The following is a 57,671-nucleotide window of genomic DNA, read 5'->3' on the forward strand; positions in this document are numbered from 1 at the left end:
CTGTCGACGGGCTTGTCGACGACGAACAGCACGGTGTCGTCGCTGTCGACGTCGAGCTCGACGGCAGTCAGCTCGCTGTCGACGGGTCTGTCGACGACGAACAGCACGGTGTCGTCGCTGTCGACGTCGACCTCGACCGCGGTGGGTTCGCTGTCGACGGGCCTGTCGACGACGAACAGCACGGTGTCCTCGCTGTCGACCTCCACGTCGACCGCGACCAGTTCGCTGTCGACCGCGTTGTCGACGACGGACAGCACGGTGTCGTCGCTGTCGACGTCGAGCTCGACGGCGGTCAGCTCGCTGTCGACGGGTCTGTCGACGACGAACAGCACGGTGACGTCGCTGTCGACCTCGACCTCGACCGCAGTGGGTTCGCTGTCGACGGGTCTGTCGACGACGAACAGCACGGTGTCGTCACTGTCGAGCACGATCAGCTCGGTGAATGGCAACACGACGTCGCTGTCGACCTCGACGTCGACGACGGCCAGCTCGCTGTCCACCGGCTTGTCGAGCACGAACAGCAGCGTTGCGTCCTTGTCGACGTCGACCTCGACGACGGCCAGCTCGTTGTCGACGAGCGTGAGTTCGCTGTCGACGGGTCTGTCGACGACGAACAGCAACGTGACGTCGCTTTCCACGTCGAGCTCGACCGCTGTCGTGTCGCTGTCCACGCTGATCTCGAAGTCGAGCCCGCACTACTTGAGCGTGAACGACGACGGTACGCACCAGAGCAACTACAACAACGACGGCGCGACCGGCACCAACGCGATAGCGTTCGGTCCGTCTGCATCGGCGGCCGGCACGAATGCGGTCGCGATCGGCAACGGTGCGAACGCAACGTCGGACGGTGCCACCGTCGTCGGGGCGAACGCGCTGGGATCGGGCACCAATGCGACGGCCTTCGGTACGAACGCGACGGCGAGCGCCGCTAACTCGGTTGCCCTGGGCGCCGGGTCGATCGCCAGCGAGGCGAATACGGTATCGGTCGGCTCTGCCGGCAACGAGCGCCGTATCACGAACGTCGCGCCGGGCGTGAATCCGACCGATGCGGTGAACGTGTCGCAGTTGAATGCCGTGCAGCAGGGTGTGAGCAACGTCGCGCGACGCGCGTACTCCGGTGTCGCGGGAGCCACGGCGCTGACGATGATTCCGGACGTCGACCTCGGCAAGACGATCGCGGTCGGGGTGGGCGGTGCGACCTACCAGGGCTACGGGGCGGTCGCGCTGGGCTTCACCGCGCGCCTGACCAACAACGTCAAGCTCAAGGGCGGGTTCAGCAGCAGCAGCTCCGGCTACTCGTTCGGCGGCGGCATCAGCTACCAGTGGTAATGCAGGGCGGGCCGGGCGGGTGGTCAAGCCGCCCGCCCGGCTTGTGAAGAATCGGAGAAAGACACAGATGAAAACAACGAGGTTCGAGATGATGAAAACCCTGACCGTGGTATTGGCGATTGCCGCCGTTCTGACGGGTTGTTCGTCGGCATCGGGGCCGACGTTCGACGCGTATTCGGTGACGCTGCCGAATCAACAGCAGGCGTATCGCGTGCGATGCGACGGCTTGCTGGAAGGCCAAGGCACATGCGACGCGAAAGCTCGCGAGATGTGCGGCAACGCGCAAGTTCGCCCGATCGAGGCGGTGGCGCCGTACTCGAGCGGCGCGGGCGTACGCGTGCTGACCTTCCAGTGCGGGGTTCCGGCACAGCCTGCGCCGCCGCCCCAGCCCGCACCGCAGCCAGCCCCCGCACCGGTGCCGCCGCGCAAGATCACGTTGAGCGGGGACGCCAACTTCGACTTCGACAAGGCGACGCTGACGGCCGATGCACGCGGGCGACTGGATCAGCTGGTCACCCAGGCGCGCGGGATGTCGTTCCGCACCGTCACTGTGGACGGCTATACGGACGCGATCGGATCGGCCGCGTACAACCAGGCACTGTCGGAACGACGGGCACAGACGGTGGCGATGTATTTGCACGACCGCGGCCTGAACTCGCAGCAATTCTTTGCTCATGGAAACGGCAAGGCCAACCCGGTTGCGACGAATGCAACGGAAGCCGGTCGAGCGCAGAACCGGCGCGTCGAGATCCAGCTGGATCCGCTCAATTAACTAGCGCTGTGAAGTACCCCGTGTCCGCCTCGTTCCGTCGAGCGCGGTTCACGGGTTGGGGGAAGGGGCCACAGGCTCCGGATAGGCGGCCCTTTCCCTTCTTTTTCTCATAACAAACAAACTTCACATCAACAGCGATGCGTATCGGAATTTCAGTGCTCACCCATGCCGGGCATAGCGTCTGGGAAAACGGGTTGGGGCAAAACGTCTTTTTCCTGGTGCAGTTGCTGCGCGAGCTTCCGTTCGTCACGGATATCGTGCTGCTCAACTGCGGCGATCAGGACCAAGTGTCGCCGGAAGCCGAGAAAGCCGCGTTTGGCGCCCGGCTGGTGGCGTCGCGGGACGCCGCGGATCTTGTCGACGTCGTGATCGAGATGGGTGGCGGGCTGGAGGTCGAATGGCTCGACTACATCCGGGCGCTGGGTAAAAAGGTCGTGTTCCTGTGTTGCGGTCAGCCGTATGTCGGATTGATCGAGCCGAGCGTGTTCAAGAAGGGCGGGTATTTCACGCGCGCCACGCGCTGTGACGAAATCTGGGTGCTCGAAAAGGATCGCGAGTTCATCCCGATGCTGCGCACGCTCCACCGTTGCCCGGTTATCGAAATTCCGTTTCTGTGGGACCCGGTCTTCATCGAACAGCGTAGCCGCGAAGTTGAAGCCGCCGGCCTGCGCTTTGGCTATCAGCCCTTGCCGGAACTCGTGTCTCCGCGCCGTCTTCGTGCCGCGATCTTTGAGCCGAATATCTCGGTGGTCAAGTGCTGCACGATTCCGCTGCTTATCTGCGATGCGGCATTCCGTCGCGATGCGGCGGCGATCGACCGCGTGCACGTGCTCAATAGCCTTCATCTGAAGGAGCATCCGACGTTCTCGTTCCTCACCGGTTCGCTGATGCTGAACGAAAAGGGGCGACTGCATCTGGACCATCGCCACGATTTTGTCGGCTACGTCAGCCAGTACGTCGACGCGATCGTTGCGCACCAGTGGCATAACGACCAAAACATCGCTTATCTCGACGCGCTGTACGGCGGCTATCCGCTGGTCCACAACTCACCCTGGCTGGGCTCGACCGGCTATTTCTACTCCGGCTCCAATGTCGACGAGGGGGCCGACGCGTTGCTGAACGTCGGTTACATGCACGACATCGCCCATGCCGACTATGTCGAGCAGGCGCGCGACTTCCTGAAGCGGCTCAGTCCCGAGCATCCGCGCAACCTGTCCGGCTACGCGCGGCGGCTGTTGGCACTGGTCCCCGCAGTTGGCGGGCAATCCGCGATGAGGGGGCAAGCATGCTGAATCGGCGTCTGAAAGTCGGCATCACGATCTTTCTGCGGGCGGACCAACAGTCCATTTGGGAAAACGGCATTTTCCAGAACTGCTTCTTTTTGGCGATGCTGCTCAAGCATTCGCCGCACATCGATGCCGTGTATCTGGTCAACGGCGGAGACGGCTCGCCGGAGAAGGCGACCCAGTTCCTCGCGCATGCGCCTGCCCGGACGATCGATCTGGACACCGCGCAGCAGACGCTCGACGTCGTGATCGAACTGAGCGCGCAACTCAACCCGGACTGGGCGCGCGCGTTCCGCGAACGTGGCGGCCGCGTGATCGGGATGCGTGTGGCGAACGACTACGTCATCGACATCGAACGCATGATGTTCGGCTTGCCGCATGGGATGCTGGTATCCGGCACGCCGTATGACGCAATCTGGACGCTTCCGGCTTTCGAGCGCACCTGCGCACACTATTACCAGAGCGCGCTACGCGCGCCGGTTCGCGCGATGCAGCACCTCTGGAGCCCGCACCTGCTGATGCGCTCGATCGAAGCGAGCGGCCGGACCACACATTTCGGCTACCAACCGCATCGTGCGCGTTGGCGACTCGCGATTCTCGAGCCGAACATCTGCATGGTGAAGACATCGCATCTGGCGATGCTGGCGGCGGATCTCGCCTACCGGCAGGCACCCGGATCGATCGAGTATCTGCGCGTCTATAACACGCTGCATCTGAAGGCCGATGCGCAGTTCGTCGGCTTTGCACGCAGTCTCGATCTCGTCAATCACGGTCGTGCCACGTTCGAGCCGCGCCTGCCGATCTACGACATTCTCGGCCCGCAGGCGGATGCGATCGTATCCCATCAGTGGGAGAACGCGCAGAACTACGTGTACTACGAGGCGCTTTACGGCGGCTATCCGCTGATCCACAACTCGGACCTGCTCGACGGTTGCGGATACCGCTACGCCGGCTTCGACTGCGAGGATGGCGCGCTCGCGCTGCGCGAGGCGTTCGCCACGCATGACGCGAATTTCGCGAAATATCGAGCCAATGCACGCGCACTGCTCGAGAAGCTGGATCCCGAGCGCAAGGAAAACGTCGATGCATATGGCGCGGCGATCGCGGAGCTTTTCCAATGAAAGCCCGTTTCGGATTTGTCGTCGCGCTCGCGGCACTTACAGCACAGGTGTCGACCGCGCAGCCGCTGCCGGCCGCGGGCGCGGCATCTCAACCGCTGGCGCTTCCCTCGACCGTCCTAGCAGGCGCGGCAATGCGCGCCGGGGTGCGGCGTTGCTACCCGATGGTCAATGCCATCTCGGAGCGCACGTTCGCCAATACGGAGCATGCCGACGTGGTGCTGGATTGGGACCGGAACGACCCGGACGGCGCGCCGTTCTTTTCAATGTCGGGCCTCGACTACGGTCAGGCGGCGGCATTGCTGTCGCTCACGACGTCGCCGGCGGACGCCGGCTGTGCGGTGCTGGCCGAGCGCATCTCGAGCGCACCGTTGCCGTGCAAGGACGTCGCGCGTTCGGAACTGGCCGGTTACCGCGCGAACGCGCTCGTCAAATCAGTCACCGTGTACACGCATCCGGCGCACCCGCGCGAGACGGTCACGCTGCTCGACGCGCCGCCTTCGTGCGTGATCGTACGGCGGCAGGTGCATTTCGGAACCCGATCCGCAGGCATGCAATGAAGCACGACAACGACCAAATCGACCCAATTTCTCGACTTGACAAAGGGATGCCAGGAGACCGCGCATGAGCAAAGCAGGATCGTTACGAATCGGCATCACGATTGGGCTGCGCGATGCGGCGGAGAGCCTGTGGGTCAACGGCATCAAGCAGAACGCGCTGTATTTGATGAAGCTGTTCCAGCAGTCGCCGCTTCGGCATCGCGTGACGCTGGTCAATACGACCGCGGTTGCGATCACGTCGAGCCTGCCGTGGGACCTCGCGCAATTCCCCGTGTGCTCGTTCGACGACGCGAAGGATGCGCTTGACGTGCTGATTGAGCTCGGCGGCCAGATTGACCCGATGCAGACGCAGTATCTGCAGTCGCGCGGCACGAAGGTCGTCAGCTACTGCTGCGGCCCGGAATACGTGCAGATGATCGAAGCGATGATCTTCACGCGCCGGCTCGCCGACTCCGTGTTCATCAATCAATGCTACGACCAGGTCTGGGTGATTCCGCAGGTGACGGAGACCAGCGCGGGCTTTTTCAGCGTGCTGCGGCGCCGGCCGGTGCGCGAAGTGCCGTTCGTCTGGGATCCGATCTGCATCGACGAGCGCACGCGTGACCTGCCGTTTCGGGGCGAGTATCGACCGACCGGACGGCCGAAGAAGCTGTCGATCATGGAACCGAACATCGACGTTCTCAAGTTCTGCCTCTACCCGCTGCTGATTGCCGAATCCGCCTATCGGCAGTGCGGCTCGAAGATCGACTACGTCCACGTGACGAACGCGGACCACTTCGCACGAAGTTGTCCGGAGTTCATCGGCATTGCCCACCACCTCGATCTGGTCAAGGACAGCAAGGTGAGTTTCGTCGGCCGTTACGACACGCCGCAGTTCCTGTCCGAGCATACCGACATCGTGGTGTCGAATCAGTGGGGGCTGGCGCTGAACTATTTCTATTTCGACGTGTGCTGGAACGGCTACGCACTCGTGCACAACGCGTGGCTGTGCAAGGAGATCGGCTACTACTACCCGGACAACGATGTTGAGGCGGGTACCAGGCGCGTTGTCGATGCCATCGAGCATCACGATACCGATTGGCAGGGCTATCGGAAAAAGCAACGTGAGTCGATCGGGCGATTCCTGACGACGAATCCCAAGCAAATCGAAGCATATGACCGGTTGCTCGTTGGACTGTTCGACGAGGTCGAAAAGGCCGCCTGAAGCAGAACGATATCGACCGGAAACGGTGGATGAATGACCCGCAATCAAGAGGACCTGACGATGAAAAAAGACATTCACAGCACGAAGGGAATCAAACGACGTCACGCAGTGGCGACAGCAGTCGTTGCCGGACTCGTCCTGTCCGGCTGCGCAAATCAGAACACGCCGGCGGACAAACCCGTCGCGGCGAGCACACCGGTCAACGCGTCGCCTGTCGACGCATTCGCGACGGTCAATGGCGTTCCGTTGACGCGCGCCCAGGTGAGCGAGACGTTGCGCGCAAGCGGCCTGCCTGACTCGGCAGCGCAACGCGCCGAGATCGAGCATGGTTTGGTCGTTCGCGAACTGATCCGCCAGGCTGCCGACGCGGAAAAAATCGGCGACGCGCCCGAAGTGCGTGCTGCAGCAAGCAAAGCTCGCATCGATACCGAAAATCGCCTGTATATCGCTACGCACGCGAAGGCGCGGCCGGTCACGGAGGAACAGGTACGTGCACGCTACGACGAGATTGTCGCCTCGCTCGGTCCGATGTCATACAAACCGCGATTGATCGTGCTGCCGAGCGAAACGGCTGTCCAGGCGGCATTGGCTCGACTGGCGCGTCATGAGCGGTTCGATTCGATCGCCACGAAGGAGAGCCTTGCGCCGAGCAAGGCGAACGGTGGCGCATTGCCTTGGGTGAGCCTGAAGACGCCGGTCACCGAAGGCAACACCCAGGGCCTGCCGGTTGAAGTGGCCCGTGCACTCGTGCAACTGCATCCGGGCGACTACACGCGTTCGGCGATCGCGGTCGGCCAGGTGCGCATGCTGGTCAAGCTCGACGGGAAGGTACAGACGGCGGTCCCGCGGTACGAGCAGGTTCGGGGCGAGTTGATCCAATCCCTGCAGAGTCGGGCGCAGACGGACGCGTTCAACGCGATGGTCGACTCACTTGCAAAGAAGGCGGTCATCACCTCGCGGTGAGCGGGGCATAGCGCGCAATCAAACGGAGAAAACGGGGCAACCATGGGCAACTTCAGCGTTACGGACAACTTCATCGGCAATCTCGTCGTGAGCTGGCTCATCACGTGTTGTCTCGTGATCGGGATCGATCATTTCGCGATGGATCTTGCATGGCTGCGCGGCGCCTCGCCGCGCGTCGAGATCCTCTTCATGGTCGCCATCGCGATCTGCGTGCTGTTTGTTGCGCCGTACATCTATAAGCGCGCGCGCCGAATCCAGCCGTCCATTTTCGAGGACGGCGATTGCAGAAAGGCCGCATGGCGTGGACGCCTGATCGGCCTGGGTGTCGGCCTCGTATCAGGTATCACCATTCAGGGCATGTAAGCGACGTCGCGCATTGATAGCGTTTCTTGGGGAAAAGATCGATGGCCAAGCAGGGTAAATCTCAACTGGATCGGATCGAGTCGCTGATCGAACGCGGCTCGCTGATCGAAGCGTCTCATTTGTTGTCGACGGAGCGGGTCAGGCAGTCGAACAATCCGCGAGAGCTGATTCTCGCCAGCCGGCTGCTGTGCCTGAGGGGACGGTTCGGCGATTCATGTGATCTTCTCGACCGCGCGTTGCAACTCGACGACACGAACGTGGATGCACTGACCGAGCGCGCTCGGCTCGCGGTGCGATTCGGCGACGATCCCGGCGCGGATGGTTGGTTCGAACGCGCACATAAGAACGGCGCGCCCGGCGAAGACTGGATGCTGGACTGGATTGACGTGCTGTTCCGCCTCGGGAAATTCGATGCTGCACGCGATATCGCCACGGTGCGCTGCGAGCGGGCGCCGGACCAGGCCGCGCCGTGGTTCCGCCTGGGTCTGGCGCATCAGCAGGCACGACATCATCTGCAGGCACTAGACGCTTACCGCCATGCCGAACGTCTCGAGCCGACGCTCCCGATGCTGCGCAACAACATGGGCGCCGCGCATCTCGAGCTCAAGCAGTTTGCCGACGCGAAAGCGACGCTCGAACAAGCGCTGCTGGACAGTCCGGACAACGCGCTTGCCTGGAACAATCTTGCGACGACGTTGCTGAAGCTTGGCGTACTGCCTGACAGTCTCGTCGCGGCGGAGCGCGCGTGCGCACTGGCACCGAATTACGCGACCGCGCTGCAGACTTGCTCGTACGTATTGCGCGAGCATCAGCAATGGAGCGATGCGCTGGCCGTGGCCGAGCGTGCACTCAAGCTCGAGCCGAACGATATGTCGCTGGTGTGGACGGTGGCCATGCTGCAACTCATGCGCGGCGATTATGCGAACGGCTGGGTCAATCACGAGGCGCGGTGGAAGGGCTCCCCGGAACTGCGCGAGACCTCGCACAATCTGCCGGTTCCGCAATGGTCGGGGCAATCGCTCGAAGGCAAGACGATCATCGTATGGGGCGAGCAAGGGCACGGTGACGTGCTGCAGTTCGTGCGCTTCGTCCCGGCGTTTGCCGAGCGTGTCAAGCGCGAGGGGGGAAAGCTCGTCTACTGCTGCTTCGCGAGTCTGTTGCCGCTGCTCAAGCGCAGCCTTGGTGAGGCTGTCGACGTCGTGGTTCCGCACGACCTACGCCCGTTGCCCCCGTTCGACTATCACTTGCCGCTCTGCAGTCTGGCAGGGGTGCTTGGTGTGCGTGTCGAGCATTTGCCCGGACGTACTGCGTATCTGCGCGCTGATTCAGTCAAGGCGCAGATGTGGAGAAAGCGCTGCGCGAGTGACGCAACGCTCAAGGTCGGATTGGTGTGGTCGGGTAGCCGAAATCACCAGCGCAATCCGATGCGTTCGGTCAAGCCTGCGGATTATGCGAGCGCTTTCCGGTCGATCGCCGGCGTCGATTTCTACAGCCTGCAGGTCAACGCAGAAGGTGAGGCGGATGAGGCTCGCGAGGCAGGCCTTCGCCTGACCGACACGACGGTGGAGTTCGAGTCGTTTGACGATACCGCGGCGTTCATCAAAAGCCTCGATCTCGTGATTACGGTCTGCACGTCGGTTGCGCATCTGGCCGGCGGTCTGGGTGTGCCGACCTGGGTATTGCTCGATGTGAATCCTCACTGGGTGTGGATGACCGATCGCGCTGACAGCCCATGGTATCCGAGCGTGAAGCTGTATCGGCAGCGTAGCTTTGGCGATTGGAGTCCGGTGCTCGAGACGCTACGCGTCGATCTGGCGGAACTCGTTACCAGAGTCGACAACGCAATGCGTGAATCCGATGCGATGTCCGTGAATGGGGCCGCCCCGTCGGCGGCCGACGAATGCGCCGCCCACTGACCCGTCAGCAATGACCATGAGACCTGCGATTGCTACGAAAAAGCGATGGGCGCCCCAAATGGATTTCGCTTCCCCATGCTCGTGCCGCGTGACGCCGCGCGCGTCGAATGGCCGTTCTATCTTGACCGTCGCCAGCGCGCGCTGTTGCGCGATCTGCACGACGCATGGGGTGAGGACGCGGTCGTGCAGATCTATGCCGGGTGCGTTCGCATTCGGTCGGATTTCGGCGACTGGCGTTTCTCGAGCGATGCGGAGCTGCGCGCCGGTATCGACATGTGCACGCGGTTGCGCCAGCCAGCGGGCCGGCAAGAAAATTTCACGGAGTAAACCTTGAACGCTATCGATCTCGTCCAGACGGTGTCCTCGACTTTCGCTCCGCCTGTTTGCGAACAATTGTCCGCCCGGATCGGTTTGGCGCCGAACGTGATCCGGGGTATCGTCGAGCACGGCACAGCGGCGGTGCTCGCGTCGGTGATGGCGCAATGTGCCACGCGCCAGCATGCGTCAGCGTCGTTCTCAGCGATTCTGTCGCCGGCTGTCAACGCGCGCATCGGCGAGCACCTGGGCGTTCGGCTCGCCGATACGGCGGGGTTGAAGGACCTGGAAACGACGGGCGACCAACTGAGTGCGCGCGTTGTCCTGCGGCGGATCTCGGTGTTGAGTGATCCGATCGCGGCGATGACCGGCGTGCCTGCGCAAGCGACGCACGTGCTGGTTGCGCTGTCGGCCTCGGTCGGCTTCGGGATGCTCAAGCATCACCTGTTGATCGAACAGGCATCCGAGGCTGATTTCGTGTCGCTGATGCGCCACCAGTTTCCGTCAATCGCCCCGTTCGTATCGGATGGCGTCGCGCAGGCGCTCGGATTCAAGAGCGCTGCGGACTTCGCGGAAGCGATCCGGCAACCGGCGGCCGTGTCGTCCGAGCCCGAAACGACCACGCCGGTTTATGGTCCCGTCAGTGCGTCTGTGAGCACGACCGTCAATACGGCGGTCAATGCGACGAAGCTCCCGACGGCCGTTCTCATGCCGCTGCCGACGTCGTCAACCGGCGCGGCGCGCGCGTCCGGCACGCCGAGTTTTGCGCCGAAGGTCGGGCCGCAGGTTTCGGCTGCCAACCCCACGGTACCGGAGGCCGAACCGCCGAATGCAGCGACTGCGCCGACTGCACCGAATGCTGCGGCCGCATCAGATGCGCCGGCCATGGCAAAAGTCGTGTATCGGCCCGCGCCGCGACGGCGGCATTCGCGTCGAGGACTGCTCTGGTTGCTGGCATTGTTGGCCGCGGGTGGGGCAACGACGTATGCCTATGAGCAAAATCATCCGGGTTTTCTGAAATCGACCTTCACGTCGCAGGAAGGTGATGGAGCGGTTCGGCTTGGTTCGACGGCACCGGTGCCGGGCTCGGCGCCGGCCGCATCGGCAGCTGACTCGAACGCGCATGCTTCGGGAGTCGCCGCGCAAACCATTGCACCGACCGTACCGGTGTCCTCATCCGCCGGCGGTGCTACCGCGGCAGTTCCTGGGTCAGATGCCAGCGCTGGCACGCCGACCGCGGCGCAGGCTGACGCAGTGCATTCGATGTTCGCGATGCGGGTCGACGGTGCCGGCTTTCCGCACATCGCCGCCACTGTGGGTAATGACGAGCAACGACAGAAATTGCTCGACTTGCTGAAAGGCAAGTTCGGCGCGGGGCGGTTCGACGCGGACATCGCGATCGCGAATGGCACGCATTCGGATTGGCTCGAGCATCTCGATGTGCTGAGCGCGCTGATGGCGGTGCGTGGTGCGGAAGTCTCGCTGCGCCCGATGCTGATCGAGCTTGCCGGACCCGCTGCGGATGGGCAGGACGCGTGGATCGATCGGCTGCAGCAGGCATTCGGTCCGTCGTGGCGGGTCGTCGCGTTCGATGCCGCGGCACGCGTGGGGCAGGCGTCCCAGACGTTCCGTCACTCGGTGGTGAAGGCGATCGACGATGGCCACCCGTGTGCGCCGGCCGACGTCGAGCGCGTGCTCAATACCCAAATCATCGATTTCGCGCATTCGAGCGGTCATGTTCCGGCCACGGCCAAGGACAACCTTGGCGAAGCCGCGATGCTGCTCAAGATCTGCGCAAGTGTCGAGCATCCGGTCAAGGTCGAGATCGCGGTTTTCACCGACAGCGTCGGCGACGAACAGGCGCTGACGCTGTTGTCGCGCAAGCGCGCCGAGTCGATACGAGCACAGCTGATCGCGGACGGTGTGCCGGCGCCGCTCCTGACGGCGAATGGATACGGCGCGACGCATCCGGTTGAAAGTGACGTGACGAGTATCGGGCGATTTGCGAATCGGCGCGTTCAATTCAATGTGCAGCGTTGACGTGAAGAAAACCAACTACACGTGTGAAAGGGCGTCCGGGGTTTGAGGAGATTGATCGTGAAATTGCATTTGAATAGACGTCCCGTTGTGACAGGCGAAGAAGAGGCAGCAGACGCATTCGACGCAGCTGAGGTGGCCGGCGCGGCGTTTGCTGAGTCCCCCGCGGACGAGCCAGTGCCGGCTACGCCGACCGTATCGCCCCTGCGACCGCTGAACGCAGTCATGCCGCAAGGCAATCCCCGCATGGTGCAAACGGCCGAACTTGCCGAAGTCGAAGCGTTGGGCGAACAACAGGCGCTCGCGCCGTTTCGCACCTTGCAGGCGTTTTCGTACTCGGTGAACTTGCTGTTCCATCGCACCGATCTGTCGTACTACATCACGCTTTGTCACGAGGGGCGCTTGTGGAGGGCATTGCACGCCAACGAGTTCGACTCGGCCGAAGCGGCGTTTCGGCATTTCGAGGAGCAGGCGATTCGATTTTCCGATATCGAGTTGCGCCGCGCCCAGCTCGAGGCGCAAAACCTTCATGTCGCGACGTTGATCGAGGCGTCCGAAGCGCAGGCGGAGCGGTTGCGTAACGATCTCGAGCAGCACGCGGCACAGAGCCAGCTTGTGAGCAGTCGCCAGCAACACGTGCGTCGAGAGGTTGCCCAGCTGGAAGCGCAGCGGGTCGCAGCGCAGGCGCAATTGAACAAGAGCACCCGGCAAATCCATCAGCTGCGCGCGACGAGCAACGAGCGCATTCCCCATCTGACCACGCGCAAGAACGATGTATGACGGAGTGCATTGAATCCGGAAGGGCGACCGGCCATTCGCCCAAACGACAAGAAGGAGCAGAGGTATGAAGAAACTCGTCATGACGGCCGTCGCGCTATTGATGGTCGCGACGTGCGGGATCGAATCCGCACAGGCCGCGCTGTTTCACCACAAGCATCACTGGCACGGCTTTCATCACCACCGCGCTCGCGCGAACTGATCGGACACCGCTATTCCAGGCATCAGAAACACCAGGAAAAAGGAAAAACATGCTTCATAACCTGATCATTTGGCTGATCGTCGGCGGTATCTCCGGATGGCTCGCGGGCATGATCGTGACCGGCGGTGGCTTCGGAATCCTGATAGACGTGCTGGTTGGCGTTGCAGGTGCGATCGTCGGCGGATGGATTACGTCGCTGATCGGCATCAGTATCGGGAGCGGCATCCTGTCGTCGATCATCGTTGCGGTCGGCGGCGCAGTAGTGCTGTTGTTCCTGCTCAATTTGATCCGGCGGGCCTGACGTTCGTACGGCTGCCGTCTGGCGGCAGCCGACGTCGACTCGAGGATAGGACGATTCGGGGATGAGGCGAGAGCAAACCAGGCGTCACATGGAAACAGCAACCTGCCGGGGCTTGCAGGACATGCGCGACATCGGTGCGCGCCCCTTGCCATATCGTCTGATTCGGACGGGGAAAGTCCATTTAGCGAGGGCATCGGTGCGTGTGCATGTCGCGCCGCTTTCTGCCGCCTTGCTCGTTGTACTGATTTTGTCGCTTGCGTTGAACTGCTGAGCTGTATTGGTTTGATGGAACGCAAGTTCGGGAAATTGATGGATTGATGTGTGGAAGTAATAGGAGAACTAAATGTCGGGAGAGTCTTTGCACGATTTGCTGACAAAACGGGCCCAGCTGGATGCCGAAATCGCGATGCGTCGCGCGGCTACGAGGAAGGGTGTCCTCGAGCAGATCGTGAAGTTGATGTGCGAATACGAGATCGAAACACGGGAAATCGAATCGCGCCTGTCGAGCAACCGGGTCAGGACGTCACGCGGACGGTCGGTTGCGCCGCGCTTCTGGGATCCGAAGACCGGTGCAACCTGGTCAGGACGTGGCAGGAAGCCTCGATGGATGGCCGGGCGCGATCCGGAGGAATTCAGGCTCAAAACGCCGGGCGAGCTGGAAGAACGAACGGAAAGACCGCACGGCAAGCACGGGTCTTGACGAAGTAGTTGTCGTTACGTAGCGCAAATAAAAATGTTGCCGCGGTTCATCGAACCGATGGCGGTGCGGGGAGAGATTTACATGCCAGTATTGTCGATCATGGGGCGCAAGGAGGCGACATGTGCCATTTTGAACAGAGATCCGGGTCCGGCCGGTGAGATCGGGGACGCACTGCGTCGATATGGTTTTGTGTGCAGGATGTTCGATTCGTCGGTTGCGCTGCACGCATACCTGAAGTCTTCGAATGTCGACATGGTCCTTGTGATCGAACCGAATCGGGGAGGCTTGATCGCGAAATTTGCGTCGGCATTGCGCAACGACCGTTCCATTGAGAACGTCCCGCTGATGGTCGTCGGACCGGAAAACGAGGACGAAATGGTTGCCGCTCTGACTGCCGGCGCGGATGCATATTTGAGTGCGCCTGCATCGATCGACGTGGTGATTGCGAGGATCCGCGCACTGCTTCGGCGAATTGCGGGATCTCATGCGCGCACGTCGGGTTCGTCTCACGGCGCGTATGCGTTCCATAACGGCGCCGGTCGTGTCTGCGTCAAGGGCGAGCACATCGTGCTGACGCGCATGGAATATCGCGCCGCGTTGCTGATGTTTACGCAGATGAATCGGGTCGTGACGTTCACCGAGCTGTGGAAGGCAATGTGGGAAGGGGTTTCGAGGCTCGAAGCGCAACACCGCACCGTGTGTGTGCACATGTCGCGGGTTCGTACCAAACTGAGACTGACCGGTGACTGCGGGTATCAGCTCATCTCGGTGCGCGGGGCAGGCTACAAGCTGGTCAACACGCGACACTGACGTCCGGCGCGGCGAAGCTATTCGACAAGCCGATTGCTCGGCATCATGGAGCTATGGAGAGGATATGGGATCGGCGCAAGACAACGAGTCGACGATATCTGCGGACGACGTGTTTTATGCAGCTGTGGCCGAGCATCGTGCTGGCGCGCTCGATGCGGCGGAGCGGCTTTATCGGCGAGCGCTCGAGCGTGCGCCCGATCACGCAGAGGCGCTGAACAATCTGGGCGTGCTGCTGGAAGGAACACGGGATATCCGGCATGCCGAGGCCTGCTATCGACGCGCGCTCTCCTTGATGCCAGGGTACGTCGATGCGCACTGCAACCTTGGTCTCATGTTGCATGCTGCCGGTCGAGTTCAGGAGGCGGAGGCGTGTTACGTGGAGGCGCTGATGTACGACCCCGAATGCGCGATCGCTCACAGCAGGCTTGGAGTCCTGTTGCACCTGACCGGCAGACGTGCTGATGCCGAGCCGCACTTGCGCCGAGCGTTGGCGTGCGATCCGAACGATGCGACGACTCACGCTGCGCTGGGCGCGGTGCTGCATCAGGAACTGCGCTATCAGGAAGCTGAAGTCTGCTACAGGCAGGCGGTTACGGTCCAGCCGGGCTGTATGGATGCACATCTGAATCTCGGTGTGTTGCTTCATGAGACGGGCCGCATCGAGGAAGCAGAGAGATGCTTCTACCGGACACTTGAGCTGAATGCCGAACATTGCGGCGCGTACGGTAACCTGGGAAACCTGCTGTATGCGCAACAGCGGTTTGGGGAGGCAGAAAGATGCTACCTGGGCGTGCTCGAACGTACGCCAGATTCGATCGAAGCGCTCAACAATATGGGGCGGCTGCTTCATGACGCGGGGCGGTACGACGATGCGGAGCGATACCTGCGTCGGGCGCTCGAACTCGATCCATCGCGCAGTCCGACCGCGTTCAATCTCGCGCTCCTGCTGTTGGCCCGCGGCCGATACGAAGAGGCCTGGCCGCTGTACGAGGCGCGGTACGAGCCGTCGCCGCATTGGGGTGCCGATGCATTGTGCCACATGCAGCCCTGTCTGTCGTTTCCGGAATGGCGCGGTGAGTCATTGCTCGGAAAGTCGCTGGTTCTGTTTCCGGAACAGGGGCTTGGCGATGTGGTTCAGTTTGCCCGATATCTGCCGCTTCTCAAGGCATGCGGCGTGAGCCGATTGTCCGTCGTCTGCCCGCCGGCGCTGACGCGATTGATTGGCGCGATCGCTGGCGTCGATGCGTGCTGGTCCTATGACGCAATGGCATCGCTCCCTCCACACGACTATTGCTGTCTCGTCATGAGCCTGCCGCTGCGATTTCGCACAACGCTGCAAACCATCCCGGCAAATGTGCCGTACTTGCATCCTGCCCCTGAACTTGTATCGCATTGGGGCTCTCGTTGGCCGTGTGACGGTTTCAAGGTCGGATTGGTATGGGCTGGCGATTCACGGCCGGATCAGGTCAATGCGAACGCGATCGATCGACGAAGGTCGTTTCATGTGGATACGTACTTGCCACTGTTGCGGATGGATGGCATCACCTTCGTGAGTCTGCAGAAAGACGCGACGGTGCGGCGCCAGCTCGCCGAGTTGCCCGAGCACCTGCGGCCGGTTGACCCAATGGAGCATGTCGTGGATTTTGCCGATACAGCAGCGGTGATCGCGAATCTCGATCTGGTGATTTCGGTGGACACGTCCGTCGCCCACGTCGCGGGGGCACTGGGCAAGCCGGTCTGGATCCTGTCGAGGTTCGATGGTTGCTGGCGGTGGATGGCGGATCGGGATGACTCGCCCTGGTATCCGTCGGCGCGGCTCTTTCGGCAGCCGCGACCCGGAGATTGGGCAAGCGTCATCGACTACGTCGCGAGCGAGCTGAGTGCATTCGCGAGCCGCGATCCAAGGGATGTGCAGCCGGGAGCAGACACCGTTCCATCCCGCTGAACGCCAGCGTTGCGTTGCAGCCGGGGTGCATCCCGTTACGCGCACCTGCCCATAGGCTATTGATCGGTAACTCACGATTGGCATCTGCTTTCGCAGGTCGAAATCAAGTCGAATGCATAAAAATTTTGTCATAACGCTTTGATAGGCGCTATTCAAGGAGAACCTATGAAGACCGGGATTCCCGTTTTCGAGAATGAAATTCTGTAGGAATTCTCGCGCTGGATCGGATGATTTATGTAGGGGAATTCTTACCATAATTGACGGCTTGTATGGCATGTCAATTTTATTGAAAATGAGTCCTTGCGCCTTGACGCGATGATGTAAGTTTTTGTTAAATTGGTTAAAAGTACGTTGGGTAGGTGGTGGCGGTCCTCGCGGAAGCGGGAAAAATTTTCTGTTTCCATCGAGTCCTGCATCAATTTTGTGAAACGTTTGCCAAGAGATTGGGGTGATCTGAAAAGCTTAGATAAATAATAAAAATTGGCGTATGCCGCATACAGAGAGGGATGCGTGCTGGTGGTTGTTTGGTGAATTAATTTATAACGCTCTGGATGTGAGGCAATTCATGAATATCTTGCTCATCGAAAATGATGTGCCACATGCTATGTTGATGCAGCAGTTCATGGCCAGTGAAGAGTTGTCGATTTCGCATGCAACGTCCGCGGAAGCAGGGATCGAGATTGCCATGCGTCAATCGGTGGACCTGCTAGTACTCGAGTGGCAGCCGTATGCCGCGTCGGGAGTCAAACTGATCGAGACGATCCGCTCTTGCAGCCGCAAGAGAGTGCCGGTCATCTGCTTGTCGAATCAGGCTACCGAGATGGACATCGTCTATCAGGCCCAAGGGGTGATCGACGAGTACATCATGAAGCCGTTCAGTGGCCTGGAGTTGGCAAGCCGGATCGATGCGTGGTTGCGACCGGCTAGAAGGGGCACGGCCGCGGAGCGGGATATCGTGGTCGGCAGTTTTTTGCTGAGCACGGCGAGAAGAAAAGTGACGCTTCATGGGGATGAGCTTCACTTGATGCCGAAAGAGTACGAGCTCATGGTGTTTCTCTTTCGCAATATCGGGAAAATCGTTTCGCGTCAGATCGTGTCCATGGCGGTTTGGGGGCGGGCGCAAAGCAGCGATTCGCGGACCCTCGATACGCATATCTATCGCTTGCGCAAGATACACGGCATGGTTCCCGAAAATGGCGTTCGTCTCGAGTCTGTCTACACGAGGGGTTATCGACTTGAAGAGGTTGCTGCTCGTGTCGGTGTGGATGTGCGTGCGCTCGTTGAGCAGCCCCTTCCCGATGGGGCTGCGATGGCCTAGTTTGTCGATCGCCCAAGCGTCCTCCGGGCGCTGACACGCAATTGACGAGATCGCCGAGCGCTTGCCAAACACGCGCTCGGCGATTTCGTTTCGATACCTTGAATCGATCGATGGTTGGGGCTGGAGATGCCAGAGAAAACCGACTTGGCCGGCACACGATTGGAGGCATCTCGCCGGTGTGCCGACGAAGTGACGGCGATGCGGATATGTACAGTGCGAGGCAGCGAGTCGTTGCTACGCTGCTTGTGGTGTCCTGGCACGTCGACCGACACAGGAGATGATCCAGGAGCACCGCAAGCGCATTAGTGTCACCGGCCGAACAGCGCAACCGCCTCATTACGCTGCGAGTTGACTTGCCTTTGATAGCGAGCATCACGTTCGAGTGCCGCCAGAAACGCGTCGACGACATTCCGATCGACATGCGGCATCACGACAACATGCGCGGCATCGCCCTGGGCACTCAGTCGGAAGCGGTTGAACGTCTCGCTCCCGGGACGCGTGAATTGCACCGCAAGCGAATTGTTCGCGCGCTCGCACCACGTGTCGCATCGCTCGGCAATCTGCACGACGCGTTCGTAAGCGTACGCTGCCAGCGCATCGCAGCGAGCGGCCCGAGCGACCTGCTGGTCGAGCGGAGTGGCCGACAACGCATGCCAGAGCACGAGTGCGGAAAATCCATTCCGGCTGCTGGCCAGCGTGGAGTCGGGAGAATCATAGTATTCCGGGCGGCTTGGCGGCGCGATGCGCAGTTTCTCTCGCGTCATGTAGAGCCCACCGGGAAATGGCGAACCATACCACTTGTGCGTGCTCATCACGATCGACGAGACGTACGGAAGACGAAAGTCGAAAGAAGGGCCGTGCGTGTCGGACAGGCCGCTCTCCCTTGCCAGCTCCAAATATGGCAGGTAGGCAGCCCCGAGCGCACCATCGATGTGGATCCAGAATTCCTGGCGCGTCGTCTCGTTGCTTTCCGTGCACATCCCATGTCGCTCCAATACCGGGCGCAGGAATTGCCACACGTGCTCGGGTTCGTCGTATGCACCTTTGAAGGTCGAGCCGAGGTTCAGCAGGATGACCGGGGCATAGCCGCGCGCGCAAAAGAAATCGACGAGCACGGCAAGTGCTTCCGCATCGATGGCACCGAGGCGGCTCGGCACGCCACTCGGCCACGAGCCATCGGGGCTGATCGGGCACTGACGCGGGTACAGGCGTGCCCCCGCTTGGTAGAACGTCTCGACCGACAACGCGTCGGCGCTCTTCAGCACCGACGAGTGGGCCTGATCGGAAAAGAACAGCAGCGGTGTTCTGGAAGACTGCTTCGAACCCATGTCGTGCATGAGCGGTTTGCCGGAGAGGTAATTTCTCGCGTTCCAGAGCGCATACATGTTGCCTTCCGTGGCACCCATGCTGAGGACGTAGCCCCACGTCGTGTCCGCGCTGCCTTCGGTGCTTCGCGGTTGCCCGTGCCAGAGGCTGGTGAAGTACGACAGTACCTCGCGCTCCATGAATCGGGTGTTGGGAAGTCCGGCGCCCGAGTCGTACGGATCACCGAGATTGTTCAAATGAATATTCAGGAACGGTGCGAGCGCGGCGTAGTTGAACTTGTGGTTGATGGGATAGCCGATGCACTCCGCCTGGACATCCGTCAAGTCACTTCGTAACAGACCGAGGAGAAGGTTAATTTCCTCGCTGTCCCGCGATTCAAGCAGAAGGGAGCTATTTGCGTGTGACATGCAGTACCTCACTGATCGTTGTGAGAAATGGTCCGATGGGACCGAATGTCTGGTCTCGATACAATTGGGCGACGAGTCCATCCACCGACAAAACGTGTTTAAACATGATTTAAAGAATATTAGTTCATGATGCGGAATATTCAGCATAAAACAATTGTCAAATGGCAATGGATGACTTTTGACAATTATTGCATTGAGCCGGCACGCGGCAACGGAGATGATTGATCCTGCCGAACACGATGGATCTCGTGATCAGGCGCAGCGGCCTAGGGGCTACACGACGGCTCATATACGCAATTCGGACACAAATCGAAGCGATGTGGTGGATCTCCGGGATCAAGAGTGCCGGGCGGCCGTACCACCTTTTTGCAAGCCGTATCTATGTTGTCGAGACGCAATAGTGACCTTCGTTTTTTTAGGAAATCGAGAGCGTGATTGGGAGATGCGCGCCAACCGTGAGTACGGCGCAACCTATTGGGGATGGTGATGGTGCAGATTCGTTGTGCAGACAGAAGCGAAATCGGATGGGTGTCCGATCTGCTCGGACGAGGCTTCTTTGATGACGAAGTAATCAAATGGGCGTTTCCGGATCCTGCCCGGCGAGCCAAGTCCCTGAGCGAATTCTTCGGGATTTACCTGGATCTCGCATTCGATCGCGGCGGTGTGATGGTGGATGCCGATCGAGCAGCAGCGTTTGTTTACTTCCGTCCTGAAGGGATGGACATGAGCGTCGAGGAGCAGGAACGGATGCGATCGCGCATGACGGCGTGCGCTGGCGAGGATGCCTCTACGGTGCTTGCATTCCTCGACGCATTGGATGCGCATCACCCGACCGGCCCACGGCACTACTACGGCTTCTGCATGGCGACAGAGCCTGAGCGACGCAACTCGGGGTGCGGAATGGCATTCATGCAATTCCTGAACACCGTGATGGATCGTGACGGCCTCCCATCCTATTCCGAGTGCACTTCGCTTCAGTGTCGGTCCATATGCATTCGACTGGGCTACAGGGATGCCGGACCGCCCATTCAGCTTGAAGGTGGCCCGGTTCTGTACCCGGTATGGAGAGAGCCGAACGCGCAGGTCGTGTGCTGACGTTGTTGATTCGTCGCGACTATGCCCCTCGCCACGCTTGGCGGATGTTGTCTACGGGGCGCTCGGGGCGTGTTGTTTGAAGTGCTGTTCACACTCAATGGAGGTCGATATGACGCAATCGAGCGAGACAGGGCGGTTCGGTTTGAAGATGCGGTGCCTGTCCTTTACGGAAATCCTCGCGCAGGCCGTTGCCAACATTTCACCCTCCGTGACGCCGCTGGTGCTTGTGCCGCTCGTGTTCGCTTCCGCGGGCGCCGGCACGTGGCTTTCGTATCTGCTCGCAACCGTCTCGATGATTCTGGTCGGCGCGAACATCAATCAGTTCGCGACGCGCTCATCGTCGCCCGGCTCGCTTTACGCGTATGTCGGACGTGGGCTCGGCGGTTTCGCCGGTTTCCTGGCTGGTTGGAGCATGCTTGCTGCATACCTGTTCACCGCGATGGCCGTGCTGTGTGGGCTGGAAAGCTATGCGAGCAGCCTGTTCAGCACCTTTGGCGTGACATTGAGTGCGCCCGTGACGGTCGGCGTTGCCGGTGCAATCGCATGGTATATCGTCTGGCGCGACGTCAAGCTTTCCGCGAAGTTGATGCTTGCGTTGGAAGCGGCGTCGATGATCCTGATTCTCGGGGTCGGTTTGTCGGTCATCGTCAAACACGGGACGCTGGTCGATCCGGGGCAATTCAAGTTCGCGACAATCGATCCGGGCGGCGTCAAAGTGGGGCTTGTCCTGGCCATTTTCAGCTTCGTTGGCTTCGAGAGTGCGGCGACGCTGGGTGAAGAGGCGCGGGATCCGCTGCGCAGCATTCCGCGGGCAATGACGCTGAGTACGGCAGTGAGCGGATGCTTCTTCATGCTGACGGCGTATGTCGCCGTGCTCGGATTCAAGTCGATCGGAACGTCTCTTGGTGCCAGCGCGACACCGTACAACGATCTCGCAACGAGTGTCGGCTTCGGCCGCCTCGGTATCCTGATTGCATGCGGCGCGGTGATCAGTCTGTTCGCAGGCGCCGTTGCCAGCCTGAATGCTGCGTCCCGCATCCTGATGACGATGGGCCGACATGGCGTATTGCCCGCAGGTCTGGCTCGTGTACACGCGAGGAACAAGACGCCTTCGATCGCAGCTACTGCGGCATCCGTACTCGTGATCGCGGTGCCCGCCATTCTGTTGAGCGTCGGCCAGCAATCGCTCGACATGTTCAATGACTTCGGCACGGTAGCCACCTACGGGTTCCTTGTGGTGTATGTACTCGTGTCAGTCGCGATGCCGATTTATCTCAAGCACCGCAGTGAGTTGAGTTCGCGCGCCATTCTGCTTTCGGGTGTGTCGATACTGCTGATGATCCCGCCGCTGATCTCGACCGTATATCCGAGCATGCCGTCGCCGCTGGACAAGTTTCCGTACTGCTTTGTCGCATACCTGTTGATCGGCGCGATGTGGTTCAGCGCGAAAAAGGGCTCAAGCAGGGCCGCCCTTGACACCAAGATTGCGGAAGACCTCGACATGCAAGGCACCTGAGTACACGGCGATCTTGCGTGGCGAGTCTAGCGGAAAGCGTTCGCCCGATTGACCGGGCGAACGCCTGTCTTCACCGGCATCGCAAGATGCCTCGATTCGCTGCATCGGGCCGTCCTTTTCACGCGTTGTCGCGATGATGAGCTACGTGCGTGAGCAGGCGACCAGGGTGAGTCGGCTACGCAGTGTCGAACGATGGTACTTGAAATAGTATGGTTATCGAAAAATCAAGCCTCGCGATAATCGGATGCGGGAATGCGGGCGTTGCCGCATTTATCGCGGCAGTCAGACGGCGTGCCGCGTCGACGATATTCGTTATTGGCCCCCAATCTGCCGGCCCGGAGGATCAGCGCTGTCGATCCTATGAGCGTGCACATGACGACGCGTTTGTCGACGTCAACCACGTTGCGTCGAGCCGTGCGTCAAATTTCCTTGAGCACCTGTGTTGTGGAGAGGACGTGGCCATGTGTGCTACGTACGCGCCGGGAATCTGGACGGAGCATTATCTCGCCGACCGGTTTAGTCATTATGTTCGCGCAGCCGCCGAGAACGGCATTGAAGTTATCCAGTTGCCGTATCGCTTCAAGTCTTTGAGTGTGCACGGTTATCGACGCTATGTCGTTCATTTTGACGACTCGGTGCTTCCGCCCGTGCCGGCGAACGACGTGATTATTTGTGCAGGATACGAAGCTTGCCTGTTGCCTGAAGTGCTCGAGGCTCATAAGCATCGTGTGACGTTCATCGGCTACCCGTGTATCGATTCAGAAGTGCTGGCGCGCCTCCCAACGAAAACAAATGTCCTGGTGATCGGAAACGAACTCGCTGCCGTCGATGCGGCGAATTTGCTTGTTGGCCGCGATCATCACGTGACGCTTCTGTGCGACCAGCATATCGATCGGGTGGCGACGCATAACTCCGGAGCGATGTTGCGCTTGATGGAGAGCGGGGCGATGACGTTCGAGAAGGGGGCGATTCGGAGTGCTGTCCCGGCTTATGGTGACGGGCATGCATGGTCGATCGACTGGGGTAAAGGCCACTGTCAATTTGGTGCCGTCGTGGCTGCGACCGGTTTCTATGCTCCGAACCTGTTCTTCAACGAGAGGGATGAACTGGAGATCGATGCGGATAGCAGACGAGAGAAAGATTCGGTCAGCTTGACGGAGGACATGGCTGTGAGCGACGGCCGATGGGCGACGCAGCAGAGCATTTGGCTCGTGGGCGAGCCCGTGAATGTGCGGCTGCCGGTTGTCAATGCGATGTTGGCCGTTACCGCGCGAGCCGATCGCGTGGCGGCGAAAATTTTGGATTGTTTTCGAGCGGTCTTGTCAGCTGATGAGGCGCCTTTCGTTTGAGAGCACCCTCAACGTGAAGACCGGGCATGCGTCCTCGAAGTCTCCGAATTAATCGTCGCGAGCGTGGTGCGCTTTCGGTACAGAGATCACCGATGAAGCACCAGATGCATGCGATCTGCAGAAAAAAGCCGTATTGAGCCCCACCGGCACTTATCTTTTACGATTGAACAGGTGAAAAAATGCAATTTGTACATACCAGCTGCGAGGGCACCTCATCGAGCACGCAAAGCGATCGACTCGGTCCGTCAATCGAACTGGAGGACATCGTCCAGTTTGCGCGGGAGTACGATCCGCAGCCAATGCACGTCGACCCTGAGGCGGCGAAGGGAAGTCTCGTCGGCGGCCTCATCGCGTCGGGCTTGCATACCAGTTCACTGGCGGCGCGGCTGATTGCCGACAGCCTTCCGCTCGGTTCGACGCCCGTGGCGATCCAGAACGTCGATATGGTGAAGTGGGTCAGGCCGGTGCGCGCCGGCGATCGCCTTCAGCTGCGCCAAACCATTCTTCAAAGCCGAAAATCGCAGACGTCGAATGCGGAGATCGTCCAATACAAGTTTGACGTGCTGAATGGCCAGGATGAGGAGGTGATGAACCAGACCGCGTGGATCGCATTCGGTCCCCGAGCGGACGATCTGCAGCAATACATGGAACGCGGTGGCGATGCGCTTGCAGGCTCGAGGGAAGAGGCTGATGGATCATCGCAGCGAGACCAAGGAAGCCGGCATCTTGATCGTGGCTACTTTGACGAGGTCGTTGTCGGAGAGTCGGCGATCCTTGGGCATCATCAGTTCAGCGCCGAAGAGATCGAGCGTTTTACGCGAACCTATGATTCGCTTTCCTGTCACTGGCAACATGACGAGAGCCTACTGAGTCAGCATTCCGATTCGCGGATAGCACCGGGATGGCTTGTGACATCCGTATGGATGAAGCTCTACGTGACGGAACGAAACAAGACGGTTCATGCCACGGCGTCTGAGTGCGGCCACAAGCCACGCTACGGTCTTTCCCCGGGAATCTGGGACATGAAATGGCTGGCGCCCGTGTATGCGGGCGACGTTCTGACATACAGCGCCCGCGTGTCGAAGACGCGACTCGTCAACTCGAAGCCGGGGTGGGGTTTGGTGTTCTACGAGAACGATGCGGTGAATCAGCGAGGCGAGCGGGTGTTCGAGTGCAAGACAGCGATATTCTGGGAGTGCCGGCCGACCTGAGCGGGGGCGAAGCGCGTCGTGTCACATGAACGAACCGATCTGCGGGTATGTGGCACACGCGCTGCGAAGGGCGTTCTGCGGTATGAGGCAGGGACGCCGTGCTCGACGACGGAGATTCGCATACATCGAGTTCGTGATTCGATAACGGTGGCCCAGCTCGCTGGCTCAAATTCGGGTAAGTCGCGACGTGCAGATAGAAGTGCGAGATCGACGTAACCATCTGCACGGCGTTCATGTCGCTGTCTGGCAGATTGGGATGCTCTCCGTCATGCAACTTTATCGGCCGTTGGAACGGTTACCGGCGGCTCGGCACGGAAGCTGAGCGGCGTGGAAGGAGTGAATTGTGAGTACAGGACGGTATCGTGAATGGTTGGAGGTATGCGCTGAGCTCGAGGCCGCGCATAACGCCATTGTGAGCGCGACTTTTCCGGACGGTAGTGTCGATCTTTCAGTCGCACAGCGGAACGTACTCGATGCGGCGAAACGGCGGTTGGACATTGCGCTCGCGAAGCAGGCCGTGCTGGCTCGGGATCAGACGTGACGGTATGTTGCACGCTTGTGAATTTCGCTCCATGGTGAGCTGGTCGGATCTGAGAGTACGATAGAACCGTTTCAGGACGACGTCGGCTGCGTCTGGATCGTTGTCAAATTGGGCCGGGTGGGGCCGGCCCCGGAAGGGGGGACGTGTCCGTACCCCTTCGCCCGTACCGTGTTACACCGGGTTCCCGGCCAGATCGATCGCTTTGCCGGAACCGACCGATTCGCGAAGCTGAAACTTCTGGATCTTGCCGGTCGCCGTCTTCGGCAGCTCGCCGAAGCGCACGACCTTCGGAATCTTGAAGCCGGCGAGAAAAAGCCGGCAATGCGCGATGATTTCTTCTTCCGTCACCACCATCCCGGGCTTCAGCTCGGCGAATGCGCACGGGACTTCTCCCCATTTCGAATCGGGCATCGCGACGACTGCCGCGACGGCCACTGCCGGATGCTGGTATAGCGCGTCCTCGACTTCGATGCTCGAGATGTTCTCACCGCCGGAGATGATGATGTCCTTGCGGCGGTCCTTGATACGGATGTAGCCGTCCGGCGTCAGTACACCAAGATCACCGGTATGGAACCACCCGCCGCGGAACGCCTCGTCGGTCGCCTTAGGGTTCTTCAGGTAGCCCTTCATGCAAAGATTGCCGCGGAACATGACCTCGCCGAGTGTCTCGCCATCGGCCGGCACCGGCGCCATCGTGTCGGGATCGAATACCGTCGCGCCGGCTTGCAGATGGTAACGCACCCCTTGTCGCGCGTTGAGGCGCGCGATCTCGTTCTCGTCGAATGCATCCCACTGCGCCTGCTTGGCGCAGACGGTCGCAGGCCCATAGACTTCGGTGAGACCGTAGACATGTGTCGCATCAATGCCGATTTTCCGCATCTGGGCGATCACAGCGGGCGCGGGCGCCGCGCCGGCAACCATCGCGTGGATGGTATGGCTGATCCCGTCGCGCCACTCTGCAGGTGCGTTCGTGATCGCGCTATGGACGATCGGCGCGCCACAATAGTGCGTGATGCGCTCGCTTCTGATCAGTTCGAACACGCGTCGCACGTCGAAGCGCCGCAGGCAGACGTTGACACCGGCGCGAGCCGCCACGGCCCACGGGAAGCTCCAGCCGTTGCAATGGAACATCGGCAGTGTCCATAGGTAGACTGCGTGCTTGGGCATATCCCATTCGAGGATGTTGCTGATCGCGGCGAGATACGCGCCTCGATGGTGACAGAGAACGCCCTTCGGATCGCCGGTCGTGCCCGAGGTGTAGTTCAAAGCGATCGCATCCCATTCATCATCGGGCATCCGCCATTCGAATGCCGGCGCTCCGGCCGCGAGGAATGCTTCATAGTCGATCGCATTCGCGAAGCGGTCCGGGTCGGCAGGCATTGCGTCTGCGACACTGACGATCTTCAGTCCTGGAATTTCGAGCGCCGCACGGTGTGCGAGAGCCGCATATTCGGTATCGACGATCAAAACCTTCGCTTCGCTGTGGCGCAGTATGAACAGCACCGCGGGAATATCGAGCCGCGTGTTGATGGCGTTGAGCACGGCACCGGCCATTGGAACGGCGAAATGCGCTTCGATCATCTCGGGGATGTTCGGCAGCAGGGCTGCGACGGTGTCGCCGCGCCCGACGCCGACCTGCGTAAGGGCGCTGGCGAAGCGCCGCGTGCGTGCATAGGTGTCGGTCCATGTGCGGCGTAGGTCACCGTGGACCACGGCGGTGCGGTCACCATATACCTCGGCCGCGCGCACAATGAAATCGACGGGGGTGAGCGGGACGTGATTTGCATCACGACGGTCAAGGCCTTCCTCGAATTTGTGAATCATGTTCAGTCTCATTGAGGGGCCGCGGATTGAGCGGCCCGTATGATATGGAAATGCCGGGACAACGCGTACTGATCGTCGACTCGCTGTAATCGAGCAAACACATCGCCCATTTTGGCCATCGACGTCGACTTGCCACGACACGGTCTGGCCAGGCCAGGCGAGTGGCTAGACAGAGACTTCTTCAAGTGCGCGTCCCCGGGTTTCGACACCGAGTGTGATCACGGCGAGCGCCGCGATCAGGAATGACGCGGCTCCGATCGTGAACACACCGCGTTGGCCGGCGAGCGGCAGGACCAATCCGATCACGGACGGCCCGAGAAGCGATCCAAGCCGCCCGACGGCTGATGCAAAGCCTGCGCCCGTTGCACGCACACGGGTCGGGTACAGTTCGGGCGTGTAGGCGTACAAGACCGACCACATACCGAACAGGAAGAACTGCATACACATCCCAACCGCGATCAATTGTTCTACTGGCGTGTGCGTCGTGGCGGCCTGGCCATAAAGATAGGCGAAGATCGCACTACCCGTGAGCGCCAGCACGCAGGAGAACTTGCGGCCCCAGTCTTCCAGCAACCATGCGAAGACGGCGAATCCGGGAATGCCCGCTAGCGAGATGGCGACCGTGTAGATCACCGACTTCGTCGCTTCGTAGCCGGCGTTTTGCAGCAACGCGCTCAACCAAGTCGTCAGGCCGTAATAGCCGAGAAGCGCAAAAAACCAGAGTGTCCAGGTCATCGCGGTCCGCCGCGCGTAGCCGCGTTTCCACAATTGCGCGAGACTTGCCCGGCCCGCCGGCGCGGGTTCGTTCGTCGTCGCCTGCGTCACCGGCTCGACGGCAGGCAGGGCGTCCGTGCCGAGTGCGGTCTTCACCTTGGTTTCGATTCGAGTAACGACCTCGTCGGCTTCGACTGTGCGACCGGCGCTTTCGAGCCAACGCGGTGACTCGGGGACGCAGCGACGCACCACGAAAACGAAGACTGAGGGGATCGCCAATACGATGAAGATTCCGCGCCAGCCGACTATCGGGAGCAGGAAATACGCGAGTGTGCCGGCTGCAATGAAGCCGATCGGCCAGAAGCCCTCGAGTAGCGCGACGTAACGTCCGCGATGGGCCGCGGGGACGATTTCGGACATGATCGACTGCCCGATGGGAAACTCCATTCCCATGCCAAATCCCAGCAGGATGCGAAACGCCATCAACCATCCGATGTCGTGTGCAACAGCGCATAGCAGACTGCCGATACCCCAGAAAATCATGCTCACCTGGAACACGGGTTTCCGGCCGAAGCGGTCTGCCAGTACCCCAGCGATCGCGGCACCCGCGAGCATGCCGACGAAGCTGGCGCTTGCGAGCATCCCTGCCTGCACGGTGCTCAAGTGGAATTCGGCTTTGATGGTCCCAAGGACGAATGTCATGATTCCGAGGTCCATCGAATCGAATAGCCACGCGGTGGCAATCACCGCGAAGATGGTTCGCTGAAACCGCGTAATCGGCAAGCGCTCAAGGCGGGCAGCGATGCTGAGCCGGCCGACGACCAAGTCATGTGAAAGTACTCCCATTCGGACGCTCCGATTCTAGGTGCTTTGTTTTAACGAGATGCTGGATGTAGGTAACGATTTGAGTGAATTGTGTTGTGCTTGATATGTGGTGGCGTTTGGAATTAAAAGATGGTGGATGCACTGAAATATTTTACTAAATTGGTTTTTCATCAATGCAACAATTGTCAATTATTGTGGGTATATATTTGGACGAGTGAGCGGGATGTGCGTGATCATTGCATGTCATGCCGGAGTGTGGCGACGGGATGAGAATGTCACGAATCGTCATGTCGAATTTTAACAATTATTGCCTTGTTCGTTGGAGGCGTCGGCGCGACGATGCAAGCGTCATATCGGCATGAGCAGTTTTGCGGGCGGGGCGTGTCGTGGAGGCGTCAGGTCGCCTGGCATGGAAAGGCTTGCTGCAAATATGTGGATCTCCATAGGTTGTGTTGGGCTGGTGCGCATATTCAACATGGAGGGGATGAATCATGAGTCACTCGGAATATTCGACCCGCTATCCGGTCTATGGATATCAATCGGACATTCGATCGACATACGCGGACCTGCCATGCCAACCATTCTGGACATGGCTCACCGGTAAGGCGTTGCGAAATTCCATCGAGGATGGTTCGTCAGATCGTCGTATGACGAGTTGGGAGTTTTTCTCGCTGGTGATCCTCAATTATGTCGTGATCGCTTTGGGTATCGGATTGGGATGCTGGGTATTTACAGCTTCGGTATCGTTGACGGTAAAAGTCATCGCTTCGCTGGCACTGATCGTGACGATAGTTAACCGTCAGCTCAACTTGGCGCACATGTTTCATCATTTGGCGCATGGTGTTGGAATGAACAATCGCGCACAGATGCAACGCTATTTCGAATGGCTGGTGGGCGTGCCGATTCTTCATGCGCCATTGGCTCGCTATAAGGGGACCCACGTACGGAATCACCATGGGCGAAAATCCTTCTGCACCGATGCGGACCCTGACCAGCAGATCATCGTCAGACATGGACTGTACAAAGGAATGCCGGAGCGTATTTTTTGGCAGCGCGTCGCATTTGCGCCGTTTCATCCCGCTCGCCTGTGGGAGCACGTCGCGGCTTGCCTGCGGCAAAGCTTTGTCGATGCATCGTGGTCGCATCGAATCGTGTGCGGCCTTGTGTGGATCGCATTGGTAGTGGGCGTCGTACACTGGAATGCATGGAAGGCATTTGCCTTCTATTACGTTTTACCTCTCGTCGTCCTGGTTCCCCATTCATCGTGGTTGCAACACGTGACAGAGCACTTGTGGTTTGCCGATCGATCGGAAGGAGCGTCGGTTTCGGTCTTCTACGGGCATCTTAGCTGGGGACGCTTTCTTGGCAGACCCTATCCGGGCGCGTCGAATGGCCCCCTTCGGGCGATCGAGGTGTTGTGGTGGTGGCTCAAGGTCGGGTTGGTCGACATTCCTTTGAGACTCTATGTTTTCGCTGCGGATCTCTCGAGCCATGATTTTCATCACCGGCATCCTGACGTTCCACTCATTCATGTCTCGGCAGCGCGTGCCGCACACGAGGATATGCCTTCTTCCTACGGTCCTATGACGGAAACATGGGGAATTGTCGAATGTTTGTTGATTCAGCGCGACCATATATGCCGGGGTATCGGAGATCCATTCGGCATTCTCGAATGGGAGCGTCAAACTGTCGGGCGAATGGCGGCGGTGCAGCGAGAGGCGGCTCTGTACGACTGAGTGATGAGTGGGCATTTTGGGGTAATGAACTACGTGACGGAGATGAATAGTGCTGAGCGCGGAAGATCGAGCTTTGCTTGAGGACTTGTACCTGTCACTGAGGCGCGAGAATTCCGGTCGTGCCGGTAGTTCGTATGCGAGGGGATTCGACTACAGTGGAATATCGCAATTCTTGAACCTGCCGAACCATAACTTTCAAGATTCGGGCGTGGAGAGTTCGTGTGCACTTCGGATCGAGCGATTTGAACGTGAAGCCGTGGAGTTCTTTGCGTCGCTCCTGAGAGCGCCAAGTGACGATTGCTGGGGAGGCGTCACCGGGGGAAATGGACAAGGAAATCTGTACGGCCTCTATCTTGCTCGCGAGACTGTTGGGCACGGTATCGTCTATGTAACGAGCGAGATTCGCGATAGCGTGATGCGCGCACTGCGTTTGCTGAACCTTCGATCCATAGTCGTGCGCACGCGACCCAGCGGCGAGATGGATTACGAGGACCTCGAACGGCATGCCCGGCGCAACAAGGGTGTGTCCGCCATCGTTGTGGCGAACGTCGGCACGGCATGGACCGAGGCACGCGATGATGTAGCCAGCATTCGCGAGACCCTGCAAATTGCGGGCGTGCGGAACGTCTTTGTTCATTGCGATGCAGCACTCTCGGGGCCTTATGCACGCTTCATCGATCCGTCGCCACGGTTCGATTTCGCGCATGGGGCCGACTCCATTACTTTCAGCGGGCATCGATTTCTCGGTTCGCCCGTGCCGTGTGGGGTTTCCCTGACTCGGAAGCGTCATGTGGTCGAGCATTCCGAGCGCCACTTCGCGTCGCGCACGGCCTTGTTGGGACCGGCAAGCGCATATGCGGTCCTTGTCCTTTGGTCCGTGAGTCGTTCGCTTGGGTGGTGCGGCATTCGGGATCGATTCCATCAATGCGAAGCACTCGCGTCCGACACGGTCGAACTACTCAATGCAAGTGGCAGTCAGGCCTGGAGAAATCCCGGCGCGCTCACCGTCGTGTTTCAGCGGCCGGATGACGCGCTGTTGGCGAAATGGAGATTGTCAGCCCGTGGTGACCAAGCCCATCTCGTCGTGACGCCTGGAACCGGCAGATCGCAGATCGAGCGCTTCATTCGGGAGCTTTCCCCAATCAGCGGCCGTACGCGATATGCCCCAATAGTTGAATCAGCCTGCCTTGAGTAACTGAAGTCTGAAAATGAAGGAGACGACCCGATGTCCTACGCTATCGAACCCATCAGTGCGTGCAGCGCGGAAGCGGTGACCGCGATTCTTGCTTCGTCGTTCTTTGACGATCCGATTGTGCGCTGGATGTACCCTGAGCCGGAACGCTACGAGCGGGAATTTGCGAACTTCGTGATGTGCTACGGGAGCGATCCATTCACTCGCGGTAGCGGTGCGTATCACGTTGACAGCCATCAAGGCGCGTTCACGTGGCTGCCCTCGGGCGTGCATCCTGACCCGGATGAGCTCGAATGCTTTTTTCTCGACTCTGTTTTGCCGTCGAGAGGCAGTAATGCACTCAAGCTGTTCGAGATGTCCGGAAGACATCAGCCGAGCTATCCGCACTGCTACATGACTCTTCTCGGTATCGATTCTCGGTATCGAGGGCGGGGTTTCGGATCGGCGTTGATGTCGTATGCGTGCGAACTCTGTGACAGCAAGGACGAAGCAGCATATCTCGAATGCAGTAATCCGAAAAATATTCCGCTCTATGAACGGTTTGGCTTTGAACTCCTTGGAAGAACCGAAATCGACGATTCGCCACCACTTTTTGCGATGTTAAGAGTCCCGAGAGCGCGTGCCAGAAAGTGAGCTGATACGTGTGCTTCGCGGTCACGAGATGCTGCCGTGCGGAGAAGCCATTCTGCAAGCTTTACCGCGCGGCAGATTCAGCGCTTGGACACTGTGCGTCGTCTATTTCGCGCGAGGGCGCCTCATGATGCTGTTCGTCTACGCGAAGCACCACGTTCGTGTGTCTAGATCGAGCATCAACGAATGGAATAGGTAAGGGTGCCGTAACCAAGCTGATCAAATCCGCCGCTGTTGGGCCCATAATCCCCGCCGCCCCCTTCGGGGCGTACCATCTGAGTGAACGCCGAAAGACCGGGCGCCTTCAGTTTCTTAAAAGCGACATAGTGGTTATAGAGCAGTTCCCAGATCGGTCGGATATCGCCACGAGCGGCGGGTGAAATCGCGGGTTGCGTGACGTCACTATTGCGATAGGTCGAATAGGGCACGTCGTGGCCGAGGTTGTATCGGGCAACGTACTCCGCCCCCTTCAGAACGCGATTGTCGTCGTACCCGAACAGATCATCGCCTTCATTCCATGCCATTTGACAGAACGCACCCAGCAGAGCGATGTCCAGCATCGAATGGCCCTGATCACGTCCGCTTTCCTGAACTTGTCCCAACCCGTCGGGGTACAGCTTCCATATGACATGTTGGATCGAGCCATTACCCTGACCATGCTTGAAATATTCGACGGCTTCGGAATAGATGTCGCGACGGTCGGTCAGGACGCCGATCGCAATCATTGAAGCCATGTTCGCGAGGTCCCAGTTTGCCCAATAGTGATCGATATTTGTACCGTTATGCCGCGTAAGGAAATCGTGGTTCATCGGATAAAAGACCGCGAGCATCATCGCCTTGAATCGTCCGAAATCGGCCGCATGCCATTTGGGCCACGTACGAAGGATTTCGGCGGCATTGGCCAATTCGTATCCATAGATTCCGGAGGCAAGAAAGCGATCGGAGCAACCATCGATCGCCGTCAGTTGACTCGACCATGCGTTCAGAATGTCGACCGCCTTGCTCGCGTATGCGTCATCGCCGGAAAGCTTCCATCGTACGGCCAGTGCATAGGCGGCAGCCGCATCGTTGAATAGCAAGGCGTAGTTTTCCGCATGCTGTGGGTTCCTGCCTCGATAGATGACCGACTGGGCGCGTGACGCCCAGCTGAGCGTCGCGTGGCGGTTGGAAGTCAGTTTCTGCCATCCCTGCACCCAGGGCTGACGCCCTTTGGTCAGGTTTGTCTTCATGCGATCGAAATCCTGCGCGGTGTGAAGCAATCCTGGATGGACGAAGGGTTTAGTCGATGATCTGGCAATGGAGCCGGGCGCGTTCGATGTGTGGTCGTTCATTCGGTCGCGCTGCTGTGGCGCGGTCGTAGCGCAGGCTGACAGTCCGCTTGCGCAGACGAACGCGAAGGTTGGCAAAAGCAAGTTGAATCGGTTGTGAAAAAGCATGGGTTCTGAAGTCCTAACGAATGATCTACGCGCAGCCAGGAGCGATTACCACATCAAGAAACGAGCGACGCGAGAAATCATTGACGTCGATGCGTCGGTCGTCCGTCGTTGAGCGTTGGAAAGCTTGGGAGTAGGTCATCGTGCTGTCGCGGCTTTTGCCGCAATTAAATGGACGCATCAGAACCCGGACATGCCGCCGAGAAGGGGGTAAGCGTGGGAAACGATAGCTGCAGCACGCGATACCGGCAGGAGCGCCGGAACGATGCTAGTCCGAGGCCTGTTGGTGTGCAACCGCACCAACTGCTTGAACGCGCCGATAGACGCGCAGCGATGCGCGGCTGAAAATTTCATCTTTGTCGAGATCTTGAACCGCATTCAGTAGGCGAGCGTCAACGTCCGATCGTCCCGCGCATGCCAGATCGATTGTAGGCAGTACCAGATGATCGAGCGGACTCGACTGAATCATGACGTTCGTCGATGTTGGCGCAGGTTGTAGGAGTGCAATAGCAGGGAAGCAATATTTTGTGAAATTGATCGATCGGGAAGGTAACAATAATTATTGACAATCGTTGCATTGAAATTGGACGTGTGGAGGGTAAAGTTCGCCGGTAGGCTGAGAATCAGGAGATCGATTCATAGTTCCATGGTCGACATGATGTATGTGATTTTTAGATAATTTTCTGGACTCGACCGGATATGAAACGCGCTTACACGAGTGCATAAAAGTGTTTTTTGATAATTCGTTTCCACTTCAACATAATGAGGAACGTATGAAAGCACGAATTGCCGTGGCGGCAGACATGGACGTAGTCAGCCAAACGTTGGGGGCAGGCTTCTTTTACGATCCGGTAATTTCATTTGGGTTTCCAGATCTGCAGCGGCGAACCGCAGCACTTCCAGGTTTCTTTCGGATATATGCGGACTTGGCGTTCGAGCGTGGAACTGTCTGGATGTTGGGTGACGGCGCGGCCGCAGCGCTCACGTTCCCGTCGGATGTGCTTGACCTAACCGACGACGAAATGGCCAAGATTGACGGCCGATTGATGGATGTGTGCGGCCAGGACTATGAGACAACCCGGGCATTTCTGGACGGCCTAAGCGAAACTCATCCACATGGACCATTTCATCAGTACACCTTATTCATTGCAGCGAGGCCGGAATACCACGGCAAAGGTGTAGGCGCGAAATTGGTGAACCATTTGCACGACACGTGGAGTCGACAAGGAACGCCCGCATATTTAGAGGCGTCGAGTCCTCGGTCACGCCTCTTCTACCTACGCAATGGCTATCATGACGGAGGGCCGGCAATCCAAGTTCCCGGATGTCCGGAGCTATATCCCATGTGGTGGAACTTGAAAGACGCTCCGGTGAAGTCGATGGGTGCACTGGATTCGGTTCGTGCGACATCATTGACCGTTGAGCCGAAAGCTGAGTGCGCGACTGCAGATACCGCTCCCTCGACGGAATGAGCGGAGACAGGTGCTCGAAGGCAATTCAAGGCGATGTCACTTCTGCATCGACCCGATAGCGTAAAGCAGAGGAGGGGGGAGGTGAGTGGGTTGGTGAACGTTACCAACAAGCACGCTGCCTCTCTCGGCCTTACCCCGCTGAGTACGCCATTTTCGTATGCCCATTTGTCGAGCGCCTTCGAAATGAATTCGCTGCCATTGTCTGCCTTGATATAGCGTGGAAGCCGACGATGCTGCGCAAGCCGGGTCAGTGCGGCGACAACGTGCTCACCACGCAATGAACCGTCGACTTCAATCACCAGGCATTCCCGCGTGCAGTTGTCCGCGATCGTGAGCAAGCGCCGACCATCAAACAGCGCGTCAGCAACGAAATCCATACTTCAGATTTGGTTGATTGCGCTCACGGACTGATTTGGCTGTCGGCGCCGGGCCGACTTGTTCCGTCGAGGTCGTTTGCGGCACAACGAAAGCCCCAGTTTCCCTTGTCTCTAGGATAAAAGAGAACTCACTTGCCGGATGGCTACAAGAAGCGTCTCCGGTCACTGCGATGAAAAAATGCGCCAGGTGTGAGCCTGGCGCGAAACACAGTGATACGAGGACGCTCCATGCCTGGAGCGTGGACCATAGTACTTACCTCGCCGCTTAAAGGCGAATCAACAATTGTTAGTTCGGTGCCGAAGTGTTCGTCTACTCCGAGTGGCATAACTTGTTCATCGCCGGATCACGCATCCCGTCGGGATGCAAGGAGCGCGGCGAACGCGAGCGATCTAGCTGGCGGGCAGCGAGGGGGTATCGACTAATGCACCGCTGCGCCAAAAGATAAGACGCGCCGGGAGTGTGGCTATATTTGGTCGGCGCCAACGCGTCATGGCCACGGTGTCAATGGTCGGTGCACCACGAGTCATCACTAGCGCGAAAGTATAGGTGGGCTCCATCCGTCAAATCGCGACTTGAATCAGATTAGGCGCGCCAATCGCGACCGTAGGTCAGCTCGATGATCTTCTTTGTGGGAATACTCGCCCGCAGTTTGGCGATGGCGTCTTGACGGAACAACTTGCAGTGGGCGATTTCATTACTCGCCTGCGGTTTCAGACCCGGTCCGAGTTCACCCACAAACACATGATGCAACTTTGATAAACCGCCAAAGTGCATTGCATATACGAGATCCAAGTCAGCCAGGCCTGTTTCTTCCCACAGCTCTCGATGCGCTGCTTGTAGAGGTGTTTCGCCGGCCTTGATTGTCCCCCCCGGCAATGCCCATCGCGATGCCGTGCGTGCGACCAGTAGCATGCGCTGGCCTTGCCGGCAGACAATCGTTGCGCGTTCCTTGATGCCTGCATTATTGATTTCTTGGGTGCTCATGGCGGCTGATAATCGAGAATTCTATAATATCGCGATGCGACGATCCGGGTACGGTCTGAAACCGATGTGATGAGGTTGCGTCTCCGGTCCTGGGATGTGGTGTGGACGGGAGCGCAATCGATCGGGGCCGCATTCCGGTCGTAGGTCGACTACCCCTGATATCGGGCGATTCCTATTCTGGTGGCGGCACTGCCGTTTGCCCAGGGAGATATGGGAACCGTCGTCGGCCCTCTCGCGCACCTCGAACGAGCAAAAAAAGCCGGCATGTCCGATGGGACATGCCGGCTCCGAGCCGGGCAGGGAACTACCCAGTGACCAGCTAACGGCCGCGGGGAAGCGGTAGATAGCGATCAAATTCTGATCTGGCGCGATACAACGTACCAGTCAACAATTGTCAAATCGGTTGAGCAGGTTTTTGTTGACGATCGTTGACCGCGTGTGGAGAAAAGATGTGCGATGCCCTAGTGGGCATCGCACCAAAGCGCACTTTTCGCATCGCGCGGAAGACGCTGAATCCCTTATGTCAATCGACTCAGAACAGATGCTGGATGCCGGCGTAGACGCCCGTCTGGCTGTGGCCAGGTGTCGGATTGTCGTTGTAGCCGCCACCGGCGATCGGACCGCCCGCGCCGGCTGCATTCGATTCCAGCCCGAAGTTTGCATTCTTGCTATTGCGAACCGTCGCAATCTGCATGTCGAACAGCGTGCGCTTCGAGATGTTGTACGTGCCGCCAACCGTATAGATGTTGGCGTTACCGCCGCCATGGTTCGCGTTGACGTGATAGACGGCGCCCGTCAAGGCCGCGGCCGGTGTGGCCTGCCACGTGACGCCGCCCCAGACTTGTTGCGTCGACGTAATACCGTTGTTGGCGGTGGGCGCGCCGTTCGCGTGCGACGCCTGATAGGCCGCCTGCAGTTTGAATTGTCCGAGGAATACGTTTACCCCGGCGAAGTATTCGCGGGAATAATTGAACACGTCGGAGAACTTGCCGTTCACGTCGCGCGCTTCGTCATAGATGCCGCGAATCTGGAAGTACGGGTTCGTGTAGGTCAATTGCAGACCGTCGGCGCGACCTTGAGCGGTCGTGCCGTTACCATTCCAGCTCGTTGCGTTCGACAGCGAATACTGACCATAGACGTCGAAACCGTAGAAGTTCGGCGACTGATACGAAATATTGTTGCTGGTCTTGTTCCAGTTGCGGCCGCGCACGAGCGAGCCGGACGACCAGGAAGTTTGACCGAGCGGATCGAAGTCCCACAAGCCGTTCGAGATCGACAACTCGCGGCCAAGCAACAGGGTGCCGTAAGAGTCATTGGAAAACCCGACCGTCGCCCAACGATCCCAGATCGAGCCGGCGCCGCCGAGACCACCGTTCATCGCATTGAACGAGCCTTCGAGGTGGAAGACGACCTTGTTTCCACTGCCAATGTCCTCGGAGCCTTTCAAACCCCAGAGACTGGTACCCCAGTCGCCGCTCTCGGCGCGCCAGCGGCTCGTCGAGCCGCCGTGACCGTTGGCGATGCCGCTCATGTATTCGAGGCCCGCGTCCAGACGGCCATAAAGCGTGACGCTGCTTTGTGCGTGGGCAACGATGCCGGCGGACATCAATGCGGCGGTGAGCAATGCTTTTTTCATAATGAACTCCAAACCTGTCAAGAAATAAAACGCGTTACTGCGGCACAACAAGTCCGGCGCGTATCACCACCGGACAAATTAAGGATAACGAAAGTAATGGTCGTAAGAATCCTATTTGGAGGAACGAGGACCAGTGGTGGTGCAGCCGGCTATGAGGCGCCCGGCAGGTAATCCGGGCGAGGTCTCCTTGATTGATGTATGGGCACCGAAACTACAGAAAAATCACGTAGTAGAGCTGTGCGATACGAAAGCAAAAAGTGCGGCAAAAAGTCTGCTGCGATGAATTAATTGTCGAGAAACAGGGCGAAAACGGTTCAAGGCGTGAATACGTCTAACCTGCGGCGAGTACCTCGAATCGGTAAGAAATATCGATTGGTGCGTCCGGGTTCAAGGTGAGTACCGTTTGAACGCCTCGAGAATTGATCGGATTTCGCGCGAGCGATGCCGCGCGGCCAAGCTCGAACGCACTCGCAACAGGCTCGATGCCGACGCACAAGTTGCGGCTGTTCCACGGCGCGTAGGCGCGCCCGCGGTTGCTGATCCACAACAGCAGCGACGGCAATGCATCAGCGTCCCATGTCAGCCGGTAGCGGGTATGGCTGGCGGAGTCGGTCACTGTGACCGTACCGTCGATTCCGCAGAGTTGGAGGATTTCCTCGGTGGCATGCGCGAACGGCAATCGGTCAAAGGCGCCGAAGCCGCCAGCGGCAAGCGGCACGTGCTCGAGGGTCTCGAATGTCGCACCAGCGAGCGCGCGAGATACGCCGGGTTCCGGCCCGGCCGGGTGTACCGCGCCGAAACGGTAGGCGCCGGGTTCGATTTGTAATGCGCCGGCGAGCGTCGGCAAAGCGAGATTGGGGTGGAGACCGACGGGGTATCGAGCCAACCTGCGGGCTTCGATCCGAAGCGTGAAGTCGAGCGCCGCGCGAGCTGGATCGGCGCGCACGATGCGGGTGAGCCGTGCAATCGAGGATGTTTCGGGATAGTCGATCCCGATTTCGATTTCGTGTGCGGTCTGTCGAACGAGCGACCATGGACCGATGCATCCATAGCCGTGCTGCAGGTCATCGCTCGCATCGAGCCCGGCATCATTCGGTGCGGTCGGTGTCGCGGCAGTATCGCGCCAGTCGACAGGCAGTCGATTCGGTTCGACCGGGACACCGAATGGCACGCACGGGAACTCGCTCCGCATGATGCCCAGTAGGCCGGGAGGTTGTGGCTCCGCCTGATCGATCCAGGGCGCTTCATAGAATGGCCGGATCGTTCGGGTCCCGAATTGAAATGCAACGCCGCCGAGCATACCCCCGGTTGCATGGAGATTGAACGCGCCATGCGTCCATTTGAGATTCCAAACTGTATCCATTGATTCGACGGGTATGATCCGATAGGTATGATTCTTCGATTGCGAGCAGCGTGGACGCGGGATCAGTTCTCTTCCTCGCTCCAGCAGGTACCGTGTCGTGCCAGCAACGCGCTGGCTTGAGCGGGTCCCCAGTTCCCCGCGGAATACGGTCTGGGCGTCGGCTGCAACTCGAGAATCGGCGCGACCCAACGCCATGCGGCTTCCTGCTCGTCGCGGCGCACGAATAGCGCGAGTCGGCCGGCGATCACATCAAGCAACAGGCGCTGGTATGCCTCCATCCGGTCTTGCTGAAAGAACCGGTCGAACGCAAGGTCGAGGTGGACGCCTTGCAGGTCCATGCCGAGTCCCGGCCGCTTGGCGAGTGTGCTCAGGCGGATCGATTCGTCCGGCTGCAGTTGGATCGTCAATCGGTTCGCGCCTGCTTGTGGCGCGGTGGGGCCGAGCGTCGAATGGGGCGGTCGCTTGAACGTGACGACGATCTCGGCCACGCGTTGCGCCAGCCGCTTGCCGGTACGGAGGAAAAAGGGTACGCCGGCCCAGCGCCAGTTTTCGACTTCCACTTTCAGCGCGATGAACGTCTCGGTCGTACTGCTGCTCGGAATACCGGATTCGTCGACGTAGCCCGGCACCGCCTGCCCGCGAATCGCGCCTGCACGATACTGTCCGCGGACAACGCCGTGACGCAGCGCCTCTTCCGAGAGCGGCTTGAGCGCGCGCAGTACGCGCAGCTTCTCGTCGCGCACCGCGTTGGCTTCCATCGATCGGGGCGGTTCCATCGCGACGATCGCCAGAAGTTGCAGCAGATGGTTCTGCACCATGTCGCGCAGCGCGCCTGTCTGGTCGTAGAATGCGCCGCGTCCACCGACGCCGAGTTCCTCGGCAACCGTGATCTGGATGTTGTCGATCCATTCGCGACGCCACAGGGGCTCGAACATTACGTTGCCGAACCGCAGCGCGAACAGGTTCTGCACGGCTTCCTTGCCGAGGTAATGATCGATTCGGTAGATTTGCTCTTCTGAGAAGATCTGGCCGACCGCATCGTTGATGGCTGTCGAGGACGCGAGATCGTAGCCCAGCGGCTTTTCGAGCACGATGCGCGATGTCGCCGGGGCGAGCCCTGCCTGATCGAGCGCGCGGCAAATCGGCACAAACAGCGACGGTCCCGTCGCCAGATAGAAAATCTGGCGTGCGGACTTCGGTGAGAGCACGTCTGCCAAGCGCGCAAACGCGCCGGGCTGGCTTGCGTCGAGTGCCACGTACGAGAGCCGGCCGCAGAAGCCTCGCCATGCGTTTGCATCGAACCGGGCTTGCGTCAGGTGCGGCCGCACGGACTCTTCGACCCAGTTCAGGTAGCCGGCGGTGTCGAGGGTGTTTTGGGCAACTGCGACGATGCGTCCTTCCGGAGCGAGCAGGCCATCGCGATGCGCGGAGTAGAGTGCCGGCAGAATCTTGCGCATCGCAAGATCGCCGGTGCCGCCGAACAGCACGAATTCGAACGGATCCTCGGTGCTCGAGGAAAGGGTACGCGTAATCATCGAGCGGCATCCGTGGGTGCGTGTGCCGAGTCAATCAGTGCCTGCACTTCGGCCGCTGTCGGTGCATATGCGCCGGCACGCGAGGCAACCAGGGACGCGCAGGCGGCCGCGAACCGCAAATGGTCGGCCGCGGATGCTTCCGGGTTCATCAGCAGGCTCGCCATCCAGCTGCCGACGCAGGCGTCGCCGCAACCGACGGTGTCGGCGACCGTGACCTTGAAGCCGGGCTGTACCACCGTTTCATTGCCGCTGAACAGCTCCATACCGGCCGCGCCACGTGTAACGAGTATCGCGGCCTGCGGAGCCCATGCGCGGACTTGCGCGAGCGCAGCCGTCTCGTCGAACTCGGGGAACAGACCAACGAGGTCCTCGTCGGACACCTTGATGTAGTCCGCGAGGCCGATCATCGTGCGCAAGGTGCCACGGTACGACGGATCAGCCATCGGCGCACGGAAGTTTGGATCGAACGAAATTCGCTTGCCGGCGGCACGCGCGGCGAGCGCGATTTCGATCAGGTGCGAGGCGAGGGGTTCGCGCACCAGCCCGAGACAGCCGAAATGAACGATCTCGACAGCGCCAAGCCAGCCAGGAGGCAACGCGGTCGGATCGAACGCGAGATCGGCGCTGTTCTCTCCGATGAAGAAATATTGCGGCGGCTGCGTCGAGACGACCATCGCCAGAAGCGGCGGGCAGTCGACCTGCTGCGTGAAGCGCATATCGAGGCCGGCTTCGGCGCTCTTTTGCATGAGCTCGTCGCCGAATATGTCCGAGCTTACCGCACCGGCGAAGCCGGTCGGTGCGCCCAGGCGCGCGCCGACGCGAGCGACGTTCCAGCATGCGCCGCCGGCAACGCTGTGCCAGCGGCTCGTGTCGTCTCGAATGAAGTCGGTCAGTGCTTCGCCGAAGATGACCAGTCGCGGGAGCTTCATCATGGGATCCGGAATGTCAGGCGGTGGCGGCGCGTTGCGCCTTGAATCGATTGATCAATTGGTTCGTGGAACCGTCGTGCGCGTGAACCGGCCCGGGGGCACGCAACTCGTCCTCAATCGCGACCGCGAGCTTCTTGCCGAGCTCGACACCCCACTGGTCGAACGAGTTGATCCGCCATACCGTGCCTTGCACGAATACCTTGTGCTCGTACAGCGCGATCAGCGCGCCGAGGGACCTCGGATCGAGTTTTTCGAGGCAGATCGTGTTCGTAGGGCGGTTGCCTTCGAAATTACGGTGCGGCTCGGCGGTCGAGTGCGAGCCGTTCATCAAGGCCTCTGACTGCGCGAAGCAGTTTGCGACGAGGACGGCGTGATGGTTGTCGAACGCGTGATGTGGCCGCATGCACACGATAAAGTCGGTGGGAATGATCGCGCTGCCTTGATGCAGGAGCTGGAAAAACGCGTGTTGCCCGTTCGTGCCGGGCTCGCCCCAGATGACCGGGCCGGTTGCATAGTCGACGCACTTGCCGTCGAGCGTCACGGACTTGCCGTTGCTCTCCATGTCGAGTTGTTGCAGATACGCTGGCAACCGGTGCAGATAATTGTCGTAGGGTGCAATCAGGTGACTCGTCGCGCCGAGGAAATTCTGCTGCCAGATGCCGATCATGGCGAGCAGCACGGGCAGGTTGCCTGCAAGCGGGGCGTGCGCGAAGTGACGATCCATCGCGTGCGCGCCTTCGAGTAGTTGCTCGAACGCGTCCATGCCGGCCATGATCGCAACGGGCAAGCCAATGGCGGACCACAACGAGTAGCGCCCGCCCACCCAGTCCCAGAACTCGAACATGTTGCTCGTATCGATGCCGAATTCCGCAACGGCGGCGGCATTCGTCGAAACGGCGACGAAGTGCCGCGCGATCGCCGAGGCCGGCGCACCGCTTTCGAGGAGCCACGTCCGCGCGGTGTGGGCGTTCATGAGCGTTTCGCGCGTCGTGAAGGTTTTCGAGGAGACGATGAACAGCGTCGTCTCCGGATCGGCACGTTTGAGCACTTCGACAATGTCCGCTGCGTCCACATTCGAGACGAAATGCATGTTCAAACGTTCGTGCGCATAGGGCTTCAATGCTTCGCACACCATCTTGGGCCCCAGGTCCGAGCCGCCAATGCCGATGTTGACCACGTCGGTGATCTGCTTGCCCGTGTGGCCACGCCACGACCCCGTGCGCACAGCGTCCGAGAAACGCCTCATCCCGGCCTGCACGGCCTTTACCTGTTGTGACACGTCGACGCCATCGACGATATGCGGGATACCGGACCGTTCGCGCAGCGCAACGTGCAGCACTGCACGATTTTCCGTGCGATTGATCCTCTCGCCACCGAACATCGCGTCGCGATGCGCATCGACGCCTGCCTCGTGAGCAAGCGCGACGAGCAGAGCAACGGTTTCCTCGTCGATCGGGTTCTTCGAGTAGTCGACAAAGAGCCCGGCTGCCTCGATGCAGAAGCGTGATGCCCGATCCGGGTCGTTGTCGAACAGCGCACGTATCGCCACGCCGGACAGGGCGTCGCGATGTCCGGCGAGCGCGTGCCACGCGCGCGTCTGGGTCAATGAGGTCATGGTCGTGTCAGGTCTGGGATGCGTCCGGAATGATTAGTGCGAACTCCAACCCTTGTAGCTATTCACGTTCTCTCGCGTAACGAGCATGGGGTCGAGCAGAATCATTGGATTCGCTGGCTTCTTGCCGTTCATGATCCCGTAGCCGATGGTCACGGCTTTCTTCGCCATTGCGAAGGGATCCTGGCTCGCGGAAGCTTGAACCAGGGTATTCGACTTCAGCGCTACCTCGATGTCCGGCGCGCCGTCGACCGACGTGATCACGATCCCGCTACGATTGAACTGCTTGGCCGCCAGATCGCTGCCGATCGCTTGCGGATCGTTGATGGTGAATACCCCGTCGAGTTTCGGGAAGCGCGTCAGATAGCCCTGCATCGCGCCCATGCCGCCTTCTCGCGAACCTTTCCCGTCCTGATCGGCGGACAGGACCTTGATACCGGAGTTCTTCGCCAGGACGGTCTTGCAGCCGTTCACGCGGTCGATCACGGCCGATACCTGCGGGCCGTTTTCGATCACGACGTTGCCCTTGTTGCCGAGCTTCTTGGCGAGATATTCGCACGAGATCGCACCGGCTTTCACGTTGTCGGTCTGCACGGTTGCGTCGGCGCCTGCCGCAGCGACGTCGACTGCAATCACCGGAATTCCAGCCGCCTGCGCCTTTTTCACTGCGGGTTCGATCGCCTTCGGGTCCGCCGCGTTGAGCAGGATCAGGTCAACGTGTGCGGAGATGAAGTTGTCGATTTGCGTGAACTGCTTGTTCAGATCGTAGTCGGCGGAGACCGAAGTGACCTTCGCATTCGGGTTGAGTGCCTTCGCTTCTGCCTCGGCACCCTTGACGATGGTGACGAAGTACGGGTTGCCGAGCGAGCCGACCGTGATGCCGATCGACTTCAGCGGCTTGTCTGCCGCATGGGACACGCATGCCGCGAAGGCCAGGGTGCAGGCGACGCTGGTCTTGAGCAGTTTGCTTTTGATCTGAAACATGTGATGTTGTCTCCATTGGGTCCGGGAAAGAAGGCTGCACGTGGACCCGGCGTGCACGCCGTTTTAAGTTATCCGGATCGATTCGCCGGTTTGCTGTTCAGGTGCGGGCGCCGCTTTGGCGATAGCGATCGAGTGCCACCGCGCCGATGATCACGAGACCCTTGATGATGTATTGCCAGATATCGGATACGCCGAGCAGCACCAGGCCGTTGGTCAACACCGCGATGATCAGTGCGCCGATCAGTGTGCCGACGATCGAGCCGACGCCGCCGACGAAGCTTGTGCCGCCGAGAATCACCGCGGCGATTGCGTCGAGTTCGTACGATTGGCCGAGTTGCAGACCGTTGGCTGCGTAGAGGCGCGCGGCGGACATGAGTGCGCCGAGGCCCGCGAGCAAGCCCGATGCGGCGTAGACGAACAGCTCGATCTTGCGCACGTTGATGCCGGACAGGCGTGCGGCTTCCGGGTTGCCGCCGACTGAATAGATGCGCATGCCAAGCACGGTGCGGCGCAGGATGAACCACGACGTAGCGACGACGACGAGCGCGATGATCACGAGCCAGGGCACGCCGAGGATCGACCCGTTGCCGATAAACGCAAACTGCAGTTGCGGATTGAAGATTGTCGTGTCGTTGCCGATCAGCCGCGCGATGCCGCGCACGGCGGTCAGCGCACCCAACGTGACAATGAAGGGCGGCAGACGCAGGAATGCGATCAGCGTGCCGTTGACGAGGCCGAATCCGAGGCCGATCGCGAGTGCGGCGGGAATGCCGAGCCAGCCGAGGCCTGGAATGGTCGACGCAAGCAGTGCGCCTACTGCCGCGGCGGCAAGTACCGAGCCGACCGACAGGTCGATGCCCCCCGTCAGGATCACGAAAGTCATGCCGGCGGCGAGCACGATGTTGATCGATGCCTGCTGCGTGACGATCGAGAGATTTTGCAGCGTGGCGAAGCCGTCGGTCATGAAACCGAAGCCGATGCACAGCAGCACGAGCACGGGGAGCATGCCGGCGGTGCGCATCAGGGACTGCATGTTGGCGCGGCGGGAGGCGCGGCTCGCGCGATCGCCGCCGGCAGGATTGGCGTGCGCGGACGCTCGCGTTTGAGTCTCGTTCATGTTGGTTTCCTGTATCGGGGAGATGGGGCGGCTCGGCAATGCCATTTCGCTAAGCCGTCTGCGTCTGGGGACCGGTGGCGAGCGCGATGATCGCTTCCTGGGAAATCGATTCGCCGTGGCCGCCGAGTTCGCCGGCGATCTCGCCTTCGCGCATCACGAGCACGCGGTCGGTGACGCCGATGATTTCCGGCAGTTCGCTCGAGATCACGATCACGCCCACGCCGGCACGGGCCAGTTCGTTGATGATCCGGTAGATCTCGGATTTCGCGCCGATGTCGACGCCGCGCGTCGGTTCGTCGAGGATCAGCACGCGCGGCTTCGTCTCGAGCAGGCGCGACAGCAGCACTTTCTGCTGGTTGCCGCCCGACAGCGCACCGACGTTGACGTTCGCATGCGGGACGCGGATCGACAGCGATGCGATCGCGTCGCGCGCGCGTTCGGCGCCGCGGGCGAGGTCGAGCGCGCCGAGCCGCGCATCGCGGTTGCACACCGAGATGTTGATGTTGTCGCGCACGCTCATGTCGAGGAACAGGCCCTGGCGCTTGCGGTCTTCCGTCAGGTAGACGAGGCCCGCGTCGATCGCGTCGCGCGGCGAGTGCGCGCCGAACGTGCGCTCGCCCAGCTTCACGTCGCCGCGCACGCGCGGCTCGGCCCCGAAGATCAGCCGCGCGAGCTCGGTGCGGCCGGCGCCGACGAGCCCTGCGATGCCGAGCACTTCGCCGGCATGCAGGTCGAGGCTGCAGCCGCGCACGCGCGCGCCGTCGGCGATGTCGCGGACCGACAGCAGCAGGTGGCCGGGGTCGTACGGCGCGTGTTCCTTCTTGTAGAAACCGGAGATGTCGCGGCCGACCATCATCGCGACGAGGCGCTCGGCCGACAGCGCCGCGCGCTCCAGCGTGCCGACGTACGCGCCGTCGCGCAGCACCGACACGCGATCGGACAGCTCGTAGATCTCCGCCATCCGGTGGCTGATGTAGATGGTCGCGAGGCCTTCCTCGCGCAACTGGCGGATCAGGCCGAACAGGTGCTCGGTCTCGCGCGACGACAGCGGCGTCGTCGGTTCGTCCATCACGAGGATGCGTGCGCGGGTGTGCACGGCGCGTGCGATCTCGACCAGCTGCTGTTCGGCGATCGACAGCGTGCCGACCGGCGTGTCGGGCCCGAACGGGGCGCCGAGGCGCGTGAGCACGTCCTGGCAGCCGCGCGCCATTGCCGCGCGGTCGATGGTGCCCCAGCGCCGGTTGCCGCGCCGCAGTTCGCGGCCGACGTAGATGTTTTCCGCGACGGTCAGGTTCGGCGCGAGGCACAGCTCCTGGTAGATCACCGCGACGCCCGCATCGCGCGCGGCGAGCGGGCCGTCGATGTCGATGCGCTCGCCGTCGATCAGGATTTCGCCGCCGGCGTCGGCGCGGTACGCACCCGACAGGATCTTCATCAGCGTCGACTTGCCCGCGCCGTTCTCGCCCATCAGCGAGTGGATCTCGCCCGGATAGACGGTCAGGCTGACGTTGTCGAGCGCGCGCACGGCCGGGAACGTCTTGCTGATCCGGCGCATCTCGAGCAACGGGCGTGACGGCTCAGAACGAGACATAAGCAATCTCCTGCGTATCCAGGCCCGCACCTCTCAGGATGCCGGCGCGCGGTGAGAAATTGAAGAACATCGGCAGCGTCGCGGCGCCGATCGCGCCGGCGTCGGGCCCGAACGAGCCGCGCATGAGTTCCGGGGCGCTGCGTGCTTCCGGCGTGATGTCGGCGAGCGCGACGCGCAGGCGTTGCATGAGCGTATCGAGCAAGCCCGCATCGATGTCCGAATCGAGCACGACAACCGGCAGGTCGAGTACCGGCAGGGCAGCGCGCAGGGCGAACGCCAGCGCGTCGACGCAGTCGTCGATCCATTCATTGACGGCCGGCACGTCGCGTGAGATGCAGTCCTCGAGATCCGCGCGGCTGTCAACAGTCTCGCCGCGATAGCGCAGATGCCGGATCAGGGCACTCAACGACGCGCGCGTCAGGAGAATGTCCCAGGCGCCGTGCGGTACTGGGGCGGAGTACAGGCGACTCGGTTGCACGGGCATCACGGCGAAATCGCCGGCGTTGCCCGTACGGCCGTGCAGGCAGTCTCCGTCGATCGCAATTCCGCCGCCGATTACCGGCCCGAGGAACAGATAGACGAAATTGTCGCGCTGACGGCCGCAACCGTAAAACAATTCGGCGATTGCGGCGGCGTTGCCGTCGTTCTCGCTGAATACGGGCAGCGAAAGCACTTGAGCGAGTTCGCTGGCAAGGTCAACCTCGGCCCAGGCACGGAACGCTTCGGCCGGCAGGCCGAGCTCGCGTAGCCAGCTACCGAGGTTAAAGGGTTGCGCGACGCCGACGCCCGTCAGGCGCTCGCGGTCTTGTGCGGGCAGCAACTGCTGCATCTCTTCGATGTCGCGACGGACCAGTTCAAGCACGGCAGCGGGCGGCGGGAGAAGGGTGTCGTGCGAGCGGCGGGCCAATACGTCGCCTGCGAAGTTGACCAACGCCGTTTCGATGCGCATACGGTCCAGGCGCACGCCGATGCCGAATGCACCGCGCGGATCGAGGCGAACCAGCGAGGCCGGCTGGCCGCGCTGGCCTTCGGTGCGGCCAGCGAATTCGATCAGCTTCGCGTCGGCCAGCGACGCGATGATGCTGCCGACCGCCGTGCCGGTCAGGTTCGCGTGGCGGGCAAGGTCCGCTTTGGACGCGCTGCCGACACGTCGCAGCGTCTTGAGCACCAACCGCTCGTTGTAGCGGCGGACGTTGGCCGAATTGCTGCCTTGGCCGATGTGCGGACTCCTCATGGGGATTTTTCGCTCGAGCATTAAATAAATCACGTTGATTTATTTAAGCATGCGGTTTCGGGGATGTCAGCTAGGTAAACCCCGGAATTGGTGCGCCAACGCCCGCTGCAGGCATTCGATCGTTTCCAGCGAGCGGGGCGGATGTCGTGACACGGTCGACGCCGTCGGCCGACCGATGTGCTCATCGACAGGTCGGTCGCTTAGCGGGCGCTGAACCCGACTCGTGTCATTTCCCCCCATGACTTGTCCTTGCGCAGGAATTGCCACCAACCGAGCACGCGCCAGTAGGTGTTCAACTGGCGGTAGCCGAAATTCTCGACTACCGCGACCAGTGCCAAGCGCAGCAAGTCGCTGAAACGCGGAAAAGAGTGCGTCACCATCTCCGACAGAACGAGGGACGACACACTGAGAAACAGGCCGAACAGTAAGACGAGCGAAAGGAACGCGTTGAAGTACTCGACGCTGAGCCAGCCGAGCATCCAGAACACAGGCAATAGCACATAGCCCGAAAGCTCGGCAACCGGTCCGACGATATCGGCGATCAGGATATGCCCCATGCCTAGCCAACCAATACGGCCGTATCGGGATCGGAAGAGCATGTCGCGCTGCTTGAAGAACACTTCGAGCGCACCACGCTGCCAACGGCATCGTTGCCCCTTCAGCGTGCGCAGTGATTCAGGGGCCTCTGTCCAGCAGATCGGATCCGACAGAAACACGATGTCGTAGGGGCGGCGCTGCTCGCGTAGATGCCGATGCATCTTGATCACCATATCAAGGTCCTCGCCGATCGTATCGGTTCCGAAGCCGCCGACTTGCATGACTACGTCCCGCCGGAACAGGCCGAAGGCGCCTGAAATCAGCATCAGAGCGCCCACGCCGCTCCATGCGACACGCGCCATCAGGAACGCTCGCAGGTATTCGATGGTCTGCACGAGCGGCAGGAAATGTCGCGACGCGCGGATATCGACGACCCGCCCACTCTGAACGCGGCACCCATTCACCACGCGGACCACGCCGCCGACCGCGACGGTGCGTTGCGGGTGCTCGACGAACGGTCGGACGATACGCAATAGCGCGTCCGGCTCGAGCAGTGAGTCCGCGTCGATCGCGCAGAACAACGGCGAGCGCGCCAGTGTGATCCCCGCATTCATTGCGTCGGCCTTGCCGCCGTTTTCCTTGTCGACGACGAGCAGATTGGGATGAACGTGCGACGCGTAGATGGCGCGAATCGGCTGGTGTGGGATGACCTGATCGAACGTGCGATGAGCCGGTGTCAGATCGAAAGCCTCGATCAGGACGTCGAGCGTATTGTCCGTCGAGCCGTCGTTGATGACGATCACCTCGGTGAGCGGATACTCGAGCGCGAACAATGCCTTCACACAATCGACAATGCCCAACGCTTCATTGTAGGCGGGCGCCAGTAATGCGATTGGCGGCGCGCTTGCCCCATAGCGGCGCCAGAGCCGGTTTCCTCCGCTGCTACCGCCCGGACGCATCAGCACGCAAATGGCGGTGGCGATCTGGAACAGATAGAGCCCGTTTTGCACGACGTTGATCGTCAGTATGACGATCACGACGCCTTGCACCATGAACGACAAGATGCCATTCGCGATCACGATCTGATCTCCTTGCGTTCCAGCAACATCACCGCGGCAACGTCCCGTGCAACTGAAGGATCGCGTTGCGCGATCCGCTGCAGTATGCGGTGACCGCGTTCCCCTTCCATGGCGAGCGCCTCGGCTGCACGAAACCGAACCCACCAATTGCCGTCACTCATCAGTGCCTCGACATCGTCGTCAAGCGACTCGACATTGATCTTTCCGACCGCCTCGACGGCCGCGACCCTGACATACCACACGTCATCACGTAGCAGCGTACGCAGGGGCGACGCGGCCAGCGGATGATGCAATCGACCCAGCGCGCGCGCCGCAGCGGCCCGTACGTCGGGTTGTCGCGATCGAGTGGCATCGGCGAAGACGGCGAGGAGCGTGTAGTTACCCGAAACGGCGAGCGCGCGAATGGCTGTTGCGCGAAGCCGCGGCAGCGCCTGGTCATTTGCGGCAAGCGCGATCAAATCTGTCGTCTGGTGGTTTGCCAGATGCTCGAACAATTCCTGGGCCAGCATCGAACCGCTCAATCCGCCCAGCTTGTCGATGACATGTTGCAACGGGACGTGGAGTTCGCGCTGTGCCAGCGCCCACGCGGCAGTCAGACACACCATCGGTTTGCGGTCGTCTAGCGCACGGATCAAGGCGCTGGCCGAGGCTTCGTCGGTGAATAGCGCGAGGGACTCCGCCGCGCGCCGTCGCAAGCCTGACCGCCACCGGCGCCCCAGGTCGTGCATCAGGCGCTTCTCCAGACCCAAACGCGTGGCAAGTTGCATCAGCCGGATATGTTCTTCGCCGCGCACCCGGCCAGCCAGCCTCAGCAGGAGCGACGTCGCAAGTGCCGGCCTGCGCCGGGCGATGCGCTCAAATTGATTCACGCTCGCTTCTGGGATGACGAGCCATTGGATCAGCTCGCGCGACAATCCGGCGGCCAGCATCGCGTTGCGCGCCATCAATCGCGTCCGCGCCGTATGGACGAGTAGCAGCATCCCCAGCATGAGCACCGATATGGCACTGAGTTGCAACGACACCAGTTGGATCCATTTGAGCATCGTGGTCCTGGCTCAGAATTTGACGGTCATTCCAAGCCCGACCACGTCGCGGTTGTACAGCCGCTCCCGCAGTTCCCGCGCCGCCGACACGTTAAGGGCTATCGAGTCGTTGATGTCCAGGACGATTCCGCCATAAATGGCCCGGGTTCTGACGGTGAGGCCTTGGTCCGATTCCGGTGCGTCGGTGAATCCTGCCAACACACGCACGCGCCGCCTCGCTTGCCAATCGGTGCGCAATGCGTAACCGGTCAAATACCGGCCGTGCTCGTCCAGTGTGTTGATCCACTTTGCCGTGATCCACACCTGATCGTCGTCGAGATACTGGATGAGTCCGACGTTGCCGGACCAGACGTGCACGGCTGCGTAGCGAGCGTATCGTCCATCGAACGTTGCGTAAGTTGAGCGCTTGCCCGCCTGTGGTGTGAGCCGCCATTGTGCGCCGGTGCCAAGTGCCCATTTCGGCAGAGTGGAGGCGTCGGGTGTGCCGCCGCCGTACACATAGGCGTCCAGTCGCTCGGAATACCGGTGATCAAGCCGTAATTCAGAGTACACGTCGGTCGCGGCGAATCGTCGGCGTAGGTCCGAGCCGATGGCGACCCTATTTTGATCGTCGACCGCATAGGCAAGGCGGACCGAACCTTCCTTCCAGGGCGGCAGACCATTCGAGAGTCTGCTGTATTCACCGCTGATGTCCAGACGGAATCGCTGGTGATCAGGTAGCCCGGCGCGTTGTGATGCTGCTGAATCCGGTGCCAATTCGGCTGCCGTGCGGTATGCCGTACGCGCTTCTTGGTCACGCCATTGCGCGCGCAAGCTGTCGCCAAGGCCGATCAGTGCGGATGCATCGGAGGTGTGCTCTTCGCCAAGCGCACGGTACTCGGTCTCGCTGCCGCGTGCGTCGCCTTTGTCCAAAAGCAGTCTCGCGTGCAATTCGCGGGCGTCGACATCCCGTGGGTTGTTGCGCAGCACGGCGCCGACCTGCGTCTCGGCCGTGCCGATGTCACCGTGCCGCTCGGCGATGCGAGCGAGCGCCAGCCATGCGTCGTCGTATCCGGGCTCGAGCGACAGGACGTGACGAAACAGGGCGGCCGCGTCATCGTCTCGGCCTTTCGCCGACAGCGCGAGACCCTGCTGGAGCAACACATCGGCATTGTCGGGCGAGCCCGACGCCGCACGGGACAGCAGTTCGAGTGCCTCGTCGATCCGACCATCCAGTCGAGCACGCACCCCGGCTTGATACAGACCGGCGATTTCAGCCGGTGAAGTGGCCGGTCGGTCTTGGGCGAGGGCGGTGGGAAAGCCGCCGCAGACGAGCGAAGCCGCGAGTGCACATCGTGCCGCGAAGCGAATTCGATCGTTCATCAGCAGCGATTCCGCGAAGCAATGATGCGCGTGATGCGTGACCGCAATTCCCCAAGCGAGAACGGTTTTCGTAAATAGTCCTGCGCTCCCCACTGAAACGCGTTGACGACATCCGCTTCCAGCTTCCGCCCGGTAATCATGATCACGGGTGTTTGCGCCAGCACGCCGTCCTGATTCATCTTGCGCAGCAGCGCGAAGCCGTCGAGGAGCGGCATCATGACATCGAGCAGCGCCATCGCCGGCCGCTCGTCGTGGATCAGCCTGTACGCTGCTTCGCCGTCGGACGCCGACAGTACCGCGTAACCCCAGGCCGACAGCTTGTGTTCGAGCAACTCCCGCAGGAGGGCATCGTCCTCGGCAATAAGAATTGTTGGTAAATCCGACATTTCCTTCAGCTTCCCTGATCAGAGCTGTGTCTGCCTCGCACACCTGTGGCGGGACTCACCAGCGTGACCTCATGTATTGCGCGGCAATCAACGATCCAGAAGGCCGTGGAATGCGACGCCGGCATAGTTCGGCCACGCGCGCAACGCCGGTTGCAGGCTCGCGGAAACCGCCCACAGACGGTCTGTATCTCCGAGGAAACTCACCTTGGCCGCATCGCTACGCTCCATTCGCTGTTCGACGTACGCCGCACCTTGTTTCAGCGTGGCAGGGTGCTCGAAGTGCATGGCCACGATCCTGTCGTCGGCGGGGAGCAGCCACAGGGTGCCCGCACCGTGCGGCGGCACCGGCGTGTACGTCTGTGTCCACTCGTCCTGCATTGCCCCGTGTTCAAGCGCAACGCTGACGGGGAAACCCAGGGCCGCGCCCCAGGCGAGCAGTGGCGTCGCGGCACGCTGCACCTGCAACGGATCCGTGCGATACGCCATCACGGTCAGCGAATGTGCGGCCCGGGCGATCTGGCTCAGCACCGTGTCGCCGCCGGGCGCCCCTGGCAGCCAGAATGGCACCACGATGTCGAGAGGCGCATCCGCTTCGTGTCCGAGCGTGGCGACTGTCTCGCCCCAAGCGTGCATTACCGCGTTCGGGCTTGGCCGATACGCCGGCAATTGATACGGCTCGATGTCATACTGAATGCCGCCGAGCCGTGTCTGATCAGTCGATGCACGCTGATACCGACCGATCGCCCGCAAGCGCGCAATGGCCAGTTCACTACCGGTGGCGGTAACCATTTCGGGATCGCCTTCAACGGCCCAGACGTCGATGCCGGCTCCGCGTGCGCGCGCAACGAAGTTTCGAAGGGCCGCTGCGTCGACCACGTCGCCGTCAGCGATCGGCAATGCGATGTAGAGGCGCGTGATCTTGTATCGTGCCGCGTCCGCAATCAGTTCATTACCGCCGTCCTGCCATCGGCCGCGTTGCCATACCCACGCGGCCAGTCCACCTTCCACGGCTACCGGGCGGGGCATGACACGTAGGTCAGTCACTTCGATACGGCCACCCTCGGACGGGCATGCGAGCACGATGGTGGCATCCACGCCAACCGTTCCTGCCGGCGCACTGGACAGATCGATGCGACCACTCAATCGACCGTTGTCCGGTGATTGCTGAAGCGGATAAACCGCGCCCGGGTCGTGGCCAACGGCGGCGAGTCCCCACTGGAAGCCGGTGTCGCCTCGCGCGGCCAGCACTACGGCGCCGGCGGCACCGTGCGGCCATGCCGCATGCGATTGCGTCAGCACGATGCCGGCCGGCTGGCGTCCTGGCTGGCAAGAAATCGCGAGTGCATTGCCCGCGCGAATGCGATATACGCTCGTGCGTTCTTCCTGTCCGAATGGACGGAACGTGAGGTCGGACAAAAGGGGAATGTTGATTGGCAGCATGGCGCGATCGGTCCGATTGTCGGGCTCGGCTGCCCCAATTGCCGTCGGCACGAGCCGGCCGTGATCGGTGATCCCCGATACGGCGATACCTGCGTCGGGCACAATTCCCCGGGGAGGCAGCCAGGCGAACCAATGTGGGTTTGTGTCGCTGGGCAAGTTCAGTTCGAAACAGTGCGCCGACGATGCGACCGGTTGTCCCTTTTCATCGAAACAGTGGAGTCGGCTCGACTGTGCCCGCACAGGCACGGACGCAGTTGCCGTCACGGTCGCGACCACCGCAAGCCACGTCAAGATTGAGAACCGCATTGTGCAACCGGTCGTGTGAAATCGATTCGGCGAACGCCGACAGGAAAGATTGACTTTCCCGATAGCACGCCAAGCGGATGCTGTCGAATGGCGTCCGCTCTAACGCAAACCACGCCGGATACCCATAAGTTTCCTGCGCAACCGCTCTGGCTGATCGGCACGATCAATCGCGAAACGCGCCCATCCCGGGCCGACATCTCTTCGCCAAAAGTGCTGACATGTTCACCCACCGCCACGGTTCTTGCACGGTCACTCGATCAAACTTGACAGTATTTAGTGGTTCGCGGCTGCTTTCGAGACTGTCGTGTGCGACCGAGAGACTATCGTCTGATCATACTGGGTCGGCTTGCTCCCATTGGGCAAGGAGATCGGCCGGTATCGCGTTGACCGTTTCCGCGTAGCGCTTTCCGACGAACTGTTCCGCTCGTTTGAGCAGTACGGGAATCGGGCTACTCGGCTCATTGATCTCGAACCATTGACGTGCTGAGCGAATCAAGTCCAGCGCGGCTTTCCTGTCGGCCGGTGTACGGTCGGCGCGCAACGCCACCTCGGGCGGTAAGGATCTTCCGATAGCGTCCAGGGCGGTAATGGTCGGCGAAGATTCCTGGGCCGGGTCGGTATCGTCGAAGCTTCCCTCGTCGACAGTATGGAAGGCGGGCAATGGATCCGCTTCGGATTCGGTCGGACCCGTGCTCATGCGCAAATGCCGAAGCAGGCGGGTCAATGGCGAAAAATCGGGCAGGTGCGACTCAAGGTGTGTGACGCACCACGCGTTGATCGCGGCAAGATTCGCGTCGGCTTCGCCGAAGCCCAGCAGTATCGTCGGCTCGCGGTCCTGCAGGTCCTGCAATTGCTGCGTAACCGACTCCGGCGCGAGTGCATCGGGCGGCCGCGGATACGTGAACGCGCGTTCGACGTCACGCACTTGCAGGCGAGCCAGCGTCGACTTCGCGAGCACGATTTCCCGTACGTCTGCCAGCAACCCGTCAGGATCGGCGAGCGCTTGCAGCGCATTCATCCGCATTTCAAGTGCCGCGTCGGGTTCGCCGTCGCTGTCCGGTTGCGGGTGAACGTGCGCTCCGAAGTGCTGTAGCCATGCAGCCAGCAACCCCGTGCCCTCCGCGAGACCGGCGGCGCCGGCGAGTCGAGCGCGACACCGTGCGAAAAGGACTGCAACGCGGATGTCCTTCGTTCGTATCATGAGCCGTCGACAGTCCCGTTCAAGCTCGCTCCAGTTGACCGGGTCAGGCGCGCCGACGAACGAGCCGTACTGCACATCCTGCTTGGGTGCCGCACTTGCAAACAGGACAACGAAATCGTGGTCGTACTCGAGATCGGGGCCACAGGGCGTCGCGTCGCTTACCGGCGACAGCCAGTCATGGTGCGGTGCGAGCGAGGCCTTGCCGGGCTCGGCCCGCTTGGCTGATTGATTTTTGCTCATCGTCAATTTTTCTGTTTGGTGCTGCGGCGCTCGAGGTAGCGTGCGTAACGCTCGGGTTCGAACCGCATGCCGGTAATTGGTTTGTCAGGACTCGGCTGCCCGAGCCAGCCGGACCAACCCATGCGCTGAGTCCCACCCATCACGGCTGGCGGGGCGCTGTCCGGCCGGATGCGCAACTCGAGTTCCCATTCGAGTTCATAGCCGACAAATGCCCGGACCCATTCGACGAGCCGCGGCAAGTCTTCACCCTGGGGGGTGAAGCGCAGGTACGCGTCGAGATCGACCGGCCCGATGACGATGCGAAATCGATGCTGACGATCCGGTGCGACGCGGCCGAGCATCGCGCCTTGCCCCATGGTCGCGGCGGTTCCCGGTCGCCCCATGCGACCTTGATCGGCCGGATCGATTTCGATCCAGTGAAATACGTTCTCCTCGATCGTGACCGGGACGCCGAAGTAGTGTTCGAGCGTGGCACATAACCCGTCCGGATTTCGCGACTCCCGCACGATGTGCGGCGAGGCGGCAAGACGTGCATGCGAGGGAAGGGGACGATCGCCAATTTCCGCGACGTCCTGGCCGGTGAGGCTCGCGACGTAAAACGAAAACCGTTCGTCGTCCCTGCGATCGAGGCCTGCCGCAGCTTGCGCCGATGCCCATGCGCGGTAGAACAGCGTATAGAACCGGTGATGGAAGATGTCGAGGAAGTCGATCGTGGTCGTGTCGCGCCGGCTATCCTCCCGATCCTTGGCCATTTCGGTGACGTGGATCGGGAGCGGCCCGTTCGGGCCGAGCATGCCGAGCCCGAAGAGTCGCACCTTGAGTCGCCCGCCCGCTTCCAGCGCGCTTGCGACCTCGCGCGGGGCAAAGGCGAGACTTGGCTGCTGTCCGAGGCGGAACGGCTCATCCTGCGGCCGGCGCGCGGCGCCGATCGAATGTGTTGCCGGATTCGCGCCGATGCGACGCAGCAGCGACAGGAATCCGAAGCGCCAGGGCTCGGCCTGCAGTCGTTCGAGCAGTTCTGGCGAGAGCATGCTGTCGCGGACCAGCACGGGCAGGGTGGCGCGCTCCATCAGAGGATCCCGCGGGTGCCGGTGCGTACAGGCCAGCGTGCGATGCGGCCGCGTTGCATCGAATGCAGTTCGGTTTGAGTGAAGCTGTTGATCGACACGTGCCGCGCGAGCCAATGTTCCAGAATCACGCCGAACAGGTAAGGGCTGACACCGGAGAACCCGGCCTCATCGACAGTCAGTGTGCATTCGATACCGCGCCCGAATGTCATGGGTCCGGCTCCGGGCAACTTGCGTGTCACCGGGCGTGTCTTGACGCCGACGAGGCTCTCGACCTGGCGGCCATGGCCGCTTTCGCCATCCGACAGATACAGACGGAGCAAATCACGCAGGCTTTGTCCACCCTCGCGGTGATCGAGATCTTCCAGCGGCAGATAGTTGAAATTGAGCTGGCGAATCAGGCGCCACGCCATTTCGCGTTCGGCATATGGTGGTAACGGCGGACTCGGTGGCCGAATGA

The 57,671-nt window shown here is 60.7% G+C and carries 49 protein-coding genes and 1 pseudogene (1 of these 50 running past the window's edge); 26 read left to right on the forward strand and 24 right to left on the reverse strand.

Annotated features, from left to right (window positions below; genetic code table 11):
* Positions 1-638, reverse strand: a 638-nt coding sequence (locus U4012_RS17150; protein WP_321800194.1) for a hypothetical protein, incomplete at its 3' end; no start/stop codon positions are given.
* Between U4012_RS17150 and U4012_RS17155 the strand changes: the two genes are divergently transcribed.
* The 18 genes from U4012_RS17155 (at position 622) to U4012_RS17240 (ending at position 17,916) form a co-directional block, all read left to right on the forward strand.
* Positions 622-1,329 (forward strand): YadA family autotransporter adhesin, encoded by a 708-nt coding sequence (locus U4012_RS17155; protein ID WP_321800196.1) that lies wholly within the window; start codon positions 622-624, stop codon positions 1,327-1,329. The genes U4012_RS17150 and U4012_RS17155 overlap by 17 nt on opposite strands.
* Before the next feature lie 19 nt (positions 1,330-1,348).
* Positions 1,349-2,101, forward strand: a complete 753-nt coding sequence (locus U4012_RS17160; RefSeq protein WP_321800198.1) for an OmpA family protein — start codon at positions 1,349-1,351, stop codon at positions 2,099-2,101.
* Between the two features lie 155 nt (positions 2,102-2,256).
* A complete protein-coding gene (locus U4012_RS17165; protein WP_321800200.1) occupies positions 2,257-3,393 on the forward strand; it encodes a DUF2827 family protein in 1,137 nt (378 codons plus the stop codon).
* On the forward strand, positions 3,387-4,508 hold the full coding sequence (locus U4012_RS17170) for a DUF2827 domain-containing protein (RefSeq protein ID WP_321800202.1): 1,122 nt from the start codon (positions 3,387-3,389) through the stop codon (positions 4,506-4,508). Before U4012_RS17165 ends, U4012_RS17170 begins: the two co-directional genes overlap by 7 nt.
* 47 nt (positions 4,509-4,555) lie before the next feature.
* Positions 4,556-5,065 (forward strand): hypothetical protein, encoded by a 510-nt coding sequence (locus U4012_RS17175; RefSeq protein ID WP_321800204.1) that lies wholly within the window; start codon positions 4,556-4,558, stop codon positions 5,063-5,065.
* 64 nt (positions 5,066-5,129) lie between these two features.
* Positions 5,130-6,269, forward strand: a complete 1,140-nt coding sequence (locus U4012_RS17180; RefSeq protein ID WP_321800206.1) for a DUF2827 domain-containing protein — start codon at positions 5,130-5,132, stop codon at positions 6,267-6,269.
* 33 nt (positions 6,270-6,302) lie between these two features.
* Positions 6,303-7,232 carry a peptidyl-prolyl cis-trans isomerase gene (locus U4012_RS17185; RefSeq protein ID WP_321800208.1) on the forward strand — a complete coding sequence of 310 codons (930 nt, stop codon included), beginning with the start codon at positions 6,303-6,305 and terminating at the stop codon, positions 7,230-7,232.
* Positions 7,233-7,274: 42 nt separating this feature from the next.
* On the forward strand, positions 7,275-7,595 hold the full coding sequence (locus tag U4012_RS17190; protein WP_321800210.1) for a hypothetical protein: 321 nt from the start codon (positions 7,275-7,277) through the stop codon (positions 7,593-7,595).
* Positions 7,596-7,636: 41 nt separating this feature from the next.
* Positions 7,637-9,511: a tetratricopeptide repeat protein gene (locus tag U4012_RS17195; RefSeq protein ID WP_321800212.1), complete on the forward strand. Its 1,875-nt coding sequence runs from the start codon at positions 7,637-7,639 to the stop codon at positions 9,509-9,511.
* A gap of 45 nt (positions 9,512-9,556) precedes the next feature.
* Positions 9,557-9,838, forward strand: a complete 282-nt coding sequence (locus tag U4012_RS17200) for a hypothetical protein (RefSeq protein ID WP_321800213.1) — start codon at positions 9,557-9,559, stop codon at positions 9,836-9,838.
* Between the two features lie 3 nt (positions 9,839-9,841).
* Positions 9,842-11,866 (forward strand): OmpA family protein, encoded by a 2,025-nt coding sequence (locus tag U4012_RS17205; RefSeq protein WP_321800214.1) that lies wholly within the window; start codon positions 9,842-9,844, stop codon positions 11,864-11,866.
* 57 nt (positions 11,867-11,923) lie between these two features.
* Positions 11,924-12,643: a DUF2968 domain-containing protein gene (locus tag U4012_RS17210; RefSeq protein ID WP_321800215.1), complete on the forward strand. Its 720-nt coding sequence runs from the start codon at positions 11,924-11,926 to the stop codon at positions 12,641-12,643.
* A 64-nt stretch (positions 12,644-12,707) separates the two neighbouring features.
* The gene (locus U4012_RS17215; protein ID WP_321800216.1) at positions 12,708-12,842 is read left to right on the forward strand and encodes a hypothetical protein; all 135 of its coding nucleotides are present in this window, start codon (positions 12,708-12,710) and stop codon (positions 12,840-12,842) included.
* A 49-nt stretch (positions 12,843-12,891) separates the two neighbouring features.
* Positions 12,892-13,143, forward strand: coding sequence for a GlsB/YeaQ/YmgE family stress response membrane protein (locus tag U4012_RS17220; protein ID WP_321800217.1), 252 nt, complete (start codon positions 12,892-12,894; stop codon positions 13,141-13,143).
* A gap of 343 nt (positions 13,144-13,486) precedes the next feature.
* The gene (locus U4012_RS17225) at positions 13,487-13,843 is read left to right on the forward strand and encodes an H-NS histone family protein (RefSeq protein WP_321800218.1); all 357 of its coding nucleotides are present in this window, start codon (positions 13,487-13,489) and stop codon (positions 13,841-13,843) included.
* 33 nt (positions 13,844-13,876) lie between these two features.
* The gene (locus tag U4012_RS17230) at positions 13,877-14,653 is read left to right on the forward strand and encodes a response regulator transcription factor (RefSeq protein WP_321800220.1); all 777 of its coding nucleotides are present in this window, start codon (positions 13,877-13,879) and stop codon (positions 14,651-14,653) included.
* 64 nt (positions 14,654-14,717) lie between these two features.
* On the forward strand, positions 14,718-16,598 hold the full coding sequence (locus U4012_RS17235) for a tetratricopeptide repeat-containing glycosyltransferase family protein (protein ID WP_321800222.1): 1,881 nt from the start codon (positions 14,718-14,720) through the stop codon (positions 16,596-16,598).
* A 565-nt stretch (positions 16,599-17,163) separates the two neighbouring features.
* Positions 17,164-17,916 carry a response regulator transcription factor gene (locus tag U4012_RS17240; RefSeq protein WP_321800224.1) on the forward strand — a complete coding sequence of 251 codons (753 nt, stop codon included), beginning with the start codon at positions 17,164-17,166 and terminating at the stop codon, positions 17,914-17,916.
* 308 nt (positions 17,917-18,224) lie between these two features.
* Here the strand turns inward: U4012_RS17240 and U4012_RS17245 are convergent, their stop codons facing one another.
* Positions 18,225-19,565: a pyridoxal-dependent decarboxylase gene (locus tag U4012_RS17245; RefSeq protein ID WP_321800226.1), complete on the reverse strand. Its 1,341-nt coding sequence runs from the start codon at positions 19,563-19,565 to the stop codon at positions 18,225-18,227.
* Between the two features lie 612 nt (positions 19,566-20,177).
* On the opposite strand from U4012_RS17245, the gene U4012_RS17250 reads away from it, so the two are divergent.
* From U4012_RS17250 to U4012_RS17265, 4 genes are all read left to right on the forward strand, one after another.
* Positions 20,178-20,744: a hypothetical protein gene (locus U4012_RS17250; protein ID WP_321800228.1), complete on the forward strand. Its 567-nt coding sequence runs from the start codon at positions 20,178-20,180 to the stop codon at positions 20,742-20,744.
* Positions 20,745-20,853: 109 nt separating this feature from the next.
* On the forward strand, positions 20,854-22,260 hold the full coding sequence (locus U4012_RS17255; RefSeq protein ID WP_321800230.1) for an APC family permease: 1,407 nt from the start codon (positions 20,854-20,856) through the stop codon (positions 22,258-22,260).
* Between the two features lie 209 nt (positions 22,261-22,469).
* The gene (locus U4012_RS17260; protein ID WP_321800232.1) at positions 22,470-23,609 is read left to right on the forward strand and encodes a hypothetical protein; all 1,140 of its coding nucleotides are present in this window, start codon (positions 22,470-22,472) and stop codon (positions 23,607-23,609) included.
* A gap of 179 nt (positions 23,610-23,788) precedes the next feature.
* Positions 23,789-24,820 (forward strand): MaoC/PaaZ C-terminal domain-containing protein, encoded by a 1,032-nt coding sequence (locus tag U4012_RS17265; RefSeq protein WP_321800234.1) that lies wholly within the window; start codon positions 23,789-23,791, stop codon positions 24,818-24,820.
* Positions 24,821-25,532: 712 nt separating this feature from the next.
* On the opposite strand, the gene U4012_RS17270 is transcribed toward U4012_RS17265, so the two are convergent.
* Entirely contained in the window at positions 25,533-27,185 is a 1,653-nt protein-coding gene (locus U4012_RS17270; protein ID WP_321800237.1) for an acyl-CoA synthetase, read from the reverse strand.
* A 165-nt stretch (positions 27,186-27,350) separates the two neighbouring features.
* A complete protein-coding gene (locus U4012_RS17275; protein ID WP_321800239.1) occupies positions 27,351-28,745 on the reverse strand; it encodes an MFS transporter in 1,395 nt (464 codons plus the stop codon).
* 470 nt (positions 28,746-29,215) lie between these two features.
* On the opposite strand from U4012_RS17275, the gene U4012_RS17280 reads away from it, so the two are divergent.
* The 3 genes from U4012_RS17280 (at position 29,216) to U4012_RS17290 (ending at position 32,285) form a co-directional block, all read left to right on the forward strand.
* Positions 29,216-30,460 carry a hypothetical protein gene (locus U4012_RS17280; protein ID WP_321800241.1) on the forward strand — a complete coding sequence of 415 codons (1,245 nt, stop codon included), beginning with the start codon at positions 29,216-29,218 and terminating at the stop codon, positions 30,458-30,460.
* Positions 30,461-30,632: 172 nt separating this feature from the next.
* A complete protein-coding gene (locus tag U4012_RS17285; RefSeq protein ID WP_321800243.1) occupies positions 30,633-31,655 on the forward strand; it encodes a pyridoxal-dependent decarboxylase in 1,023 nt (340 codons plus the stop codon).
* 30 nt (positions 31,656-31,685) lie between these two features.
* A complete protein-coding gene (locus U4012_RS17290) occupies positions 31,686-32,285 on the forward strand; it encodes a GNAT family N-acetyltransferase (RefSeq protein WP_321800245.1) in 600 nt (199 codons plus the stop codon).
* 176 nt (positions 32,286-32,461) lie between these two features.
* Here the strand turns inward: U4012_RS17290 and U4012_RS17295 are convergent, their stop codons facing one another.
* Positions 32,462-33,718 (reverse strand): alginate lyase family protein, encoded by a 1,257-nt coding sequence (locus U4012_RS17295; protein WP_321800247.1) that lies wholly within the window; start codon positions 33,716-33,718, stop codon positions 32,462-32,464.
* A gap of 770 nt (positions 33,719-34,488) precedes the next feature.
* Here U4012_RS17295 and U4012_RS17300 point away from each other — a divergent pair.
* The gene (locus U4012_RS17300; RefSeq protein ID WP_321800249.1) at positions 34,489-35,187 is read left to right on the forward strand and encodes a GNAT family N-acetyltransferase; all 699 of its coding nucleotides are present in this window, start codon (positions 34,489-34,491) and stop codon (positions 35,185-35,187) included.
* A 143-nt stretch (positions 35,188-35,330) separates the two neighbouring features.
* Here the strand turns inward: U4012_RS17300 and U4012_RS17305 are convergent.
* The 19 genes and pseudogenes from U4012_RS17305 to tssF all read right to left on the reverse strand — a co-directional run.
* Positions 35,331-35,666, reverse strand: a pseudogene (locus U4012_RS17305) (integrase catalytic domain-containing protein); the annotation flags it as partial.
* 481 nt (positions 35,667-36,147) lie between these two features.
* Complete coding sequence (locus U4012_RS17310) at positions 36,148-36,549, reverse strand: NUDIX hydrolase (protein ID WP_321800250.1); 402 nt, start codon at positions 36,547-36,549, stop codon at positions 36,148-36,150.
* Between the two features lie 532 nt (positions 36,550-37,081).
* Entirely contained in the window at positions 37,082-38,185 is a 1,104-nt protein-coding gene (locus tag U4012_RS17315; protein ID WP_321800251.1) for a porin, read from the reverse strand.
* 331 nt (positions 38,186-38,516) lie between these two features.
* Positions 38,517-39,548: a hypothetical protein gene (locus tag U4012_RS17320; protein WP_321800252.1), complete on the reverse strand. Its 1,032-nt coding sequence runs from the start codon at positions 39,546-39,548 to the stop codon at positions 38,517-38,519.
* A gap of 62 nt (positions 39,549-39,610) precedes the next feature.
* Positions 39,611-41,083: a glucose-6-phosphate dehydrogenase gene (gene zwf, locus U4012_RS17325; RefSeq protein WP_321800253.1), complete on the reverse strand. Its 1,473-nt coding sequence runs from the start codon at positions 41,081-41,083 to the stop codon at positions 39,611-39,613.
* Positions 41,080-42,015 carry a carbohydrate kinase gene (locus U4012_RS17330; protein ID WP_321800256.1) on the reverse strand — a complete coding sequence of 312 codons (936 nt, stop codon included), beginning with the start codon at positions 42,013-42,015 and terminating at the stop codon, positions 41,080-41,082. Before U4012_RS17330 ends, zwf begins: the two co-directional genes overlap by 4 nt.
* Before the next feature lie 13 nt (positions 42,016-42,028).
* Positions 42,029-43,627: a glucose-6-phosphate isomerase gene (gene pgi, locus U4012_RS17335; protein ID WP_321800258.1), complete on the reverse strand. Its 1,599-nt coding sequence runs from the start codon at positions 43,625-43,627 to the stop codon at positions 42,029-42,031.
* 33 nt (positions 43,628-43,660) lie between these two features.
* Positions 43,661-44,608: an ABC transporter substrate-binding protein gene (locus U4012_RS17340; protein WP_321800260.1), complete on the reverse strand. Its 948-nt coding sequence runs from the start codon at positions 44,606-44,608 to the stop codon at positions 43,661-43,663.
* 97 nt (positions 44,609-44,705) lie between these two features.
* Complete coding sequence (locus U4012_RS17345; protein ID WP_321800262.1) at positions 44,706-45,725, reverse strand: ABC transporter permease subunit; 1,020 nt, start codon at positions 45,723-45,725, stop codon at positions 44,706-44,708.
* 49 nt (positions 45,726-45,774) lie between these two features.
* Entirely contained in the window at positions 45,775-47,316 is a 1,542-nt protein-coding gene (locus U4012_RS17350; RefSeq protein WP_321800264.1) for a sugar ABC transporter ATP-binding protein, read from the reverse strand.
* Positions 47,303-48,550 carry an ROK family protein gene (locus U4012_RS17355; RefSeq protein WP_321800521.1) on the reverse strand — a complete coding sequence of 416 codons (1,248 nt, stop codon included), beginning with the start codon at positions 48,548-48,550 and terminating at the stop codon, positions 47,303-47,305. The genes U4012_RS17350 and U4012_RS17355 overlap by 14 nt, the downstream gene beginning before the upstream one ends.
* Before the next feature lie 200 nt (positions 48,551-48,750).
* A complete protein-coding gene (locus U4012_RS17360) occupies positions 48,751-50,166 on the reverse strand; it encodes a glycosyltransferase family 2 protein (protein ID WP_321800266.1) in 1,416 nt (471 codons plus the stop codon).
* The gene (locus U4012_RS17365; RefSeq protein ID WP_321800268.1) at positions 50,163-51,209 is read right to left on the reverse strand and encodes a HEAT repeat domain-containing protein; all 1,047 of its coding nucleotides are present in this window, start codon (positions 51,207-51,209) and stop codon (positions 50,163-50,165) included. The genes U4012_RS17360 and U4012_RS17365 overlap by 4 nt, the downstream gene beginning before the upstream one ends.
* A 12-nt stretch (positions 51,210-51,221) precedes the next feature.
* Positions 51,222-52,571 (reverse strand): YaiO family outer membrane beta-barrel protein, encoded by a 1,350-nt coding sequence (locus tag U4012_RS17370; RefSeq protein ID WP_321800269.1) that lies wholly within the window; start codon positions 52,569-52,571, stop codon positions 51,222-51,224.
* Positions 52,571-52,957, reverse strand: a complete 387-nt coding sequence (locus tag U4012_RS17375; RefSeq protein ID WP_321800271.1) for a response regulator transcription factor — start codon at positions 52,955-52,957, stop codon at positions 52,571-52,573. Before U4012_RS17375 ends, U4012_RS17370 begins: the two co-directional genes overlap by 1 nt.
* An 87-nt stretch (positions 52,958-53,044) precedes the next feature.
* Positions 53,045-54,397, reverse strand: a complete 1,353-nt coding sequence (locus U4012_RS17380) for a hypothetical protein (RefSeq protein ID WP_321800273.1) — start codon at positions 54,395-54,397, stop codon at positions 53,045-53,047.
* 637 nt (positions 54,398-55,034) lie between these two features.
* Positions 55,035-56,144, reverse strand: coding sequence for an ImpA family type VI secretion system protein (locus U4012_RS17385; RefSeq protein ID WP_321800275.1), 1,110 nt, complete (start codon positions 56,142-56,144; stop codon positions 55,035-55,037).
* 2 nt (positions 56,145-56,146) lie between these two features.
* Positions 56,147-57,214, reverse strand: a complete 1,068-nt coding sequence (tssG, locus tag U4012_RS17390; RefSeq protein ID WP_321800277.1) for a type VI secretion system baseplate subunit TssG — start codon at positions 57,212-57,214, stop codon at positions 56,147-56,149.
* Positions 57,214-57,671, reverse strand: partial view of a type VI secretion system baseplate subunit TssF gene (gene tssF, locus U4012_RS17395; RefSeq protein WP_321800279.1) — the end only. It continues 1,432 nt past the right edge of the window; only the last 458 of its 1,890 coding nucleotides appear in the window; its start codon lies off the right edge, out of view; the stop codon is at positions 57,214-57,216. Before tssF ends, tssG begins: the two co-directional genes overlap by 1 nt.

The organism is Burkholderia sp. BCC1988, from assembly GCF_905339895.1.
Lineage (GTDB): Bacteria > Pseudomonadota > Gammaproteobacteria > Burkholderiales > Burkholderiaceae > Burkholderia.

What these genes read in the sequence shown, in the direction of transcription:
- U4012_RS17170 (WP_321800202.1), top strand. Translation starts at nt 3,387, where the DNA reads ATGCTGAATCGGCGTCTGAAAGTCGGCATCACGATCTTTCTGCGGGCG.
- U4012_RS17180 (WP_321800206.1), top strand. Translation starts at nt 5,130, where the DNA reads ATGAGCAAAGCAGGATCGTTACGAATCGGCATCACGATTGGGCTGCGC.
- U4012_RS17185 (WP_321800208.1), top strand. Translation starts at nt 6,303, where the DNA reads ATGACCCGCAATCAAGAGGACCTGACGATGAAAAAAGACATTCACAGC.
- U4012_RS17190 (WP_321800210.1), top strand. Translation starts at nt 7,275, where the DNA reads ATGGGCAACTTCAGCGTTACGGACAACTTCATCGGCAATCTCGTCGTG.
- U4012_RS17195 (WP_321800212.1), top strand. Translation starts at nt 7,637, where the DNA reads ATGGCCAAGCAGGGTAAATCTCAACTGGATCGGATCGAGTCGCTGATC.
- U4012_RS17200 (WP_321800213.1), top strand. Translation starts at nt 9,557, where the DNA reads ATGGGCGCCCCAAATGGATTTCGCTTCCCCATGCTCGTGCCGCGTGAC.
- U4012_RS17215 (WP_321800216.1), top strand. Translation starts at nt 12,708, where the DNA reads ATGAAGAAACTCGTCATGACGGCCGTCGCGCTATTGATGGTCGCGACG.
- U4012_RS17220 (WP_321800217.1), top strand. Translation starts at nt 12,892, where the DNA reads ATGCTTCATAACCTGATCATTTGGCTGATCGTCGGCGGTATCTCCGGA.
- U4012_RS17225 (WP_321800218.1), top strand. Translation starts at nt 13,487, where the DNA reads ATGTCGGGAGAGTCTTTGCACGATTTGCTGACAAAACGGGCCCAGCTG.
- U4012_RS17230 (WP_321800220.1), top strand. Translation starts at nt 13,877, where the DNA reads ATGTTGCCGCGGTTCATCGAACCGATGGCGGTGCGGGGAGAGATTTAC.
- U4012_RS17235 (WP_321800222.1), top strand. Translation starts at nt 14,718, where the DNA reads ATGGGATCGGCGCAAGACAACGAGTCGACGATATCTGCGGACGACGTG.
- U4012_RS17240 (WP_321800224.1), top strand. Translation starts at nt 17,164, where the DNA reads ATGAATATCTTGCTCATCGAAAATGATGTGCCACATGCTATGTTGATG.
- U4012_RS17255 (WP_321800230.1), top strand. Translation starts at nt 20,854, where the DNA reads ATGACGCAATCGAGCGAGACAGGGCGGTTCGGTTTGAAGATGCGGTGC.
- U4012_RS17260 (WP_321800232.1), top strand. Translation starts at nt 22,470, where the DNA reads ATGGTTATCGAAAAATCAAGCCTCGCGATAATCGGATGCGGGAATGCG.
- U4012_RS17265 (WP_321800234.1), top strand. Translation starts at nt 23,789, where the DNA reads ATGCAATTTGTACATACCAGCTGCGAGGGCACCTCATCGAGCACGCAA.
- U4012_RS17270 (WP_321800237.1), bottom strand. Translation starts at nt 27,185, where the DNA reads ATGATTCACAAATTCGAGGAAGGCCTTGACCGTCGTGATGCAAATCAC.
- U4012_RS17275 (WP_321800239.1), bottom strand. Translation starts at nt 28,745, where the DNA reads ATGGGAGTACTTTCACATGACTTGGTCGTCGGCCGGCTCAGCATCGCT.
- U4012_RS17280 (WP_321800241.1), top strand. Translation starts at nt 29,216, where the DNA reads ATGAGTCACTCGGAATATTCGACCCGCTATCCGGTCTATGGATATCAA.
- U4012_RS17290 (WP_321800245.1), top strand. Translation starts at nt 31,686, where the DNA reads ATGTCCTACGCTATCGAACCCATCAGTGCGTGCAGCGCGGAAGCGGTG.
- U4012_RS17295 (WP_321800247.1), bottom strand. Translation starts at nt 33,718, where the DNA reads ATGCTTTTTCACAACCGATTCAACTTGCTTTTGCCAACCTTCGCGTTC.
- U4012_RS17300 (WP_321800249.1), top strand. Translation starts at nt 34,489, where the DNA reads ATGAAAGCACGAATTGCCGTGGCGGCAGACATGGACGTAGTCAGCCAA.
- U4012_RS17310 (WP_321800250.1), bottom strand. Translation starts at nt 36,549, where the DNA reads ATGAGCACCCAAGAAATCAATAATGCAGGCATCAAGGAACGCGCAACG.
- U4012_RS17315 (WP_321800251.1), bottom strand. Translation starts at nt 38,185, where the DNA reads ATGAAAAAAGCATTGCTCACCGCCGCATTGATGTCCGCCGGCATCGTT.
- U4012_RS17320 (WP_321800252.1), bottom strand. Translation starts at nt 39,548, where the DNA reads ATGGATACAGTTTGGAATCTCAAATGGACGCATGGCGCGTTCAATCTC.
- zwf (WP_321800253.1), bottom strand. Translation starts at nt 41,083, where the DNA reads ATGATTACGCGTACCCTTTCCTCGAGCACCGAGGATCCGTTCGAATTC.
- U4012_RS17330 (WP_321800256.1), bottom strand. Translation starts at nt 42,015, where the DNA reads ATGATGAAGCTCCCGCGACTGGTCATCTTCGGCGAAGCACTGACCGAC.
- pgi (WP_321800258.1), bottom strand. Translation starts at nt 43,627, where the DNA reads ATGACCTCATTGACCCAGACGCGCGCGTGGCACGCGCTCGCCGGACAT.
- U4012_RS17340 (WP_321800260.1), bottom strand. Translation starts at nt 44,608, where the DNA reads ATGTTTCAGATCAAAAGCAAACTGCTCAAGACCAGCGTCGCCTGCACC.
- U4012_RS17345 (WP_321800262.1), bottom strand. Translation starts at nt 45,725, where the DNA reads ATGAACGAGACTCAAACGCGAGCGTCCGCGCACGCCAATCCTGCCGGC.
- U4012_RS17350 (WP_321800264.1), bottom strand. Translation starts at nt 47,316, where the DNA reads ATGTCTCGTTCTGAGCCGTCACGCCCGTTGCTCGAGATGCGCCGGATC.
- U4012_RS17355 (WP_321800521.1), bottom strand. Translation starts at nt 48,550, where the DNA reads ATGAGGAGTCCGCACATCGGCCAAGGCAGCAATTCGGCCAACGTCCGC.
- U4012_RS17365 (WP_321800268.1), bottom strand. Translation starts at nt 51,209, where the DNA reads ATGCTCAAATGGATCCAACTGGTGTCGTTGCAACTCAGTGCCATATCG.
- U4012_RS17370 (WP_321800269.1), bottom strand. Translation starts at nt 52,571, where the DNA reads ATGAACGATCGAATTCGCTTCGCGGCACGATGTGCACTCGCGGCTTCG.
- U4012_RS17375 (WP_321800271.1), bottom strand. Translation starts at nt 52,957, where the DNA reads ATGTCGGATTTACCAACAATTCTTATTGCCGAGGACGATGCCCTCCTG.
- U4012_RS17380 (WP_321800273.1), bottom strand. Translation starts at nt 54,397, where the DNA reads ATGCTGCCAATCAACATTCCCCTTTTGTCCGACCTCACGTTCCGTCCA.
- U4012_RS17385 (WP_321800275.1), bottom strand. Translation starts at nt 56,144, where the DNA reads ATGAGCAAAAATCAATCAGCCAAGCGGGCCGAGCCCGGCAAGGCCTCG.
- tssG (WP_321800277.1), bottom strand. Translation starts at nt 57,214, where the DNA reads ATGGAGCGCGCCACCCTGCCCGTGCTGGTCCGCGACAGCATGCTCTCG.